General features: G+C 66.9%; 45 protein-coding genes and 3 pseudogenes (1 of these 48 running past the window's edge). 27 read left to right on the forward strand and 21 right to left on the reverse strand.

Going from position 1 to position 57,671, the window contains the following annotated elements:
* Window positions 1-73 precede the first annotated feature (73 nt).
* Window positions 74-1,170: pseudogene (locus AWC07_RS25675) on the reverse strand (Rv1157c family protein).
* A gap of 22 nt (window positions 1,171-1,192) precedes the next feature.
* A complete protein-coding gene (locus tag AWC07_RS25680; RefSeq protein ID WP_036408567.1) occupies window positions 1,193-1,840 on the reverse strand; it encodes a hypothetical protein in 648 nt (215 codons plus the stop codon).
* A 150-nt stretch (window positions 1,841-1,990) separates the two neighbouring features.
* Between AWC07_RS25680 and AWC07_RS25685 the strand changes: the two genes are divergently transcribed.
* On the forward strand, window positions 1,991-3,226 hold the full coding sequence (locus tag AWC07_RS25685) for a mannosyltransferase (protein WP_051507752.1): 1,236 nt from the start codon (window positions 1,991-1,993) through the stop codon (window positions 3,224-3,226).
* On the opposite strand, the gene AWC07_RS25690 is transcribed toward AWC07_RS25685, so the two are convergent.
* Window positions 3,213-3,497 (reverse strand): 4a-hydroxytetrahydrobiopterin dehydratase, encoded by a 285-nt coding sequence (locus AWC07_RS25690; RefSeq protein ID WP_036408571.1) that lies wholly within the window; start codon window positions 3,495-3,497, stop codon window positions 3,213-3,215. The genes AWC07_RS25685 and AWC07_RS25690 overlap by 14 nt on opposite strands.
* A gap of 133 nt (window positions 3,498-3,630) precedes the next feature.
* Here AWC07_RS25690 and AWC07_RS28220 point away from each other — a divergent pair, with 133 nt between their 5' ends.
* From AWC07_RS28220 to AWC07_RS25735, 9 genes are all read left to right on the forward strand, one after another.
* Entirely contained in the window at window positions 3,631-4,056 is a 426-nt protein-coding gene (locus AWC07_RS28220; protein WP_208622473.1) for a DUF3761 domain-containing protein, read from the forward strand.
* Window positions 3,944-4,330: a (deoxy)nucleoside triphosphate pyrophosphohydrolase gene (locus AWC07_RS25700; protein WP_036408572.1), complete on the forward strand. Its 387-nt coding sequence runs from the start codon at window positions 3,944-3,946 to the stop codon at window positions 4,328-4,330. The genes AWC07_RS28220 and AWC07_RS25700 overlap by 113 nt, the downstream gene beginning before the upstream one ends.
* Window positions 4,331-4,622: 292 nt before the next feature.
* The gene (locus AWC07_RS25705) at window positions 4,623-8,330 is read left to right on the forward strand and encodes a nitrate reductase subunit alpha (RefSeq protein ID WP_085105288.1); all 3,708 of its coding nucleotides are present in this window, start codon (window positions 4,623-4,625) and stop codon (window positions 8,328-8,330) included.
* 37 nt (window positions 8,331-8,367) lie between these two features.
* On the forward strand, window positions 8,368-9,966 hold the full coding sequence (narH, locus tag AWC07_RS25710) for a nitrate reductase subunit beta (protein WP_036414539.1): 1,599 nt from the start codon (window positions 8,368-8,370) through the stop codon (window positions 9,964-9,966).
* Window positions 9,963-10,637, forward strand: a complete 675-nt coding sequence (gene narJ, locus AWC07_RS25715) for a nitrate reductase molybdenum cofactor assembly chaperone (protein ID WP_036414537.1) — start codon at window positions 9,963-9,965, stop codon at window positions 10,635-10,637. The genes narH and narJ overlap by 4 nt, the downstream gene beginning before the upstream one ends.
* Window positions 10,630-11,361, forward strand: coding sequence for a respiratory nitrate reductase subunit gamma (gene narI, locus AWC07_RS25720; protein ID WP_036414549.1), 732 nt, complete (start codon window positions 10,630-10,632; stop codon window positions 11,359-11,361). Before narJ ends, narI begins: the two co-directional genes overlap by 8 nt.
* A 177-nt stretch (window positions 11,362-11,538) precedes the next feature.
* Window positions 11,539-13,413 (forward strand): translational GTPase TypA, encoded by a 1,875-nt coding sequence (gene typA / locus AWC07_RS25725; protein ID WP_036414547.1) that lies wholly within the window; start codon window positions 11,539-11,541, stop codon window positions 13,411-13,413.
* A 106-nt stretch (window positions 13,414-13,519) separates the two neighbouring features.
* Entirely contained in the window at window positions 13,520-15,418 is a 1,899-nt protein-coding gene (locus AWC07_RS25730; protein ID WP_244187710.1) for an ABC transporter family substrate-binding protein, read from the forward strand.
* Window positions 15,419-15,645: 227 nt separating this feature from the next.
* Entirely contained in the window at window positions 15,646-16,263 is a 618-nt protein-coding gene (locus tag AWC07_RS25735; RefSeq protein WP_051508039.1) for a PE family protein, read from the forward strand.
* 23 nt (window positions 16,264-16,286) lie between these two features.
* Here AWC07_RS25735 and AWC07_RS25740 read toward each other — a convergent pair whose 3' ends face one another.
* Complete coding sequence (locus AWC07_RS25740; RefSeq protein WP_036414531.1) at window positions 16,287-16,892, reverse strand: TetR/AcrR family transcriptional regulator; 606 nt, start codon at window positions 16,890-16,892, stop codon at window positions 16,287-16,289.
* A gap of 300 nt (window positions 16,893-17,192) precedes the next feature.
* Between AWC07_RS25740 and AWC07_RS25745 the strand changes: the two are divergent.
* The 4 genes and pseudogenes from AWC07_RS25745 to AWC07_RS25760 all read left to right on the forward strand — a co-directional run.
* Window positions 17,193-17,534: pseudogene (locus tag AWC07_RS25745) on the forward strand (PE family protein); the annotation flags it as partial.
* A gap of 219 nt (window positions 17,535-17,753) precedes the next feature.
* Entirely contained in the window at window positions 17,754-17,942 is a 189-nt protein-coding gene (locus AWC07_RS25750; protein WP_051508037.1) for a hypothetical protein, read from the forward strand.
* A gap of 80 nt (window positions 17,943-18,022) precedes the next feature.
* Window positions 18,023-18,922, forward strand: a complete 900-nt coding sequence (gene mshB / locus AWC07_RS25755; protein WP_036414528.1) for an N-acetyl-1-D-myo-inositol-2-amino-2-deoxy-alpha-D-glucopyranoside deacetylase — start codon at window positions 18,023-18,025, stop codon at window positions 18,920-18,922.
* A gap of 92 nt (window positions 18,923-19,014) precedes the next feature.
* The gene (locus AWC07_RS25760) at window positions 19,015-19,476 is read left to right on the forward strand and encodes a hypothetical protein (RefSeq protein ID WP_036414525.1); all 462 of its coding nucleotides are present in this window, start codon (window positions 19,015-19,017) and stop codon (window positions 19,474-19,476) included.
* A 23-nt stretch (window positions 19,477-19,499) separates the two neighbouring features.
* Here AWC07_RS25760 and AWC07_RS25765 read toward each other — a convergent pair whose 3' ends face one another.
* Window positions 19,500-20,378 carry a PE family protein gene (locus tag AWC07_RS25765; RefSeq protein WP_036414522.1) on the reverse strand — a complete coding sequence of 293 codons (879 nt, stop codon included), beginning with the start codon at window positions 20,376-20,378 and terminating at the stop codon, window positions 19,500-19,502.
* 184 nt (window positions 20,379-20,562) lie between these two features.
* Between AWC07_RS25765 and AWC07_RS25770 the strand changes: the two genes are divergently transcribed.
* Complete coding sequence (locus AWC07_RS25770; RefSeq protein ID WP_085105282.1) at window positions 20,563-23,154, forward strand: bifunctional FO biosynthesis protein CofGH; 2,592 nt, start codon at window positions 20,563-20,565, stop codon at window positions 23,152-23,154.
* 57 nt (window positions 23,155-23,211) lie between these two features.
* On the opposite strand, the gene AWC07_RS25775 is transcribed toward AWC07_RS25770, so the two are convergent.
* Together AWC07_RS25775 and AWC07_RS25780 are read right to left on the reverse strand one after the other, a co-directional pair.
* A complete protein-coding gene (locus tag AWC07_RS25775; RefSeq protein WP_036417925.1) occupies window positions 23,212-23,544 on the reverse strand; it encodes a hemophore-related protein in 333 nt (110 codons plus the stop codon).
* Window positions 23,545-23,794: 250 nt separating this feature from the next.
* Entirely contained in the window at window positions 23,795-25,819 is a 2,025-nt protein-coding gene (locus AWC07_RS25780) for an NADPH-dependent 2,4-dienoyl-CoA reductase (protein WP_036417923.1), read from the reverse strand.
* Window positions 25,820-26,097: 278 nt separating this feature from the next.
* On the opposite strand from AWC07_RS25780, the gene fdxA reads away from it, so the two are divergent.
* A complete protein-coding gene (fdxA, locus tag AWC07_RS25785) occupies window positions 26,098-26,424 on the forward strand; it encodes a ferredoxin (RefSeq protein WP_036417921.1) in 327 nt (108 codons plus the stop codon).
* Window positions 26,425-26,456: 32 nt separating this feature from the next.
* Window positions 26,457-27,551 carry a succinyldiaminopimelate transaminase gene (gene dapC, locus AWC07_RS25790; protein WP_036417919.1) on the forward strand — a complete coding sequence of 365 codons (1,095 nt, stop codon included), beginning with the start codon at window positions 26,457-26,459 and terminating at the stop codon, window positions 27,549-27,551.
* Between the two features lie 6 nt (window positions 27,552-27,557).
* Here the strand turns inward: dapC and AWC07_RS25795 are convergent, their stop codons facing one another.
* Window positions 27,558-30,374: a DEAD/DEAH box helicase family protein gene (locus tag AWC07_RS25795; RefSeq protein ID WP_036417917.1), complete on the reverse strand. Its 2,817-nt coding sequence runs from the start codon at window positions 30,372-30,374 to the stop codon at window positions 27,558-27,560.
* 120 nt (window positions 30,375-30,494) lie between these two features.
* On the opposite strand from AWC07_RS25795, the gene AWC07_RS25800 reads away from it, so the two are divergent.
* Window positions 30,495-32,870: an amino acid permease gene (locus tag AWC07_RS25800; RefSeq protein ID WP_036417934.1), complete on the forward strand. Its 2,376-nt coding sequence runs from the start codon at window positions 30,495-30,497 to the stop codon at window positions 32,868-32,870.
* 39 nt (window positions 32,871-32,909) lie between these two features.
* Here the strand turns inward: AWC07_RS25800 and AWC07_RS25805 are convergent, their stop codons facing one another.
* Window positions 32,910-34,061: a PPE family protein gene (locus AWC07_RS25805; RefSeq protein ID WP_036417932.1), complete on the reverse strand. Its 1,152-nt coding sequence runs from the start codon at window positions 34,059-34,061 to the stop codon at window positions 32,910-32,912.
* A 48-nt stretch (window positions 34,062-34,109) separates the two neighbouring features.
* The gene (locus AWC07_RS25810; RefSeq protein WP_036417931.1) at window positions 34,110-35,291 is read right to left on the reverse strand and encodes a PPE family protein, SVP subgroup; all 1,182 of its coding nucleotides are present in this window, start codon (window positions 35,289-35,291) and stop codon (window positions 34,110-34,112) included.
* A 1,153-nt stretch (window positions 35,292-36,444) separates the two neighbouring features.
* Between AWC07_RS25810 and AWC07_RS25815 the strand changes: the two genes are divergently transcribed.
* Together AWC07_RS25815 and AWC07_RS25820 are read left to right on the forward strand one after the other, a co-directional pair.
* The gene (locus tag AWC07_RS25815) at window positions 36,445-37,860 is read left to right on the forward strand and encodes an MFS transporter (protein ID WP_036417913.1); all 1,416 of its coding nucleotides are present in this window, start codon (window positions 36,445-36,447) and stop codon (window positions 37,858-37,860) included.
* A 416-nt stretch (window positions 37,861-38,276) separates the two neighbouring features.
* On the forward strand, window positions 38,277-38,951 hold the full coding sequence (locus AWC07_RS25820) for a lytic polysaccharide monooxygenase (RefSeq protein WP_244187707.1): 675 nt from the start codon (window positions 38,277-38,279) through the stop codon (window positions 38,949-38,951).
* 97 nt (window positions 38,952-39,048) lie between these two features.
* Here AWC07_RS25820 and stf0 read toward each other — a convergent pair whose 3' ends face one another.
* Together stf0 and AWC07_RS25830 are read right to left on the reverse strand one after the other, a co-directional pair.
* The gene (gene stf0 / locus AWC07_RS25825) at window positions 39,049-39,852 is read right to left on the reverse strand and encodes a trehalose 2-sulfotransferase (RefSeq protein ID WP_036417909.1); all 804 of its coding nucleotides are present in this window, start codon (window positions 39,850-39,852) and stop codon (window positions 39,049-39,051) included.
* A gap of 51 nt (window positions 39,853-39,903) precedes the next feature.
* Window positions 39,904-41,496 (reverse strand): PucR family transcriptional regulator, encoded by a 1,593-nt coding sequence (locus AWC07_RS25830; protein ID WP_036417907.1) that lies wholly within the window; start codon window positions 41,494-41,496, stop codon window positions 39,904-39,906.
* Between the two features lie 84 nt (window positions 41,497-41,580).
* On the opposite strand from AWC07_RS25830, the gene pruA reads away from it, so the two are divergent.
* The gene (gene pruA, locus AWC07_RS25835; RefSeq protein WP_036417905.1) at window positions 41,581-43,212 is read left to right on the forward strand and encodes an L-glutamate gamma-semialdehyde dehydrogenase; all 1,632 of its coding nucleotides are present in this window, start codon (window positions 41,581-41,583) and stop codon (window positions 43,210-43,212) included.
* Window positions 43,212-44,171, forward strand: a complete 960-nt coding sequence (locus AWC07_RS25840; protein ID WP_036417903.1) for a proline dehydrogenase family protein — start codon at window positions 43,212-43,214, stop codon at window positions 44,169-44,171. Before pruA ends, AWC07_RS25840 begins: the two co-directional genes overlap by 1 nt.
* Before the next feature lie 370 nt (window positions 44,172-44,541).
* Here the strand turns inward: AWC07_RS25840 and AWC07_RS25845 are convergent, their stop codons facing one another.
* Genes AWC07_RS25845 through AWC07_RS25865 form a run of 5 tightly spaced genes read right to left on the reverse strand, consistent with a single transcriptional unit; the run spans window position 44,542 to window position 47,753 of the window.
* Window positions 44,542-45,180: a TetR/AcrR family transcriptional regulator gene (locus tag AWC07_RS25845; protein ID WP_036417929.1), complete on the reverse strand. Its 639-nt coding sequence runs from the start codon at window positions 45,178-45,180 to the stop codon at window positions 44,542-44,544.
* Window positions 45,181-45,185: 5 nt separating this feature from the next.
* Window positions 45,186-46,355 (reverse strand): lipid-transfer protein, encoded by a 1,170-nt coding sequence (locus AWC07_RS25850; protein ID WP_036417902.1) that lies wholly within the window; start codon window positions 46,353-46,355, stop codon window positions 45,186-45,188.
* Complete coding sequence (locus AWC07_RS25855) at window positions 46,352-46,795, reverse strand: MaoC family dehydratase (RefSeq protein ID WP_036417899.1); 444 nt, start codon at window positions 46,793-46,795, stop codon at window positions 46,352-46,354. Before AWC07_RS25855 ends, AWC07_RS25850 begins: the two co-directional genes overlap by 4 nt.
* On the reverse strand, window positions 46,792-47,211 hold the full coding sequence (locus tag AWC07_RS25860) for a Zn-ribbon domain-containing OB-fold protein (protein WP_036417898.1): 420 nt from the start codon (window positions 47,209-47,211) through the stop codon (window positions 46,792-46,794). Before AWC07_RS25860 ends, AWC07_RS25855 begins: the two co-directional genes overlap by 4 nt.
* The gene (locus AWC07_RS25865) at window positions 47,211-47,753 is read right to left on the reverse strand and encodes an FAS1-like dehydratase domain-containing protein (RefSeq protein ID WP_139829888.1); all 543 of its coding nucleotides are present in this window, start codon (window positions 47,751-47,753) and stop codon (window positions 47,211-47,213) included. Before AWC07_RS25865 ends, AWC07_RS25860 begins: the two co-directional genes overlap by 1 nt.
* 205 nt (window positions 47,754-47,958) lie before the next feature.
* Here AWC07_RS25865 and AWC07_RS25870 point away from each other — a divergent pair, with 205 nt between their 5' ends.
* The 4 genes from AWC07_RS25870 (at window position 47,959) to AWC07_RS25885 (ending at window position 52,592) form a co-directional block, all read left to right on the forward strand.
* Window positions 47,959-49,416, forward strand: coding sequence for an aldehyde dehydrogenase family protein (locus tag AWC07_RS25870; RefSeq protein WP_036413994.1), 1,458 nt, complete (start codon window positions 47,959-47,961; stop codon window positions 49,414-49,416).
* Window positions 49,417-49,490: 74 nt separating this feature from the next.
* Window positions 49,491-50,399, forward strand: a complete 909-nt coding sequence (locus tag AWC07_RS25875; RefSeq protein WP_036413952.1) for an alpha/beta fold hydrolase — start codon at window positions 49,491-49,493, stop codon at window positions 50,397-50,399.
* A 3-nt stretch (window positions 50,400-50,402) separates the two neighbouring features.
* Window positions 50,403-51,179 carry an esterase/lipase family protein gene (locus tag AWC07_RS25880; protein ID WP_244187708.1) on the forward strand — a complete coding sequence of 259 codons (777 nt, stop codon included), beginning with the start codon at window positions 50,403-50,405 and terminating at the stop codon, window positions 51,177-51,179.
* A 9-nt stretch (window positions 51,180-51,188) separates the two neighbouring features.
* Window positions 51,189-52,592, forward strand: coding sequence for an acyl-CoA synthetase (locus AWC07_RS25885; protein ID WP_036413954.1), 1,404 nt, complete (start codon window positions 51,189-51,191; stop codon window positions 52,590-52,592).
* 106 nt (window positions 52,593-52,698) lie between these two features.
* Here AWC07_RS25885 and AWC07_RS25890 read toward each other — a convergent pair whose 3' ends face one another.
* From AWC07_RS25890 to AWC07_RS25900, 3 genes are all read right to left on the reverse strand, one after another.
* Entirely contained in the window at window positions 52,699-54,081 is a 1,383-nt protein-coding gene (locus AWC07_RS25890) for an FAD-dependent monooxygenase (RefSeq protein ID WP_139829889.1), read from the reverse strand.
* 327 nt (window positions 54,082-54,408) lie between these two features.
* Window positions 54,409-55,314, reverse strand: coding sequence for a nucleotidyl transferase AbiEii/AbiGii toxin family protein (locus tag AWC07_RS25895; RefSeq protein WP_036413956.1), 906 nt, complete (start codon window positions 55,312-55,314; stop codon window positions 54,409-54,411).
* Window positions 55,311-55,898 carry a type IV toxin-antitoxin system AbiEi family antitoxin domain-containing protein gene (locus AWC07_RS25900; protein WP_036413958.1) on the reverse strand — a complete coding sequence of 196 codons (588 nt, stop codon included), beginning with the start codon at window positions 55,896-55,898 and terminating at the stop codon, window positions 55,311-55,313. The genes AWC07_RS25895 and AWC07_RS25900 overlap by 4 nt, the downstream gene beginning before the upstream one ends.
* Before the next feature lie 441 nt (window positions 55,899-56,339).
* Here AWC07_RS25900 and AWC07_RS27260 point away from each other — a divergent pair.
* Window positions 56,340-56,669 (forward strand): annotated as a pseudogene (locus AWC07_RS27260) (IS1380 family transposase); the annotation flags it as partial.
* A gap of 1 nt (window position 56,670) precedes the next feature.
* Here AWC07_RS27260 and AWC07_RS25905 read toward each other — a convergent pair.
* Window positions 56,671-57,671, reverse strand: partial view of an Rv1453 family transcriptional regulator gene (locus AWC07_RS25905; RefSeq protein WP_036413960.1) — the 3' portion only. It continues 265 nt past the right edge of the window; 1,001 of the gene's 1,266 nt are visible here — the last part of the coding sequence; its start codon lies off the right edge, out of view; it ends in the stop codon at window positions 56,671-56,673.

The following is a 57,671-nucleotide window of genomic DNA, read 5'->3' on the forward strand; positions in this document are numbered from 1 at the left end:
CAACATCATCACACGCCACACCGCGCACAGCCGTCAGACACGACCAACAATGGACAGGTTATTCAGCGCGTTCCTAGGGAACCACCGTTGAGCCGATGGTCGGCATGAATTGGCACTGCCTTTCCTTGGTGGTGACCTGACCGAAAATCGTCGACATGATGCTGCCCGAACCGGTGTCGGCGATCACGGTCAACGTGGTCGGCCCGTCCGGATTGATGTCCGGCCGCGGCTTGAGCGTGGCGCTTCCGGACCTGCCGGTGGTCAGGTTCACCCAGGTGACGTTCAACGGCAGCCGCTGCACCTCGGCGGGCCCGGGGGTCCCGACGGCAGTGAACACATAGGCCGTCTGGCCCGGGCCCGGGCCGGGCGACGGAATCTTGGCCGGGCCCGCGACCGACAGCGCGGTAGCGATCACGTTGCTACCGTCGGCCAAGCAATTCGTGCCGATCGAGGGGTACATGAAGTCCTGCGTGGGCGGAGCGTCGGGGCCGAATCCGGGGGCCGCCGCCGGAGCTGCGGCCGGTGCAGCGGCCGGAGCAGAAGGGGCCGCTTCGGGAGCCGGCGCGGGTGCGTTCAACGGGGGAGCCGGTGCGGCGACCGGCGCGTGCACGCTCGGCGGGGGAGCCGGTGCGGGTGCCGCAGCGGGCGGTGCCGCAACGGGCGGCGCTCCACCCGACGGAGAAGCCGGCGCCGGGCCGGCGGCGTGTGCGGGATCGATCCCGGTCGGCAGATGCGCCAGCATGCCGGGCTCCACACCAGGCGGTGGCACGTGTGGCACCGGGGCGGTCTCGGGAGCCGACGCCGGCGCCGGCACCCCCAGTGGAGGCGAACCGGGATTGGTCGGCTCCGCCACGAACTGGTTCACCGAAGCCGCGACGTTCTTGGCCTCGGCCGGCGCAGCCGGATTGTGGACGAATGCTTGCGCCGCGGCCATCAGCAGCTGCGTCGCCTGTCCAGGGTTGCTGGCGGCTTGCTGGATTATCGGACTCAACTGGGTCAACGCCGGCAGGCCCGGTAGCTGTTGAGCGGGATTTGGCTGCGGGGCCGCCGGGTCGGCTGCCGCGGCCGGGCAAAGCCCGAACGCGGCAGCCGAGGTGACGACGGCGGCGGCCAAACCCTTGGACAGGCTCCGTGTGCTGACCACGATCGTTTCTCCCAGTCCTCGGTGATGGTTAGCCGTTTGACCCGATGCTCAGGGCAGGGCCGCTAGCAGGGTCTGGGGCGGACCTACCGGTGCCCCAGGCGCGGGTGCCGCGGGCGCCGGGGCAGGGACAGCAGCCGGTAGTCCCGGAATGGCGCCCGAAGCCAACCCGGGCAGAGCGGCCTGGGCGAGACCCGGAATCGCCGATGCCAACCCGGGAAGCGCCGCTGCCGGCGCCGCGGGAGCCGCCGGGGTCAGCGGGGCGGTGACGCCCGGGATGGGTGTGGTAACCCCGGGAATGGCCGGCGTTGCCGCCGGTGCGGGAGCCGTCGGAGCCGCCACGGGCGCGGTGATTCCGGGGATCGGTGTGGTCACCCCGGGAATGACCGGCGTTCCGGCCGACGTAGCCGGTACCGCCGGTGCGGCCGGAGTCAATCCCGGAATCATGGATGCGATGCCGGGCGCGCTGAGCGCGGGTTCTGGAGCTTTGGGGACCGGCGGGGTGGCTCCCAGTGCCGTCGCAAGGTTTTGCAGAATTTGCGGCGCGTTGGCGGCCGACGCGATCAGCTGCTGCGGGATGTTGGAAACCGGATCCGGCACCGGCGCCGGGTCGGCATGGGCGATACCGCCCGTGAGTAAGGCGGCGGACGAACCGACCAAGACGGCGGCGGCGCGTACGTAGGTCCACATGGTTGGCATGACTCTCCCTGGTTAGCGGTGACAGGTCCCGCAGCCGAAGCTATCGCGGTACAGGTGTGACTCAAGTGACACGTGTGGCGTTTATGTGATCGTTACCGATACGAGCGGCGGCAGTGACCCGGCGCCCGCGGAACCTGTCCCACTAATGTCATGCGGGTAGACAGCACTTCAGCCGTCCCGACGGCGAGAACCACCCGGTGGGAGATGCGGGCAGCGCCGCTGCTGCTGATCCTGAGTGTCGCCACGCGATTCGCCTGGACCTACCTGGCGCCCAACGGCGCGAACTTCGTCGACCTGCATGTCTATGTGGGCGGGGCGGCGGCTCTGGATCACCCGGGCACCCTGTACAGCTACGTGTACGCCGACCAGACGCCGGACTTCCCGCTGCCGTTCACCTATCCACCGTTTGCTGCGGTCGTCTTCTATCCGCTGCACCTGCTGCCGTTCGGCCTGGTTGCGTTGCTGTGGGAGATCGCGACGATGGCCGCGCTGTACGGCTGCGTCCGGATCAGCCAGCGCCTCCTGGGCGTGCCGGCCGGTCACGGTCATCGGGCGGCGGTGCTGTGGACGGCGATCGCCATCTGGCTCGAGCCGCTGCGCAGCACTTTCGACTACGGGCAGATCAACGTCTTGCTGATGCTGGCGGCACTGTGGGCGGTTTACACCACCCGGGGGTGGCTCTCGGGCCTGCTGGTCGGGGTGGCGGCCGGCATCAAGCTGACGCCGGCGATCACCGCCGTCTATCTCGTTGGGGTAAGGCGCTGGCTTGCCGCGGCCTGTTCGGCGGTGGTGTTCCTGGCCACCGTCGGCGTGTCGATGCTGATCGTCGGCGATCAGGCTCGCTACTACTTCACGGATCTGTTGGGCGATGCTCGTCGGGTAGGGCCTGTTGCCACGTCGTTCAATCAGTCCTGGCGGGGCGCGATTTCCCGGATTCTCGGTCACGACGCTGGTTTCGGTCCGCTGGTGCTGGCGGCCATCGCGGTCACGGCGGTGTTGGCCATCCTGGCCTGGCGGGCGCTCGACGCGTCCGATCAGCTGGGCAAGTTGCTGGTGGTCGAATTGTTTGGCCTGCTGTTTTCGCCGATCTCGTGGACCCACCACTGGGTATGGCTGGTGCCGCTGATCATCTGGCTGCTGCAGGGCTCACTGCGGCAACGCCTCGGCGCCCGGATCTTGGGCTGGGGCTGGTTGGCGCTGACGATCATCGGCGTGCCGTGGTTGCTCAGCTTCGCGCAACCGACCATCTGGGTGATCAGCCGGCCCTGGTATCTGGCCTGGGCCGGGCTCGTCTATCCGGCGGCGACGCTGGCGACCCTGGCCTGGGTGGCCGCGACGCGTCGAGCGTCGCGGCAGCGGAGCGGCGGGCCGGTCACGCCCCGATGATGGCGTCGATATCGCGTGCCATGTCGATATCGTGTTGGGTGATCCCGCCCTCTGAATGCGTGACCAACGCGAAAGTCACCGTCCGCCAACGGATATCGATATCCGGGTGATGATTCTTGCGTTCCGCGTGCTCGGCCACCCGGCGCACGGCGTCGACGCCGTCGAGGAACGCCGGAAACTTGACGGACCGGCGCAGGGCACCGCCGGCGCGCTCCCAGCCGTTGAGGTCGGGCAGTGCGGCGTCTACTTGCTCATCCGTTAACACAGCCATAACGCGACGGTACCCCGGCCGCAGCGAATCTCCCCAAAGCAGCCACGGCGGGCCGGGCAACCCGGTATGGTCGCCATCGGGCCAGCTCTTTCAACCGCAGCACGCACAGGACGTTAAGTGTCTGGGGGCTCGCATGTTTCGTTCGTTGGCCGTCGTGTTAGTCGTCGTCGCCGCGGTGGCGTTCGGTCCGAAAACCTCAACCGCGTTGGCCGCCGGGTTGTGCCCGCCGGGCAGCTATCCGAATTCGAGCGGTGTTTGCGTTCCGCGTCCGGACAACTCGAACGATGACGTCACCGCGATTTGCCGCGACGGCTCGCGTTCGCACAGCCAGCACCGCAGCGGCACCTGCTCCGGTCACGGCGGAGTCCTCCAATGGTGTCCGTGCACTTTCCCGTCCGGATACTGGCAGCCGGCGCCAGCACCTCGACGGTATACCGTGATTGCCCATGTCGGCGCAGATCGTCGTGGCGGGAGCCATCATCTGTGGCTCGGCGGTCTTGGTGGCGCAACGGTTAAGGCCGCCGGAGTTGGCCGGGCGCTGGGAGCTTCCCGGGGGTAAGGTCGCCGCAGGCGAACCCGAGCGCGCCGCCCTGGCCCGGGAGCTGGCTGAGGAGCTGGGGCTCGACGACATCGCCGTGGGGGACCGCTTGGGCGACGACATTGCGTTGGGTGACAACGTAATACTGCGGGCCTACCGGGTGCGCCTGCTCGGTGGTGAACCAGATGCGCGTGACCATCGTGCGCTGCGCTGGGTGACGGCGGAGCAACTGCACGATCTGGACTGGGTGCCGGCCGACCGCGGCTGGCTGCCCGATCTCACGAAGGCGCTCTGACGACGGTTCCACAGCCGCCTTTCAGCTAATGTCCAAGCCCACTCAAGGTCGCCGCCGTCCACTGGAGCAAGGACGTGACAAACCACTAACCTGGGATTTGCATGCCGGTAGCGAACGCGGCGGTCCGCTGGATGTCAGTGGCCGGCTGCCATGCCGATGTTGACGCGAATTTCAGCCCACACACCGCGCGAGCCGATTATGGTCGGCCACGCGCCGGCTCCGACTGGCCCGCGCGCGCGATCGACTGCCCATGGCCCAGGTTCAAGCCGTCCATGACGAGGAGGGTCAGCCATTGACGGTCACACCGCACGTCGGCGGAGCACTCGAGGAATTGCTGCAGCGCAGCGGCCGCTTCTTCACCCCCGGGGAGGTCTCGCCCGATCTGCGCACCATAACCCGTCGCGGCGGGCGGGACGCCGACGTTTTCTACCGTGACCGGTGGAGTCACGACAAGGTGGTCCGCTCCACGCACGGCGTCAACTGCACCGGATCCTGCTCATGGAAGATCTACGTCAAAGACGGCATCATCACCTGGGAAACCCAGCAGACCGACTATCCGTCGGTGGGCCCGGACCGCCCCGAGTACGAACCACGCGGCTGTCCCCGCGGGGCGTCGTTCTCCTGGTACAGCTATGCGCCGACCCGGCTTCGCTACCCGTATGCCCGCGGGGTGCTGATCGAGATGTACCGGGAGGCCAAAGCCCGCCTCGGCGATCCGGTGCTGGCGTGGGCCGACATCCAGGCCGATCCGCGGCGCCGCCGCCGCTATCAGCAGGCCCGCGGCAAGGGCGGACTGGTCCGGGTCAGCTGGGCCGAAGCCACCGAGCTGATCGCCGCGGCCCACGTGTACACGATCAAGACCTACGGCCCGGACCGGGTTGCCGGCTTCTCGCCGATCCCGGCGATGTCGATGGTGTCCTATGCCGCCGGCTCGCGGTTCTTCGAGTTGATCGGCGCCCCCATGACGTCGTTTTACGACTGGTATGCCGACCTGCCGGTGGCCTCGCCACAGGTGTTCGGCGACCAGACCGACGTCCCCGAGTCCGGGGACTGGTGGGACGCGGCCTATCTGATGATGTGGGGTTCCAACGTGCCCATCACCCGGACCCCGGATGCGCACTGGATGGCCGAGGCCCGCTACCGCGGCACCAAGGTGGTCACCGTCAGCCCCGACTACGCCGACAACACCAAGTTCGCCGACGAGTGGATGCCGTGCGCGGCCGGCACCGACGGGGCGCTGGCCATGGCGATGGGCCACGTCATTCTCTCGGAATATTATGTGCAACAGCAGGTTCCGTTTTTCGTCGACTTCGCCCGCCGCTACACCGACCTGCCGTTCCTGATCAAGCTGGAACAACGGGGCGACGTGCTGGTGCCGGGCAAAAACCTCACCGCGGCGGACCTCGGCGAGGCCAGTAAGAACTCCGAGAACGCGGCGCTCAAGCCCGCGGTGCTGGACGAAACGACCGGCGCAGTCGTCGTGCCGCACGGCTCGCTGGGATTCCGCTACGGCGAGGACGGCCTCGGGAAGTGGAACCTCGATCTGGGTGATCTGCTGCCGGCGCTCACCGTGCAGAGCGCGCCCAGTGTCGACGGCGAAACCAGCACCGCGCTCATCCAGCTGCCCAGCTTCGACACGGTCAACGGCGAAGGCACGACGGTGGCCCGCGGGGTCCCGGTACGCCGGGTCGGTAAGCACCTGGTGTGCACGGTGTTCGACCTGATGCTGGCCCACTACGGCGTGGCGCGCCCAGGCCTGCCCGGCCAATGGCCCACCGGCTACGACGATCCCACCCAGCCCAACACCCCGGCCTGGCAGGAGCCGATCACCGGGGTGTCGGCCGCTCAAGCCATCCGCGTTGCTCGCGAATTCGCCCGCAGCGCAGAGGAATCCGGCGGCCGGTCGATGATCATCATGGGCGGCGGCATCTGCCACTGGTTCCACGGCGACGCCATCTACCGGGCGGTGCTGGCGCTGTTGATGCTGACCGGCTCGATGGGACGCAACGGTGGCGGGTGGGCCCATTACGTCGGTCAGGAAAAGATCCGTCCGCTCACCGGATTTCAGACGATGTCGATGGCCACCGACTGGGTGCGCCCGCCGCGGCAGGTGCCCGGCGCCTCGTACTGGTATGCGCACGCCGACCAATGGCGTTACGACGGCTACGGAGCCGACAAGTTGGCCAGCCCGGTGGGCCGGGGCCGGTTCACCGGCAAGCACACCATGGACGTGCTGGCCTCGGCGGCGGCGATGGGCTGGAGCCCGTTCTATCCGCAGTTCGACCGATCCAGCTTGGATCTCGCCGACGAGGCGCAGGCTGCGGGTCGTGAGGCCGGTGAGTATGTCGCCGAACAGCTGGCGCAGCGCAAACTCAAGCTCGCCGTGACCGATCCCGACAACCCCACCAACTGGCCACGGGTGCTGACGGTGTGGCGGGCCAACCTGATCGGCTCGTCGGGCAAGGGCGGCGAATATTTCCTGCGTCATCTGCTGGGAACCGACTCCAACCTGCAGGCCGGGCCGCAGGGCGACGGGATCCGGCCCGTCGACGTGGCCTGCGACGGCGAGATTCCGGAGGGCAAGCTCGACCTGATGATGTCGATCGACTTCCGGATGACCTCGACGACACTGGTATCCGATGTGGTGCTGCCGGCGGCGACCTGGTACGAGAAGGCCGACATCTCCAGCACCGACATGCACCCGTATGTGCACGCGTTCAGCGCCGCGACCGATCCGCCTTGGGAAACCCGTTCGGATTTCGACGCTTTCGGCGCCATCGCCCGGGCTTTCAGCGCCATGGCCAAAGGTCATCTGCGCACCCGTAGCGATGTGGTGCTCACCGCGCTCGAGCACGACACCCCGGATGCGATGGCATTTCCCGACGGAGCCGAAAGCGATTGGCTGCGTACCGGGGCGACACCGGTCCCGGGGCGCACGATGGGCAAGATCACCGTGGTGGAGCGCGACTACACCGCGATCTACGACAAGTGGGTGACGCTGGGCCCGCTCGTCGAGAAGTTCGGGCTGACCACCAAGGGTGTCACGGTGCATCCCCGCCAAGAGGTCGAGGAACTCGGAGCCAGCTTCGGAGTGCTGAATTCCGGTGCGGCGGCGGGGCGTCCGGCCATCACCACCGCGGCGCGGATGGCCGACGTGCTGCTGCTGCTGTCCGGGACGACCAACGGCCGCCTGGCCGTCGAAGGCTTCCGCGAGCTGGAGAAACGCACCGGGCAGCGGCTGGCGCATCTGGCCGAGGGCAGCGAAGAGCGCCGCATCAGCTACGCCGATACCCAGGCGCGTCCAGTCCCGGTGATCACCAGCCCGGAGTGGTCGGGCAGCGAAACCGGCGGGCGCCGCTATGCGCCGTTCACTATCAACATCGAGAACCTCAAACCGTTCCACACGCTCACCGGGCGGATGCATTTCTACCTGGCGCACGACTGGATCGAGGAGCTGGGCGAACATCTGCCGGTGTTCCGCCCGCCGCTGGACATGACGCGGCTGTTCGGCCAGCCCGAGCTCGGCCCGGCCAAGGACGGAATCGGGCTCACCGTCCGGTATTTGACGCCGCACTCGAAGTGGTCTTTCCACTCCACCTATCAGGACAACCTGTACATGCTGTCGCTGTCCCGCGGCGGCCCGACTATGTGGATGAGTCCGGCAGATGCGGCGGAAATCCAAGTGCGCGACAATGATTGGGTTGAGGCCGTCAATGCTAACGGCATCTACGTGAGCCGGGCCATCGTGTCACACCGGATCCCCGACGGCGTGGTGTTCGTCTACCACGTGCAGGAGCGCACGGTGGACACGCCGCGCACCGAGACCAACAACAAGCGCGGCGGTAACCACAACGCGCTCACCCGCATCCGAATCAAGCCCAGCCACTTGGCCGGTGGTTACGGTCAGCACGCGTTCGCGTTCAACTATCTGGGCCCAACCGGCAATCAGCGCGACGAGGTGACGGTGGTGCGCCGCCGCTGCCAGGAAGTGCGGTACTGACAATGAAAGGCCCGAGCGACGCTTGCGGAGCGAGACAATGAAAGTCATGGCGCAGCTGGCGATGGTGATGAACCTCGACAAATGCATTGGCTGCCATACCTGTTCGGTCACCTGCAAGCAGGCCTGGACCAACCGCGCCGGCACCGAGTACGTATGGTTCAACAACGTCGAAACCCGTCCGGGACAAGGCTATCCGCGCACCTACGAGGACCAGGAGCGCTGGCGCGGCGGCTGGGTACGCGACAAGAAGGGCCGGTTGCGGTTGCGTGACGGCGGCCGCTTCCACAAGCTGTTGCGGATCTTCGCCAACCCCAAGCTGCCGACCATCGACGAGTACTACGAGCCGTGGACTTACGACTACGAAAACCTGACCACCGCGCCGGCGGGTGACACCTTTCCGACCGCGGCACCCAGAAGCCTGATCAGCGGCGAAACGATGAAGGTGTCGTGGGGGCCGAACTGGGACGACAATCTGGCCGGCTCACCGGAGATCCTGGCCGAAGACCCGATCTTGAAGAAAGTCAACGAAGTCAACCAAGAGGTCCGGCTGAAGCTCGAAGAGACCTTCATGTTCTACCTGCCCCGGATCTGCGAGCATTGCCTCAACCCTTCCTGCGTGGCGTCGTGCCCGTCGGGTGCGATGTACAAGCGCAGCGAGGACGGCATCGTGCTGGTCGACCAGGACCGGTGCCGCGGCTGGCGGATGTGCGTGTCCGGATGTCCTTACAAGAAGGTCTATTTCAACCACAAGACCGGCAAGGCCGAGAAGTGCACCCTGTGCTATCCGCGGATGGAGGTAGGCCTTCCGACCATCTGTTCGGAGACCTGCGTGGGCCGGCTGCGTTATCTGGGCCTGGTGCTCTACGACGTCGACCGGGTGCTGCAGGCGGCGTCGGTGGAAAACGACACCGACCTCTACGAGGCGCAACGGCAGATCTTGCTGGATCCGCGCGATCCCGAGGTGATCAAAGGCGCGCGGGCCGAGGGAATCTCCGACGAGTGGATCGAGGCCGCGCAGCGTTCCCCGGTGTATGCGTTGATCAGCACCTATCAGGTGGCGCTGCCGTTGCACCCGGAATACCGCACCATGCCGATGGTTTGGTACATCCCGCCGCTGTCGCCGGTGGTCGACGCGGTCAGCCGCAGTGGTCACGACGGGGAGGATGTGGGCAATCTGTTCGGCGCACTGGAGGCGCTGCGCATCCCGATGCGATACCTGGCCGAACTGTTCACCGCCGGCGACACCGGCGTGGTGGAAGCGGTGTTGCAGCGGCTGGCGGCGATGCGCTCCTACATGCGCGACATCAATCTCGGTCGGGAGACTCAGCCCCACATTCCGCAGTCGGTGGGGATGACCGAGGAACAGATGTACGAGATGTATCGGTTGCTGGCCATCGCGAAGTACGAAGAGCGGTACGTCATTCCGACGGCGTTCAGCCCGCAGGCCCGCGAGCTGGAGCAGATGGGCTGCTCGCTGACCGGCGCGGGCGGCCCCGGTATGGACGAAGACGGCGCACCGGTGCCCGTCTCGGTGCAGACCTTCCATGCCCACCAGCGTTCGACCCAGGTGGACCTGCTGACCTGGGACGGCGACCAGCCGCCGGCCGGGATGTTCCCGGAAAAGCAGCAGCGATGAAGCTGCGCTCCCGATCCCGCGAACCCGCGCTGCGCGACCGGCTGGTGTGGCAGGCGGCGTCACTGCTGCTGGCCTACCCCGACGACGGGCTGACCGAGCGCCTGGACACCGTCGAAGGCCTGCTGGCGCACCTGGACGGGACCGTCGCGGAGCTGCTCGGGCAAACCGTCGCCGCGCTGCGCGCCGCGGAGCCGATGGCCGCCGCCATGGACTACGTCGCCACATTCGACATGCGCCGGCGCGCCACAATGTATTTGACGTACTGGACGGCTGGGGACACCCGTAACCGCGGCCGTCAGATGCTGGCCTTCGCCACCGCGTATCGGGAGGCGGGTGTTGAGCCACCACGCAGCGAGGCGCCGGACCACTTGCCCGTCGTGCTCGAGTTCGCCGCGACCGTCGCACCCGAGGTGGGACGGCGGTTGTTGACCGAGCACCGGATCCCGATCGACGTGTTGCGGTCCGCATTGGCCGACGCCGGCTCGCCGTACCAGCACACCGTGGCGGCGGTGTGCGAGACGTTGCCGGCGGCCACCGATCAGGAAGCGCGCCGGGCGCAGCGCCTGGCTCGGCAACTTTACGAAGCCGGGCCGCCCGCGGAAGCCGTTGGGCTGCAACCATTTACCTTGACCGTGCCGCCCCGTCGTCAAGAAAGTGGGCCCGATGTTTAACAACGTGCTGTTCTGGGACATCACCCCCTACGTCACGCTGGCGGTGCTGGTGGTCGGCCTGTGGTGGCGATACCGCTACGACAAGTTCGGCTGGACCTCACGCTCCTCGCAGATCTACGAGTCGCGGCTGCTGAGCATCGCCAGCCCGATCTTTCACTTCGGCATCCTGGCGGTGTTCGCCGGGCACGTGATGGGGTTGTTCATCCCGCCGCGGGTGACGAGGGCGCTCCATGTCAGCGACTACGTCTACCACCTGCAAGCGGTGATCGCCGGGTCCATTGCGGGCTTTGCGACGCTGCTGGGAGTTGGTTTGCTGATCTACCGGAGGTTCACCCGTCCCGCGGTGTCGGCGTCCACCACCCGCAGCGACAAGGTGATGTATGTGGTGCTGGTGCTGGCCATCGTGGTGGGTCTCTACTGCGACCTGATCGGGACGGGGCCGCACGGCGGCGAGTTCCACTACCGCTACACGGTCGGGATGTGGTTTCGGCGGATCTGGTTGTTCCAGCCGCACGGGGAAGTGATGATCAACGCACCGTTGGACTATCAGTTGCATGCCCTGATCGGGATGGTGCTGTTCACGCTGTGGCCGTTCACCCGGTTGGTGCATGTATTGAGCGCCCCGGTCGCCTACCTGTTCAGGCCCTACATCGTCTACCGCAGCCGCGACGTCGCCGCGAACGACGAATTGGTCGGCTCGGCGCCGCGCCGACGCGGCTGGTAACCGCGTCTCTGTCGGCGGGTACCGAGACTGCGCACAGCGCGCCGGGACTGCGCACAGCGCCCCGCCGAGCGGCTCCCGGCAGCGCTGCACGCAGAGTCGATGTTCGCGCGATGGTTTGTTAAGGCCGCCGGGCGCTGGTTTTCGCGAACCGGCCACCGGGCTGCCACAATCACCGACGTGCCATTCCGCAATGTCGCCATCGTCGCGCACGTCGACCACGGCAAAACCACGCTGGTCGACGCCATGCTGCGGCAATCCGGCGCGCTGGCCGAACGCGGTGGGCTGCAGGAACGCGTGCTGGACACCGGTGACCTGGAGCGGGAAAAAGGCATCACCATCCTGGCCAAGAACACCGCCGTGCACCGCCATAACAGCGATGGCACCGTGACTGTGATCAATGTCATCGACACGCCCGGACACGCCGATTTCGGCGGCGAGGTGGAGCGTGGGCTGTCCATGGTGGACGGGGTGTTGCTGCTGGTCGACGCGTCCGAGGGGCCGCTGCCGCAGACGCGGTTCGTGCTGCGCAAGGCGCTGGCCGCCCATCTGCCGGTGATTCTCGTCGTCAACAAGACCGACCGGCCCGACGCGCGCATCGCCGAGGTCGTCGAGGCCAGTCACGACCTGTTGCTGGACGTGGCCAGCGATCTCGACGACGAAGCAGCCGCAGCCGCCGAGCACGCGCTGGGCCTGCCCACGCTGTTCGCATCCGGACGCGCCGGGGTGGCCAGCACCGTCCAGCCGCTCGACGGCCATGTTCCCGACGGCGACAACCTCGATCCGCTGTTCGAGGTCCTCGAAGAGCATGTGCCGCCGCCCCACGGCGACCCGGACGCGCCGCTGCAGGCGCTGGTCACCAACCTCGACGCGTCGACGTTTCTGGGCCGGCTGGCGTTGATCCGCATCTACAACGGACGCATCCGCAAGGGCCAGCAGGTCGCCTGGATACGGGAAGCGGGCACCGCTACGGCCAAGATCACCGAATTGCTGGCCACCGAAGGGGTGGAACGCAATCCGACCGAGATCGCGGCGGCCGGGGATATCGTGGCGGTCGCCGGCATTCCCGAGATCATGATCGGCGACACGCTGGCCGACCTGACGAATCCCGTTGCGCTGCAGAGGATCGCCGTCGACGAACCGGCCATCTCGGTCACCATTGGCACCAACACCTCGCCGCTGGCCGGCAAGGTGCCCGGCCACAAGCTCACCGCCCGCATGGTCCGCAACCGGCTGGACGCCGAACTGGTGGGCAACGTGTCGATCCGGGTCCTCGACATCGGCGCGCCGGACGCCTGGGAGGTGCAGGGCCGCGGCGAGCTGGCGCTGGCGGTGCTGGTCGAGCAGATGCGCCGCGAGGGCTTCGAATTGACAGTAGGAAAGCCGCAAGTGGTGACCAAGACCATCGACGGCAAGTTGCACGAACCGTTCGAGGCGATGACCGTCGACTGCCCGGAGGAATACGTCGGCGCGGTCACCCAATTGATGGCCGCCCGCAAGGGCCGCATGGTGGAGATGGCCAACCACACCACCGGCTGGGTCCGGATGGATTTCGTGGTGCCCAGCCGCGGCCTTATCGGGTGGCGCACCGACTTCCTCACCGAGACCCGCGGCACCGGCGTCGGGCATGCGGTGTTCGACGGGTACAAGCCGTGGGCCGGGGAAATCCGGGCCCGGCATACCGGATCGCTGGTCTCCGACCGGTCCGGCACCATCACCCCGTTCGCGCTGCTCCAGCTCGCCGATCGCGGCCAGTTCTTCGTCGAGCCCGGCCAGGACACCTACGAGGGCATGGTCGTCGGCATCAACCCGCGCCCGGAGGACCTCGACATCAACGTCACCCGGGAGAAGAAGCTGACCAACATGCGCTCGTCGACCGCGGACGTCATCGAAACCCTGGCCAAGCCGCTGGAGTTCGACCTGGAGCGGGCCATGGAGTTCTGCGCGCCCGACGAATGCGTCGAGGTGACCCCGGAGATCGTGCGGGTCCGCAAGGTCGAGTTGGATGCCACCTCCCGGGCCCGCAGCCGGGCGCGGGCCAAGGCCCGGGGTTAGCTTGGGGCCGCTCCCGGCGCACCAGCGTAACGCCACGGCGAAAATCGGCGCGGCTTTTCGCCATGGCGTTACGCTCGCGGGCGGGCGGTACCCCCGGCTCGATACCCTGAGGGGCGTGCTGAGTCGAGCCCGTCATGTGCTGGTGACGGTCGGCGTGCTGATTTCGACGTTGGGTGTGGCCCTGTCCGGTTGCACAGTGAGCCCGCCGCCGGCGCCGCAGAGCACCGATACCACGCACGTCACGCCCCCGCCGCCGCCGCATCCCACCCAGATCATCATGGGCATCGACTCGATCGGCGCCGGGTTCAATCCGCATCTGCTCTCGGATCTGTCGCCGGTGAACGCGGCGATCAGCGCGCTGGTGTTGCCCAGCGCGTTCCGCCCGGTGCCCGATGCCAACTCGCCGACCGGTTCGCGCTGGGAGATGGACCCGACGCTGCTGGTGTCGGCGGACGTGACCAGCGAAAACCCGTTCACGGTGACCTACAAGATCCGGCCCGAGGCGCAATGGACCGACAACGCGCCCATCGCCGCCGACGACTTCTGGTACCTGTGGCGGCAGATGGTCAGCCAGCCGGGCGTCGTCGACCCGGCCGGCTATGACCTGATCACCGGTGTGCAGTCGCTCGAAGGCGGCAAGCAGGCCGTGGTGACCTTCGCGCAGCCGTACCCGGCCTGGCGGGAGTTGTTCAACAACCTGCTGCCGGCGCACATCGTCAAGGACGTGCCGGGCGGTTTCGCCGCGGGGCTGGCCCGGGCGCTGCCCGTCACCGGCGGGCAGTTCCGGGTGGAGAACATCGACCCGCAGCGCGACGAGATCCTGATCGCCCGCAACGACCGGTACTGGGGGCCGCCGGCCAAACCCGGTCTGATTCTCTTCCGGCGGGCCGGGGCACCCGCGGCGCTGGCCGATTCGGTGCGTAACGGCGACACACAGGTGGCGCAGGTGCATGGCGGTTCGGCCGCCTTGGCGCAGTTGTCGGCCATTCCGGATGTGCGGACCGCGCGGATCGTGACACCGCGGGTCATGCAGCTGACGCTGCGGGCAAACGTGCCGAAGCTGGCCGACACGCAAGTCCGTAAAGCGATCCTGGGTCTGCTGGACATCGACCTGCTGGCCGCGGTGGGCGCGGGCAGCGACAACACCGTCACCCTGGACCAGGCGCAGATCCGCTCGCCCAGCGACCCGGGCTATGTGCCGACCGCGCCCCCGGCGATGACGACCACCACCGCGTTGGGGTTGCTGGCCGCATCCGGATATGAGATCGACAGCAACCCGTCGGCGTCGACCGCGCCGCCGGGACCGGGTTCGACGACCACGCCGGTGAGCACCGGGCCGCCCGAAGTGATCCGGGGCCGCGTCAGTAAGGACGGCAAACAGCTGTCGCTCGTCATCGGGGTGGCGACGAACGACCCGACGTCGGTGGCCGTCGCAAACACGGCCGCCGACCAACTGCGCAACGTCGGGATCGACGCGACCGTGCTGGCGCTGGACCCGGTCATCCTTTACCGGGATGCTTTGAACGACAACCGGATTGACGCCATCGTGGGCTGGCACCAAGCCGGCGGAAACCTGGCGACCTTGCTGGCCTCCCGTTACAGCTGTCCCGCACTGCAGGCCACCCAGGTCCCGCCACCGGCCTCGCCGGCGGTTACCCCGACCGGCGCCACGCCGACCGTGGCCCCCGACACGGTCATGCCCACGCCGCAGCCCGGCCCGCCGGCCGATCCCGGCGCGCTGATCAAGGCGCCGTCGAACCTCACCGGAATCTGCGATCGCAGCATCCAGTCGAATATCGACGCCGCCCTCATCGGCACCAAGAACATCAACGATGTGATCACGGCGGTCGAACCGCGACTGTGGAATATGTCGGCCGTGCTGCCGATATTGCAGGACACCACGATCGTCGCGGCCGGCCCGAGCGTGCAGAACGTCAGCCTGTCCGGCGCGGTCCCGGTCGGCATCGTCGGCGACGCCGGCCAATGGGTCAAGACCGGGCCGTAGCGGATCTCGGAAAGCATCATTCGGGTAAACCCGTGGGCGGTAGCCCTTTTCGCTGCGATCACGGGGCCGCCCGCGGAAACCATCACTCATTGCCCGAGCGGCAAATTGTGACCAACGGATTGCATCGAAACGGCTGAAGCGGCTCGCGGATCGCGATACGCTCCGCTGCGGGCTGCTCTGATCGGGCCAGGGACGGCCAGCAATCAAGCACGGTTGAGAGGCCCGAGATGTCTCTTGTATTCGCAGACGCCGAGCTATTGGCAACGGCGGCAACGGATTTGGCAAACATCGGTTCGACGATAAGCACAGCCAGCAATACCGCGGCAGCCGCGACGATCGGCGTGCTCCCCCCGGCTCTCGATGAGGTGTCGGCGAGCATCGCAGCGTTGTTCGGTGCGCATGGCCAGGCATATCAGCAGCTCAGCACGCAGCTGGAGGAGGCCGGCCAGGTACAGGCTGGTCTGGCCGCCGGCCTGGCTCGCGCCGAGCTTGCGTTCAACGAAACCTTGGTCGCCGGTGAAACCGCGTTGGGGCAGGCGGTCGCCGGCGTCGACGGCGCGCTGGGCGGTGCGCTCATCGCCGGCTTCAACGCCGTCAACTCACTGGTGTACGCCGGCGAGCAGTTCGTCAACACGCTCGCGGGTGCGCCGGTCGCGCCGAATCTCAGCGCCAGCCTGCTGGTCGGCGGTTCGGTGCAAGGCGGTGGTCAGTTTCTTGCCGGATTGATCCCGACGGGTCAGCTGCTGACCGGCGGCTTCGACAGTGCGATCGACGGCTTGGCTGTCCAGTTGAGCGGTGGCGGCGAAACCGGCGGTGGCAGCGAGATCGGCGGCGGAACGTACTGACCGCCGCGGTCGGTTGTCGGCAACTACAACGTCTGAGACGTCTTTCGCGGGATCACCGTGTCGACGATGAGTTCCAGCTCTCTGCGGTTTGGCGGCGTTCCGGTCAACATGACGTGCTGGTTGATCAGGGCGGGCCCGACCCGTGCCGTCAGCGGGGTGAGCAGGGCCGCATCGATCTGGCCGTCGCGAACAGCGGCCTGCAGTATCGACTCGACGATTTTCAGGCGCGGAGCGATCACCGCGTCGGTGAAGATGGCGCGCAGTTCGGGTTCATGGATCAGCTGACCGATGATTTCCAGGCCCGGAAAATCGGTCTTACCGGCCAGCACGTCACGGTGAGCGGTGAAAACCGTCAACAGGTTTTCGCGCGCCGATCGGCCGGGGCGCGGGTCCTCCAGCGGCGGTACAGCGTACTGCAGCGCGGCGTGGACCAGGTCATGCTTGCTGGCCCAGCGCCGATACAGTGCGGCCTTGCCGGTATGAGCGCGCGCCGCAATCCCTTCCATCGTCAGGCCGCCGTACCCGACCGCCGCCAGCTCAGCCAACGCGGCCGCATACAGCGCACGTTCGAGCACTTCGCCGCGCCGGCGACTGCGGACGTTCGACCGGTCCTGGGTGAGCTGGGACATGGTGTGATAGTAGCCGCTCTCGTTCCTATTTGTTGCTCCTGGAGCCGGCGGTTCAGCATCCGGCCTGCGTGCGGCCGCTTCCAGGGCTCGGGACGGCAATCGGCCCGGCCGGTAAGGCTCTCGGCGGCAGGCGGTTTCGTCCTCGGTACGGTCCCGAGGCGGGCCGATTACCCGATTGGCACATTATTGCTGACAGATTCTGTGGAAATGGTTATCTAAGTCCCTGGATCGCGATACGCTCCGCTTTGGTCACTCGATCAGGGCGGGACGGCCGCTAGTAGTGGTGTGGGGCGGTCGGAAGTGTCTTTTCTCTTAGCGGAACCGCAACTTGTAGTCGCCACAACGGATTTGGCGGGAATTGGTTCGACGATCAGCGCGGCCAATACGGCCGCGGAAGCCGCTACAACGGGGTTGATACCGGCCGCTCTGGACGAGGTGTCGGCAGCGCTCGCGTCGCTGTTCAGTGCCCACGGCCAGGCGTACCAGGGGTACCAGGCGCTCAGCGCCCAGGCCGCGCATTTTCACGACCAGTTTGTGCAGGCATTGAACGCCGGCGCAAACCTGTATGCCAGCGCCGAGGCCGCCAACGCGTCTCCGATGCAGGCGGCGCTGAACCTGCTCAGCGCCCCGGGCCAGGCGTTGACGGCGAGTTCGCCGGGCAGCCCCACGCAGCAACCGAGGCGGCACAACTGAATTTCAACACCAATCTGGTCAACAACGAGCTGGGCTTCAACTGCTGGCTGGTGACCAAGGAGGTGGGATTGGAGCAGCGGTTCTTCGGCACCGACAGTGCGCTCAACGGGGTGATCAACCGCGGCTTCAACGTCGGTAAAACGTCGGTAAAACGTCGGTAACCTGCTGGTGGGCACCGGCGAGCAGGCTCTCGACACGGTGGTGGGCGCACCGGTGCCGGCAAACTTCACCTCCAGTTTGCTCACCGGCAGCGGGGCCCAGGTCTTCAACGGCGGTCAAATCGGCGGTCTGGCAGGCGCTTTCGACCAGAGCCTGAACGTCGCCGCCGACCTCGCCGGCCTCGTCACCGGCCGATAGGGGGCCGCGTTCGGTCCGGTTGCGGTAGGGCATTGGTTGGGGCTAGATGCCGCGGCGCCCGGCGGCTAGGGTGCTTGCCGATGCTTGAGAAGACGCCGCGGCTGCTGTTCGTGCATGCCCACCCCGACGATGAAAGCCTCAGCAATGGCGCAACGATCGCCCACTACACCGCCCGGGGGGCAGTGGTCCATGTCGTCACCTGCACGCTCGGTGAGGAGGGCGAGGTCATCGGCGACCGCTGGGCCCAACTCGCCGTCGACCACGCCGATCAACTCGGCGGCTACCGCATTGCCGAACTCACCGCCGCACTGCAGCTGCTGGGGGTGAGCGGACCCCGCTACCTGGGCGGGGCGGGCCGCTGGCGTGACTCCGGGATGGCCGGCACCGAGCAGCGCAGCAACCGCAGATTCGTCGATGCCGACGAACGGGAGGCGGTGGGAGCGCTGGTGGGGATCATCCGCGAGGTCCGCCCGCATGTCGTGGTGAGCTACGACCCCGGCGGCGGATATGGACATCCCGACCACGTGCATACCCACAAAGTCACCGCCGCCGCAGTGGCCGCAGCGCACACCTCAGACTTCCCGGGCGACCCGTGGATGGTTCCGAAGGTTTACTGGACTGTCTTCGGGCTCAGCGCATTCCGCGCGGCCAAGCAGAACCTGATGGCCGAGGATCTGCGGCCCGAGTGGGTGATGCCGCCGGACGACGTGCCCTTCGCCTTTCCGGACGAGCGGATCGACGCCGTCGTCGAGGGTGACTCGCACGCGCAGGCCGCCAAGGCCGCGGCGCTGGCGGCACACGCCACCCAGGTCACCGTCGGCCCGACCGGCCGGGCTTGCGCCCTGTCCAACAACATGGCGCTGCCGATCGCGGCTCAGGAGCACTATGTGCTCGCCGCGGGCGTCGCGGGGGACCGCGATGAGCGTGGCTGGGAAACAGATCTGCTCGCCGGTCTGGGCTTCACCGGTTACGGCACGTAGGCTGCCAATCAGGCAGCCACGGAAGGAATTCGCATGGACCCCGACCTGGACCCTAACCTGCAGCATTGGCAGGACCGGCTGGACAGCCTGCAGTGGGTCATCGGCTCGATCCTCTCCCAGATCGACAGCGTCCCAACCTGACTGCAACTCAGCCGCGCGCCGTCTCGGGTGAAGAGACCGCCGCCACCGACCCCGCGATACGTGTCGTTGTCTTGGCGTTGCTGGCCGTCGACGGGGTGTTATCCGCACTAGCCGGGGCTCTGCTGCTGCCGTCCTACATCGGTTCGGTGCCCTTCCCGATCAGCGCTGTGATCAGTGGATTGGTCAATGCCGCCCTCGTATGGGCGGCCGCGCGATGGACCACGTCGCCGCGGGTGGCCGCGTTGCCGTTGTGGACATGGCTGGTGACGGTGGCGGTGTTGAGCCTGGGCGGTCCCGGTGACGACATCGTCCTGGGCGGACAAGGGCTGATGGCCTATGGGGCGTTGATCCTCATCGGGGTTGGGGTCGCGCCGCCGGCCTGGGTGCTGTGGCGGCGGCGAATCCACCCTTAACGGTTACCGCCGGTTACCGCCGGTTACGGCAGCGGCGGCCACGGCGGGAGGAAGCTGCGGATCCAGCTGATCTCGGTGTTGATGAACTGGTTGACCGATGCAGTAGTGGTCGACCAGAAGTTGCTCAGCCCCTGACTGAAGGTGATCGTCCCATCCAGCCAGTCGAGCGTATTGAACAGGCCGCTCTGCACCATCGGCTCAAACAGGTAGTAGAAGAAGTTGATCTGCGGCGCCAAGATGCCGATGTACGGCACCCAACCCGCCGCCCAGGAGGCGACGTTGAAGCCCCACTGCACCCACGGCTCGGCGAAAAGATAGAAATTCTCGATGGCGGTGGCCACCGACACCGGTATGACCGCTGCCGGTGCTGCGGCGGCGCCGGCCAAGGGCCGCAGCAGCGCGCCGGTGCCCGCCAGAGCGCCGAGTCCGCCGGTGGGCGGCAGCGCCAGCGTGCCGGCGGGGCCGGCCGCGTTCCCACCGAGTGCGCTGGAGCCCAGCGCACCGCCGAAGACGCTCTGCAGCTGACTCACCGCGTTGGTCACCAGGCTGTTCGGCCCGGCCAACGCCTGCCCCACCAGCTTCTCGGCAGACGTGTTCACCGCGCCCAACAAGGTCTTGGCGGCGTTGGCCTCGGCGGACGCATAGGCGTTGGCGCCGGCGCTCAGGGCCTGTACGAACTCGTCGTGAAATGCCGCCAACTGCGCGCTGAGCCGCTGATACACCTGACCGTGCGCCGAATACAGCGCCGCCACCTGCGCCGAGACGGCGTCGGCGGCCGACGCGGTGATTCCGGTCGTCGGAACCGCCGCCGCCGCGTTGGCCGTGCTGATTTCCGAACCGATGCCGGCGACATTCGAAGCCGCCGCCATCAGCGCCTCGGGCGTCGCGGCCAGATACGACATCGCGTCTGCACCCCCGTTCCACCGTGGTCTGGCTAGCGTATCGCGATCGGGTGCGAATAGTGGCGGATCGACCCAAGACGCAGTGCAGGCCGGTCGGTGGTGGGCCTGGTCCTGCCGCTACTGTTGCGAATATGGCACCCGCCGAGTTTGCGACCATTGACGCGCGGACGGAAGTTGTACCAACGTGCCACTGACTTCGCGCCAGGAGTCCTCAGCTCTGCCTCACCCCGTGGTGCCGCCCAGACCCGGTTCGTCGGCACTGCGGCGGGTGCTGCGGCGGGCTCGAGACGGGGTCTTGCTGAACCTCGACGAAGCGGCCGTCGCGATGACGGCGCGCGGCGCGGAATTGGCCGACCTGTGCGCCAGCGCGGCGCGGGTACGCGACGCGGGTCTGGAGTCGGCCGGGCGGCGCGGCCCGGGGGGCCGGCTGCCGATCACCTACTCGCGCAAGGTCTTCATCCCCATCACCCGGCTGTGCCGCGACACCTGCCACTACTGCACATTCGTCACCGTTCCGGGCAAGCTGCGCGCCCACGGCGCCGGGATGTATCTGGAACCCGGCGAGATCCTCGACGTGGCTCGGCGCGGAGCCGAACTGGGTTGCAAGGAAGCATTATTCACACTCGGGGACCGTCCGGAGGACCGCTGGCCGCAGGCGCGGGAGTGGCTCGATGAACGCGGCTACGACTCCACGCTGTCCTACGTGCGCGCGATGGCGATACGGGTGCTGGAAGAAACCGGACTGCTTCCGCACCTCAACCCCGGGGTGATGAGCTGGTCGGAGATGTCGCGGCTCAAGCCGGTGGCGCCGTCGATGGGCATGATGCTGGAGACGACATCGCGGCGGTTGTTCGAAACCAAGGGCCTGGCGCACTACGGCAGCCCGGACAAAGACCCTGCGGTGCGGCTGCGCGCCCTGACCGACGCCGGCCGGCTCTCCATCCCGTTTACCACCGGTCTGCTGGTCGGCATCGGCGAGACGCTGGCCGAACGAGCCGATACCTTGCATGCAATTCGTAAGGCGCACAAGGAGTTCGGCCATGTCCAGGAAGTGATCGTGCAGAACTTCCGGGCCAAGAAGCACACCGCCATGGCTGCTGTTCCCGACGCCGGGATCGACGATTACCTGGCGACGGTGGCGGTCGCGCGGCTGGTTCTCGGCCCCGGCATGCGCATCCAGGCGCCACCGAACCTGGTGTCCCGTGCCGACTGCCTGGCGCTGATCGCCGCCGGCGTCGACGACTGGGGCGGCGTATCCCCGCTGACACCCGACCACGTCAACCCGGAACGGCCCTGGCCCGCGTTGGATGACCTGGCCGCCGTCACCGCGGAGGCCGGCTACGACTTGGTGCAACGGCTGACCGCGCAGCCCAGGTATGTGCAGGCGGGCGCGGCCTGGATCGACCCGCGGGTGCGCAGACATGTTGCGGCCCTTGCCGATCCGGCGACCGGCTTCGCGCGTGACGTCAAGCCGGTGGGCATGCCGTGGCAGGAGCCCGACGACATGGCTTCTGCCGGCCGGGTGGATCTGAACGCGGCCATCGACACCGAGGGCCGTAGCACCGAAGCTCGCAGTGACCTCGACAGCGCCTTCGGCGACTGGGAATCCATCCGTTCGCAGGTGCACGATCTGGCGGCTCGCGCTCCCGAGCGCATCGACACCGATGTCCTTGCCGCCCTGCGTTCGGCGGAACGGGACCCCGCCGGCTGCACCGACGAGCAATACCTCGCCTTGGCCAGCGCCGACGGTCCGGCGCTGGAAGCTGTTACCGCGCTGGCGGATTCGTTGCGTCGCGATGCCGTCGGCGATGACGTGACGTTTGTGGTCAACCGCAATATCAACTTCACCAACATCTGCTACACCGGCTGCCGGTTCTGTGCCTTCGCCCAGCGAAAAGGCGACGCCGACGCGTACTCGCTGTCGGTCGACGAAGTCGCCGACCGCGCCTGGGAGGCCCACGTCGCCGGTGCCACCGAGGTGTGCATGCAAGGCGGCATCGACCCGGAGCTGCCGGTCACCGGCTACGCCGATCTGGTGCGCGCGGTCAAGACCCGGGTGCCGGAAATGCACGTGCACGCGTTTTCTCCGATGGAGATCGCCAACGGCGTGACCAAGAGCGGGCTGAGCATTCGCGAGTGGCTGATCAGCCTGCGCGAGGCCGGGCTGGGCACCATCCCCGGCACCGCCGCCGAGATTCTGGACGACGAGGTGCGCTGGGTGCTCACCAAGGGCAAATTGCCGACGTCGCTGTGGGTCGAGATCGTGAGCACCGCCCACGAGGTGGGGTTACGGTCGTCGTCGACCATGATGTACGGGCACGTCGACACCCCTCGGCACTGGATAGCCCACCTCAACGTGCTGCGTGACATCCAGGACCGCACCGGCGGCTTCACCGAGTTCGTGCCGCTGCCGTTCGTGCACCAGAATTCGCCGTTGTACCTGGCGGGGGCGGCGCGGCCGGGGCCCACGCAGCGTGACAACCGGGCGGTGCACGCCCTGGCGCGGATCATGTTGCACGGCCGCATCGCCCATATCCAGACCAGTTGGGTGAAGCTCGGGGACAAAGGCACGCAGACAATGCTCAACGGCGGCGCCGACGACCTGGGCGGCACGCTGATGGAGGAGACGATCTCGCGGATGGCCGGCTCCGAACACGGTTCGGCCAAGACCGTCGCCGAACTGGTGGCCATCGCCGAGGGGATAGGCCGGCCAGCGCGCCAGCGCACCACGACCTACGCCTCGCTGGCACAGGAGCCCATAAGAGCGCGGGCGTAACGCGCGCACGATCCCCGGATGGGAGTCTTGGGTGGCGTTACGCCCGCAAGCTCAGAATCAGTAGTTGTTGCAGGACGACGCGACCGACTCGACCAGCCCGACGTACTGCGCAGCCCCCGGCATCGCCTGCACCTGCGCGGCCATCTGCGCGCGCCGCGGCGGCGCCGCGGCCAGGAACGAATGCAGCCAGCCCTGCGCGATCGGCGAGGCGTTGAACTGCGCGGCGGCCCCCGGGTCGGTGGCGTTCAGCGCCGCCATCACCTGGCCGTAGTTACAGGTGGTATTGATGACCGCGTCCAGCGGATCTGCGGACGCGACTCCAGCGCCAGCGCTCAGCGACAATGCCAACGCGCCGGCGGCGACAGTCAGTCCCTTCAATGACAGCCTCATGTGTGGACACCTTCCCCAGTTATTGCACCGTCAACAAGACATCGACGACATCTGCCCAGCGGGTTGCCGTCTTCGGTCAAGATTAGCAGCCTCCGTGGGCCAACTCATATCAAACGTCTTATCGACAAGACCCTTCCCGGCATAACTATCTGCAGGTCAGCGACGTAATCGCGGCGATTTCACGCTGAGTGAAATCGGTCGCCAGCCAGTCCCAGCCAGTCCCAGCCGGTCCCATCCGGTCCCGGCCGGGTCACAGCCGGGCGGCAAGCTCGGTGCCCTGCTTGATGGCGCGCTTGGCGTCCAGCTCCGCGGCAACCGCCGCACCGCCGATGATGTGCGGGTCGACACCGCCGCGGCGCAGCGCGACCTCCAGATCCCGCACCGGCTCCTGGCCGGCGCAGATCACCACGGTGTCCACTGCCAGCACCCGGGGTCGCTGCCGGTGCGCGCCGAAGCTGATGTGCAGCCCGTCGTCACTGATCCGCTCGTAGTTCACCCCGGAAAGCTGGTGGACGCCTTTGGCCCGCATCGAAGCGCGATGTACCCATCCGCTGGTCTTGCCGAGCCGGCTGCCCTGCGGACCTTTGCTGCGCTGTAGCAGGTAAACCTCGCGCGCCGGCGGGGCAGGGCGCGGCGTGGTCAGCGCTCCGCGGGCTTCCGGCGGGTCCGCGGCGCCCCACTCCTCCTTCCAAAGCTTGAGGTTCAGGGTCGGCGAATGGTCGGTGATCAGGAGTTCGGTGACGTCGAACCCGATGCCGCCGGCGCCGATCACCGCCACGGCCTTCCCGACCGGCTTGGCGCCGGTGATCGCCTCGGAATAGGTCAGTACCCGCGGGTGGTCGATCCCGGGAATAGCCGGAATCCGCGGCACCACACCGGTGGCCAGGACGACGGCGTCGTAGCCCGTCAGCTTGTCGGCGGTCACCCGGGTGCCCAGCCGGACCGTGACGGCGTGCTTGTCGAGCATCGTCGAGAAGTAGCGGATTGTTTCGCTGAACTCCTCTTTGCCCGGGATGCGGCGGGCCAGGTCGAACTGTCCGCCGATGAAGTCGTTGGCCTCGAACAGCGTGACCCGGTGGCCCCGCGCGGCGGCGTTGACCGCCGCCGCCAAACCGGCCGGACCGGCCCCGACCACGGCCACCGAGCGGGCACGCCGCGCCGGCGACAACACCAACGTCGTTTCGTGTCCCGCCCGTGGATTGAGCAGACACGACACCGCTTTCTTGGCGAATGCGTGGTCCAGGCAGGCCTGGTTGCAGGCGATGCAGGTGTTGATCTCCGCGGCGCGGCCGGATTCCGCCTTGGCCACCCACTCCGGGTCACTCAGCAGCGGCCGGGCCATCGAAATCAACCGCACCGGGGTCTCGGCCAGAATGTGTTCGGCGGCTTGCGGCATGTTGATCCGGTTGGATGCCGCCACCGGGACGCTGACGTGTTCGGCGATGGCGCTGCTGATGTCGACGAACGCACTGTTGGGCACCGAGGTGACGATCGTCGGCACCCGAGCTTCATGCCAACCGAAACCGGAGTTGATCAGGGTCGCGCCGGCAGCTTCCACGTCGGTTGCCAGCGAGAGGATTTCGTCCCAGCTTTGGCCATCCTCGACGTAGTCGGCCATCGACATCCGGTAACAGATGATGAAGTCGGCACCCACCGCCGCGCGGGTGCGGCGCACGATCTCCACCGGGAACCGGCGGCGATTGGCCGGTGTGCCGCCCCAGGAATCGGTGCGCTTGTTGGTGCGTGGTGCCAGGAACTGGTTGAGCAGATACCCTTCGCTGCCCATGATTTCGACACCGTCATAGCCGGCTTCGCGGGCCAGCTGCGCGCACCGCACGAAATCCGCGATGGTGGACTCGACACCGCGCGCCGACAGCGCCCGAGGCCGAAACGGGTTGATGGGAGCCTTGATCGACGACGCGCTGACCGAAAGCGGGTGGTAGGCATAGCGTCCGGCGTGCAGGACCTGCAACAGGATCTTGGCGCCCGCATCATGGACGGCGCTGGTGATCCGGCGGTGCCCGCGGGCCTGGGCCGAAGAGACCAGCTCCGAGGCGAACGGCAGCAGCCAGCCGGTGCGGTTGGGCGCGTAGCCGCCGGTGATGATCAGTCCAACACCGCCGCGGGCGCGTTCGGCGAAGTACTCGGCGAGCCGATCGATGCTGCCGGCCCGATCTTCCAGCCCGGTGTGCATCGAACCCATGAGCACCCGGTTGCGCAGCACGGTGAAACCGAGGTCCAACGGCGACAACAGGTTCGGGTACTGGCTCGTCAACGGGTACTCCTGCGGTAGTTCAGCTGCTCATCGAACCGGTCTCCGGCGCGGCGACCGCGTGGGCCAGCCCACCGGGGCAGCATAAATGTCACTTGGCCGCTGCGCGGCGCGGTGCATACCGGCCGTGGGTTGACCGGCGTGCCAGTTGATTGACGTGTATGTGCAACGTCTAGTATCAGTAACCGAACGCTTCGCCGATCAGCGGCCCGGGGCCCGCGGTAAGGCAAGCAACAGCCCTACACTGAGCAGTATCTGCAGTACACGTTGAGGAGACGTCCGTGACGTACGTGATCGCCGAACCTTGCGTCGACATCAAGGACAAGGCATGCATTGAGGAGTGCCCCGTCGACTGCATCTACGAGGGTGCCCGGATGCTCTACATCCACCCCGACGAATGCGTCGACTGTGGTGCCTGCGAACCCGTGTGCCCGGTCGAAGCTATCTACTACGAAGACGATGTGCCGGAACAGTGGAGCCATTACACGCAGATCAACGCCGACTTCTTTGACGAGCTGGGGTCCCCGGGTGGTGCCGCCAAGGTGGGGATGACCGAGAACGACCCGCAGGTGGTCAAGGATTTGCTACCGCAGGGCGAAGGCGACTGACCAGGTACGCAGTTCCGCGCCCTGGCCGCCGGGTGTCGGCGTCCCTGCCGGATTTTCCGTGGGACACGCTGGCCGACGCGAAAGCGCGGGCCGCCGCCCACCCGGACGGCATCATCGACCTGTCCGTCGGTACCCCGGTGGACCCGGTCGCGCCGCTGATCCGCGAAGCCCTGGCGGCCGCCGGCTCCGAGCCGGGCTATCCCGCCACCGCGGGGACCGCGCGGCTGCGTGAGGCCGCGGTTTCGGCGCTGGCCCGCCGCTACGGCATCACCGGGCTGGCCGAGTCGGCGGTGCTGCCGGTGATCGGCAGCAAAGAGCTCATCGCCTGGTTGCCGACGCTGCTGGGGCTGGGTCCGCGCGACATGGTCGTGGTGCCCGAGCTGGCGTACCCGACCTACGACGTCGGCGCCCGGCTGGCCCGGGCGCAGGTGCTGCGAGCCGACTCACTGACCCAGCTCGGACCGCAAACCCCGGCACTGCTGTATCTGAACTCCCCGAGCAACCCCACCGGACGGGTTCTCGGGCTCGATCATCTGCGCAAGGTCGTCGGCTGGGCCCGCGACAGAGGCGTGCTGGTGGCTTCCGACGAGTGCTACCTCGGTTTGGCCTGGGACGTCGACTATCCAGGACCGCTGTCGGTGCTGCATCCGGCGGTCTGCGACGGCGACCACACCGGTTTGCTTGCGGTGCATTCGCTGTCGAAGACCTCGTCGCTGGCCGGCTACCGGGCCGGTTTGGTCGCCGGGGATGCGACATTGGTCGCCGAATTGCTGGCGGTGCGCAAACACGCCGGGATGATGGTGCCCACACCCGTGCAGGCCGCCATGGTAGCCGCCCTGGACGACGACGACCACGAAAAGCAGCAGCGGGAGCGGTACGCGCGACGGCGCGGCGCACTGTTGCCGGCCCTGCGCTCGGCGGGTTTTGCCGTCGACTACTCCGAGGCCGGCCTGTACCTCTGGGCCACCCAGGGCGAGCCGTGCCACGACACGGTCGCATGGCTGGCCGAGCGCGGCATCCTGGTGGCCCCCGGTGACTTCTACGGACCGCGTGGTGCCCAGCACGTGCGGGTCGCACTGACCGCCACCGACGACCGCATCGCCGCCGCGATAGAGCGGCTGCGCTGAGCGGGCTCACCGCCAGGTGGTGCGCAGCTGGGTGGTGAGCGCGAGCGGGTTGTCGCCGCGGAACAGCTCGAGGATGGCCTGGCCCTCGGGGGAGTCGGCTCGCAGGTGCCGCGGTGGACCGATGTGCTGTTGCCATGACTGCAGCAGAGCGCCCAGTCGGTCCTTGCGGCGGGCGAACCACTGCGGTACGCCGTGCCAGGCGATGGCGCCGGGCAGCGGCAGTCCGACGACGGCGCGGGCCGCGAAGAGGCCCCGGGCAACACGCCCGGTGGGCGGTGTGAGGATCTTGCGTCCGACCAGGTAACGCGGTTCGGTCAGCGGGCCGAGTAGCTCGTCGAGGGCGGCGGTGAACCGCTGTGACTGCTCGGTGGGCACCCCGCCGAGTTCGCAGCGGATCCAGCCGTCGGGATCCACGGTGATTCGCAGCGCGTCGGATCCTCGGTCGGCGCCGCCGCCGGCCCGCAGCGCGTCCGCGACGGCCGCGGCCAGCTGCTCGAGCGCGTTGGGTGCCTGGGCCAGCCGACGGCTTTCGGCTCTGGCGGCAGCCGCCAGCAGCCCGACGCTGGTCGCGATGACGCCACCGGTCGTGACGGCTGCGGCGAGTGGGCCAAGGCTGGTGCCGGCCAACACGGCGCCGCTGGCCGCGCCGGCGAGGGACAGGCCGGCGCCGGCGGCCCTGGCCGCCGGCAGCGGACTGCGCCGGCCCGGCAGCGACGGGACCAAAGCCGACGCCGGGATGCCGGGTGCGGCGATGCCCGCGGAGCGCTGGGATCGGATGCGGATGGTTGCCACATCGGTTCCCTGGTAGGCCTGACCGATCCGCCACCACGCCCTGGCCTGGCCGCGTTCGGCGACGCGCCGCAGGGCCCGGGCGGTGATGCCGGCATCGGCCGGCGGCGGGCCGTAGGGCGACAGGCAGGGATCGCAATGGGTCACTCCCGACTCGATGAGCCCTTGCGGACTCGCCGCGAAGTACGCGTCGTGTTTGCGCACCAGACGCAGGTAGTCGGCGTCACCGCGCGGGTGATCGGGACTGACGCAGCACACCGACCAGTTGTCGGCCACTTTGTCGGCGTCGGCGGGATCTCTGCGGAGTGCCCGGCCGCGCATCTGGGTGATCGCTCCCGGGGTTGTCGCACTGGTCAGGTCGACGGTGACGTTCACCGCGGCGCAGTCCCATCCTTCGCCCAGCAGGGCGCGGGTGCCGACCAGCACGCGGGCGCGTCCGGTCATGAAGTATTCCGTGGCCAGCGCGACCCAGGTGCGGGGGCCGAAGTTGCCGTTGCCCCGCACGATCCGCAATCCGGGATGGGTCCGCAGCGGCTCGGTGCACACCAGCGCGCCCCGGGCGGCGCAGAAGGCGATCAGGTCGTCTTCGATCGCGGCCGGACAGGCGAAGGTTTGACCCGTCACCAGCAGGGGACGCAGCGGGGTGCCGCGTCGATTGTCGGACGCGGCCAGCATCGCGGTGACCAGCTGCGCCGACCCGGACAGGTCGTTGACGGGTGCTCCCTTCAGCGACGTGGGGAGCGTGCCGGTCATCGATTCGAAGTCGCACAGCACCAGGGCCCGCAGCCGCGCCCCCAGCGCGGCGTCCTCGGCATCGAGGATGTGGGTCGTCGCCGCGACTTTCGACTCCGACAGCGCGCACACCCGGTCCACGGGCGAGGTCGCGACGCGCACTCCGCGACTGGTGAGCCGGTAACCGAGGCCGGGCAGCACCCGTTTGATCGCGGTGAGCGCCTGCGCATCACGCGGATCGTCGCTGTCTTGGAGGTGGCCGACGGCGAAGTCGGTCAACACGGTGACCCAATCCTGGGCGTCGGGTGCCACCCGGTGCTGCTCGCGCAGGCGGGCGCCGTCGGGTAGCGGGATGAGGCCGTCAAAGGCAAAGCGCAGACCGCTTGCGGCAACGGCGGGTTCGGCGCGCTCGAACGTCGACCACGCGATCTGGTTGCCGTCGCGCGTCGACCGGTCCACGATGCGGATCCGCAGCCAGGCGGCCAGCGACATGCTGCCCACGTGCTGGTCGACGAGCGCCAGCATGAGATCGGCGAAGCGGGCGCGCTCGGTCGCCATCCAGGCCTGCTCCTCCGGGGTTGGCCCGGTCAGGTAGACCAGTTCTTGATAGGGGGCGAGGTCGCCCTCTTTGACCAGGGCAGGTGTCGGGACGACGAAGTCGGCCGTGCCGAACAGCTCGTCATGCAAGGCCCGCTGCCACTCGGTGAGCGCGGTCGCCGGGGTCGCGGTCAGCCCGATCAGCGCCGTCCGCGGTCCCAGCACCGACACCAACGCCCCGACCAGTGCGCCCCACGTCGCCAGCAGATGATGACACTCGTCGAGCACCAGCGTCCAGGGTCCCAACGATGCGGCCCGCTCGATCAGCGCCCTGCCGTTGGGGTGCAGCAGGTCCAACAGGGCTTGCCGGTCCCGGGTGCGCAGGATCGCCCGCCGCACCGTGGCATCCGTTTCGCCGTCGATGACCGCCAGGGACTGATACGTCAGCACGTTCATCGCCGAGGTAAGGGCGCGGTCGGTCCCGCATGCCGGCGCCGACGGGTCCGGTGACGGAAACTTGGTATTCCACGCCGCGGCCCACTGTGCCTGCACCGCCGTGTTGGGAACCAGAACCAAGGTGCGCCGTCCCACCCGGCGTGCGGCTTCCAGTCCGATCATCGTTTTTCCGGCGCCCGGCGGCAGCACCAGATACGACCGGTTGTCGCCCGTGGCGACATCGGCGTCGAACGCGTCCAATGCCTGCTGCTGATACCGCCGCCATTCCCCGGCGAAGCCCCGGGAGTGCAGGTCACGGCCAGGCTCCACGAGTGCTCACCCTAACCAACCCTCAAGCAAGCACCGTCTTGGCAGAATGCATCGTCTTGGCAGAATGCATCGAATGCTTCGTCAATGCTGCACGTTGGGTAAGGAGTGGTCGTGACCGCTTTGGCTCGCAATCCGGCCGCCAAGCCGGCTATCCCCCTGTCGGTCGGCGACATAGTCAAGCGGGTCTTTCTGGGCAAACCGCTCATCACCGAAAGCCTGACATCCGAGAAGCTGTCGAATCCCGTTGCGCTGGGCGCACTCTCGCCGGACGCCATCTCGTCGACGGCTTACGGTCCGGAGCAGATCCTGATCGAACTGCTGCCCCGCGCCGGGCTGGCGGCCTTCGCGTTGCTGTTGCCGATCACGGGCGTCATCCTGCTGATCCTGGTGCTGGTCACGGCTTCGTACCGGCAGGTCGTGATCGCCTACACGCGGGCCGGCGGTTCCTACATCGTGGCGCGGGAGAACTTCGGGCCGCGGGTCGCGCAGATCGCCGCGGCGGCATTGCTCATCGACTACGTGGTTACCGTCGCCGTGCAGTCGGCGGCCGGGACGGTCGCGGTGGTGTCGGCCATCCCGGCGCTGGGTCCCTACAGCCTCGAAATCACAGTCGGTGTGGTGATCGTCATCTGCTACGCGAACCTGCGGGGCATGCGCGAAGCCGGCCGGCCTTTCGCGGTGGCGACGTACTTCTTCGTCATCATGATCGCCTTGACGATCATCACCGGTGTCGTCCGCCAAATATTCTGGGAATTACCGATATACGACCCTCAGCAACTGCCGGGGACGGTGCCCGTCCACCAGGGGAGCGGGTTGGTGATGGGCGCAACCATCCTGGTTCTGCTGCGCGCATTCGCCAACGGCGGTTCGTCGCTGACCGGCGTCGAGGCGATCTCCAATACGGTCGACGTGTTCCGGAAACCTCAGGGCCGCAATGCGCGTCGAGTTCTCACCACGATGGCCTGCATTCTCGGTTTCTTGCTGGCCGGTGTCGCCTACCTTGCCTATGCCACCCACGCCACGCCGTACCGCACTGAGTATCCTTCGGTGCTTTCGCAAATCGGCCGGGCGGTGTTCGGCACCGGGGTGATCGGACACGTCTTCTTCATTCTGGTCCAGGCGTCAACCGCGGCAATCCTGTTCACCGGCGCCAACACCAGCTTCAACGGGTTTCCGGCCCTGGCCAGTTTCGTCGCCGAAGACCGGTTCCTTCCCCGGCAGCTGACCAAACGTGGTTACCGGCTGGTTTTTTCGAACGGCATCATCACACTCACGGCGCTCTCGGTGGCGCTGCTGGTGATCACCGGCGGGTCGGTCAACGCGCTGGTCCCGTTCTACGCGATCGGCGTGTTCACCGGGTTCTCGATGGCCGGCTACGGGATGACCAAACACCACCTGACCCAACGCGAACCCGGCTGGCGTTACCGCCTGGCGATCAACCTGTCCGCAGGAATCTTGTCGACGGTTGTGGTGGGCATCTTCGCGGTGGCGAAATTCACCGAGGGTGCCTGGCTGGTCGTCGTGGTATTCCCTGTGCTGGTGTTCGTGCTGACCCGGCTCAACCGGGAGTACCGAGCCGAGGCGGCCATTCTCGAGATGTTCCGGACCGACCGTCCCGAGGTGGTGAAGTACGCGCGCCACCGGGTGTATGTCTTCGTCAGCTCGGTCGACCTCTCGGTGCTCGAAGCATTGCGGTACGGAAAGGGGCTTCGGGCCGACGAGCTGATCGCTGTGCATTTCATGGTCGATGCGGCCCAGGCCGCGCAGTTGCGCAAGCGCTGGAATCACTTCGAGCTCGAGACCCCGCTGCGGGTGGTGGACTGTCCGGATCGGCGCATCAACCGGGCGGCGCAGCTGCTGGTCGCCCAAGCGCGCGATGAACATCCAGATACCAACGTGACGGTGTTGCTGCCACGCCGAACTTTCGCGCCGGTGCTGGGGCGGCTGCTGCACGACCGCACGGCGGACAAGATCGCCCGGGCTGTCAGCCTGATTCCCGACGCCGCGGCGACGATCGTGCCCTACGACGTCCAGTCCCGGATCAAAGAGGCCTACCCCGAGCGCTTCGAGCAAGGGGTTGCTCGGGTCCTGGACAAGTTCGAAGCCTGGGTTTCCCAGGACGACGGGTCGCCCGTCTACGCCTACGAGCATCCCGAGCGGCCGTCGTCGGTGATCACCGTGGCAGGGCTGATTCCCGGCCTGCGCGCGACCATCGAAGGGCGGGTCAGTCAGGTCCAGGACATCAGCAAACGCGGGCGGACCCAGCGATGGATCCTGGTGGGCGACGAGAGCGGAGACATCCGGATCGCGTTTCGCGACGGGCGCGGTGGCGCCGACATCCAGCCGGGTCAGCTGTTGCGGATCACCGGCAAGGCCCGCCAGGGCGGCAATCGACCCATGTGGATGCTCGACCCCGGCTACCACGTGCTGCAGGAGCCACCGACGAACCCGGATGCCGGAGACGCCGGAGCTGCGCAACAGGCCGGCAGACGATAACGGTCATATGTGCTCGCCGGCGGCACCCAGTGCACCGGGCTATCCGCCCGATAGCGGACGCGGCATCGTGAAACGGCGCCGCCCGCTCCGCAAGACCGGGGTGCCGGTGCGTCGGGCGACGTTGCCGGTCATCGGCCCCATGCCGGGCAGCCGGTTGGAGATAGCGTGCGGTGAGGCTGCGGCGCCTCCCGGAACAGCGCGAAGACCGGTTCCGCGGGGCTGCAGCGTCTCGCCAAGGCTGGGCTGCGGGATAGCCGACGTCCAGCTCTGCGGGACGGACAATCGTCCCACCGTCGCAGCGCGCCCCACCCGGGCAAGGACCGCACCGTTTTGTCCGGCCCGCACCGTGGTCGCCCGGCTAATCGGAATGGCCTTGGCTTCGGCCTGGACGTCGGAGCGGTAGAGCCCGGTTCCGAATCGGCCCGCGGAGGTGACGGTGCGGCTGAGGGCGGCAGCAAGATTCGCCGGGCCGGTGAGGGCATTGAAGTCGCTGACGAGCGTAAGCAACAAGGTCGGCCAGACCATCGACCAAGAACCCGAATGCCCTGCTGTGGCAAGGGGTTTCAGCAGCTGCGCCACAATGTGGCATAGTTTGGCGTGTCCGGCGGTCGAGGCGGCAACCAGATGCGCCGTCGCAACCACCTCGTCGGCTGGTCCGCCGTCAGTTGTGCTCTGCGGCGGAGCGCTGAGCGGCACCGACTGCGTCGCAACCAACGACGAAGCGGCATAACAGTACATCGCTGCCGCGTCCTGTGCCCACATCTCCACATAGGCAGCCTCGGTGGCGGCGATCATCGGGGTGTTCTGACCGAAGAAGTTGGTTGCCACCAGCGCCGCAAGCAGGATGCGGTTGGCTGCAACTACTTCGGGCGGCACCGTTGCGGCGTAAGCCGCTTCGTACGCGGCCGCCGCTGCACGAGCCTGACCGGCGATGTGTTCAGCGTGCGCCGCTGTGGTCCGCGCCCACGCCACATACGGCGTGACGGCGCTGGCCATCGCGATGGCCGCGGCGCCCGACCAGTTGGTGTCCAGCAGCTCCGACAGCACTGTGGCGTAGCCGTCCGCGAACAGTTCCAGTTGCGCGGCAAGCGCCGCCCACGCCGACGCGGCCGCCATCATCGGTCCCGTGCCGGGCCCGGAATACATTCGGGCCGAATTGATCTCGGGAGGCAATATCCCGAAATCAAGCATCGGCACCCTTTCTGTGCATGGACGGGCCGGGTTCAGGTAACCGACGGACTAGCCGCCAAGCGACGGGCGTGGCATCTTGAACCGGCGGGGCTCCACCCGCAATACGCTGCCGACGGTGGGCCGCGTCGAGAAGCCCGCTATCGGCCCCATGCTGGCGGTCGGCGTTCCGGTGAGCATCTCCGGTGTCTCTGACCATGACGGGCCGCCGTCGAGTTCGGTGTCGGACAACCAGATCGGCTCTTCGGCAGCCGCCACGACCGGCGGATTTGCCGTCGCCCAGCCCTGCGGAACCGACAGCCGCCCGACCGGTGTCGCGTTACCTACACTCACCGCAACCTGGCCGCGAAGCGTTGCCGGAGCAACCGACTCGGCGCCCTTAGCTATCGCCTTCGCAGCGCTGCCGCCGGCCTGAATGCTGGATCGGTAGGCCCCGGTAAGGAAACTTCCGGCCGACGTGCTGGTACGGCTGAAATTCGAGGCCAAACTCGCCGGGCCGGCCAGCGTGTTGAAGGCGCTGAAGGCCGCTAGTATCGTTGATGGCCCCAGCCACCAGGAATGGGCCGAATGTCCACCCGCAGACAGGGTTTGCAGCTGTTGGGACACCGTCGACATCAATTGCGTCAGGCTTGTGTGCAGATTGCTGGCGGCCGATGCGGCGCCGGCTTGGGCCACCGCGGTGGATTGGGCTGCCTGCCCGACGGGGTTCGTGGTCTGGGGTGGTTCCCGGAAAGGGGTCAGCCTGGTCGCTGCCGACGAGGCGGCGGCGTAGCCGTACATCGCAGCCGCATCCTGGGCCCACATCTCCTCGTACTCGGATTCGGTGGCGGCGATGGCCGTGGTGTTCTGGCCCAGAACATTGGTTGCCACCAGCGTCGCCAACCGGTCGCGGTTGGCGATCACCAGCGCCGGCGGCACCGTCGCGGCGTACGCAGCCTCATAGGCGGCCGCTGCCGCACGAGCCCCGCTGGCAGCCTGCTCGGCCTGCGTTCCGGTCGCCGTCGCCCATGCCAGGTATGGTGCGACGGCACTGCCCATCGCAACCGACGCACTGCCCGACCAACTTTCGCCTTGCAGGTGCGAGATCACGACGCAATACGCGCGCGATGTGGACTCCAAGCCTGCGGCGAGTGCCTCCCAGGCTGCGGCGGCTGTCAGCATTGACGCCGAGCCAGGACCCGAATACATTCGGCCCGAGTTGACCTCTGGTGGCAGGACCCCGTAGTCGAGTATCGGTATCACCTTCCTCGGTTGCGGCCAGGTGGCGACCAATCGAGTCGTTGATTCGCTGAGCACGCGTGGCTAGGTCAGGCAATCGGCGGCTGACCGCGATGTTGCCAAACACAACTGGCGCCCCTACAGCTGTTGTGTTGCAACGATTGTGGCTGTCATTGGCGAAGCGCAGTCAAGGACGAGCCGGGCTGCCAACGCACGTTGACCATCCGCCGCGTACTCAATCTTGACAGCGCAAGACTCACTGACCATTCAATAGTTACATGCAATTGTTGCATATGGACATCAAAATGCAACGATGCACAGGAGATTTACAGCTAACCTTCGGGTGTAACGATGCGGTCAAGTGGCCCGTGGTCGACGAGCTGTCCGGAACGTCCACCCGCATGACACGAATCATGTTGGGGTGGAAGTATTTGCGAATCGCGGATTTCTGAGGGCGGGACATGCCCCCGGCGACTCTGCCACGGCAGTGCCTGTTGACTGGGTTTCAGGCATTACGCAAGTCCGGATATGGTTACATGGCAAGCTATTTCGACCAACCAGGAGAGTGCCGCAATCTGGGTGAAGGGTACATCAGCGAAAAGCGTTGCCGCTCTCCATCATCGCCGCTGCTCGGGCGTCGGCTGCGGCTCGAAGCCGAGCCGGGCCCGGTGAGGTGAAGCCTCGGCTCGGCTGGCAGTACTGGCCAAGTGAGCTGAAAATCTCCTGTGCGTCAGTGATGTCTAGTTGTCGGGTGACCGCGATTGGGTTTCACTATCGGGTGGTCGGTGTGACGGCGTGCAGCGGTGCCCGTGTTCGTCATTGCCCAGGTGTCACCGGTCGTCGTCAAAAGCCCCTTAGAACCGCATTGCATGGCTGTCCGATCAGGTAGTCATTCGTGATGCGGAGGAAGAGCAGTGTTCGTGCACTTTTCGTCAGGGCCGTCGTTGCAGAGGTTTGGCAACCCGCGGCCAGCCGGCGGCGCGTCGTCATCTGACAGTCCGTATGCCGGGCGTCCGAACCGATCGGCCGAGCAACGTCGGGCGGTTTCGGTGGGCAACTAAACGCATCGACCAACTGTTGCCTGATCTTCCTGAGTGAATGCACACTAAGCCACCATGTATTGCCGCTCGGTGGTACGCCGACATCGTCTGTGAAAGGTAAGTACCTTATGGCGCGACCGCACCGCATCGCGGATTGGGATGCGGAAGACACCGCCGCCTGGCGTGACGGCAACAACGTGATAGCCCGTCGCAACCTGATTTGGTCAAACGTCAGCGGGCACATCGCCTTCTCCATCTGGTACCTCTGGTCGGTGATGGTGCTGTTCATGCCGCAGGGCGTCTACGGTTTTTCGACCGGCGACAAGCTGCTACTGGCGGCCACCGCGACGTTCGTCGGGGCGATCGTGCGCATCCCCTATGCAATGGCTACCACCAGGTTCGGCGGACGCAATTGGGCCGTGTTCTCGTCCCTGGTGTTGCTGATCCCCACCGTCGGCGCGATGGTGTTGCTGGCTCACCCCGGCCTGCCGTTGTGGCCATATCTGGTGTGCGCCGCGCTGACCGGATTGGGCGGCGGCAACTACGCCGCTTCGCTGGCGCATATCGAAGCCTTCTACCCGCAGCGGCTCAAGGGATTCGCGCTGGGCTTCACCGGAGGTTTCACCAACCTGGGGTCGGCGGCCATTCAGGCGGTCGGGCTCGTGGTGCTGGCGACCGCCGGTCACCAGGCGCCTTATCTGGTGTGCGCGGTCTACCTGGTGCTGCTGGCCGTAGCGGCTGTCGGCGCGGCACTGTTCCTGGACAACCTCAGCCACGTCATCGACATGGGGCATGTGCGATCGGTTCTGCGGGTTCCCGACTCGTGGGCAATCTCGGTTCTCTATCTGTGCTGCTCCGGCTCGTTTCTTGGTTTTGCGTTCGCCTTCGGCCAGGTGCTGGTGCACAATTTCGTGGCCGCGGGGCAGACCCACGCACAGGCATCGCTGCACGCTGCCGAGATCGCCTTCATCGGCCCGCTGCTGGGCTCGGTGGCGCGGATAATCGGCGGCAGGTTGGGCGATCGCTTTGGTGGCGGCTACGTGACCCTCAGTGCGTTGGCCGCCATGGCGGGAGCCGGCGGGTTCCTGGTCGCGGTCAGCACCCACGACGACCTCACCCAGGGGACGCGCGGGGGGCCCACAGTCCATACGATGATCGGCTACATCTTCGGCTTCATCACGCTGTTCATCTGTTGCGGCATCGGCAAGGGCTCGGTGTTCAAGCTGATCCCGTCGATTTTTCAGAATCGCAGCCGCGCGCTGAATGTCACCGCAGCCGAACGCCGCGACTGGGAGCGGGTCATGTCGGGAGCGTTGATCGGGTTTGCCGGGACACTCGGCGGGTTGGGTGCCATGGGGGTCAACCTGGTGCTGCGGCAGTCGTATGTGAGCGCCGGCACCGAAACCCCGGCATTCTGGGTCTTCCTGCTGTGCTATATCGGCGCCACGTGGTTGACCTGGTGGCGCTACGTGCGGCCGCACGGGCCGGCACCGGCGTTGCGACAACAAACTGCGGGGGAGCCGGTCGGAGGGGCTGCTGCCTGATGCCGGAGGAGAGCGTCAACGTGCTCTCGCTTCTGGTAATCCAGGCCGAGTTGACCGTTGCCGTTGGCAAGCCTCTCTCTATGCGACGTCCGGCAAGGCAATAATGTCAGTGAATTATTTTCCAGCCCAAGATAATTTGATTTGGTGTGGCCCAAACAGCGTGATTTCGCAACGATGTACATAGCCAGCCTCGCCTAAAATGCGGCATCGCAACCGAATCAGATTCCGAAACGCCGTAAGAACAGCATCGTTGACGCATCTCTTTCGTGTGTATAGGTTCGATCACCACAACCGAATAGCGTCGGCATCAACGCGATCTAGTCGAAACACGCAGGGAGTAAACGCAAATGACGAACCGCGTATTGTCTATTATCGGCACCGCAACTTTGGTCCCTTGTCTTCAGGTCGTTCTTCCGATGGCTAACGCCTATGCGCATGGCTTTGTCTCGTCTCCGCCCAGCCGTCAGGCCCAGTGTGCACAGGGTGCAGTTCAATGCGGCGCGATCAAGTATGAGCCGCAGAGTGTGGAGGGCCCCAAGGGGCTTACCAGCTGCAATGGCGGCCTCGGGCAGTTCGCCGAGCTCAATGACGACAGCAAGCCGTGGCGGCCGACGCCGGTCGGCAATACCGTCTCGTTCACCTGGACCAACACCGCACTACACCGGACCGTCGGCTGGGAATATTACATCGGTGCCACCAAAGTCGCCGGCTTCGACGGCAATAACGTGCCACCTGGTGCGACGGTCACCCACACGGTCAACCTGAGTGGGTTCAGCGGTCGCCAGAAGCTCTTGGCCATATGGCTTATCGGCGACACTCCCAACGCGTTTTATTCCTGCGTCGACCTGCAAGTCGGCGGCGGCCAACCGCCCACCAGCACAACGACCCCGCCCGCCGGCACCACGACCCCGCCCGCCGGCACCACGACGACGGTTCCGGCAGCGGCCAGTGCATGGGCCGCCGGCGCGACCTATGCGGCGGGAGACACCGTCACCTACAACGGCAAGACCTACCGATGCCTGCAGGCGCACACCGCCTACGATCCAACCTGGACCCCGGCTGCAACGCCGGCGCTCTGGAAGGAGACGTGACCGTTGCCGTCGAGCGTGGGCTCGGCTCGGACCCACGCCGGTAAGCGTGCTGGGCCGTCGTTGCGTGTTCGGCGTGCGCTGGCCGCGGTCCGCACCATCACCCAGGCAGCCCGTCCCTTTCGGCATCTGCTCGATAGCGGTCCACCCACTCGTCGGAACGCTGATCGGCCTGCCGCTTCAGCACCGGCGCGGGAGCCAGCCGCGGGTCGAGCCCCAACGCCTCGAGGATGGTGCCGACCAGTTCGGTCAGATTGCGCCACAACACCGGATAAGCGACCTCCATCGGTGTGATGTTCTCCGCGGCGAACCAGCTGCGCCAGCCCGCTTCCTGGGCGCGCAGCATGGTGACGACATGGGCGATCGCCCCGGCGTGATAGACGGCGCGGGCGTCGCGGACCGGATCGGGGCGCCCCCGCCAGACCCGCGTCTGCACCGCACGCCAAAACGACACCGCCTGCGACACGACGTCGGGACGGTAGACATAGACAACGAACGGGTTCTCACCGACGACGTCGCGGATGGCCGCCTTGAGGCCCTCGCCTGAGCGTTGCGGAAGTTGGTTTGCGCGATTCACCAGCAGCGGGGTCTGATTCCACATCAGCTTGCCGCCCCAGACACCGTTGGGCGTTCTGCCGACCGTGCGGATGTAGTCACGCCAGATCTCCGCCGGCGCGACGTCGGGCTTACCGTCGTCCAGCGGGTCGAGCAGGCGCAGGATCGATTCGTCGTCAACCCCGGCAAACCACTCTCGCGGTTGCGGCGGCTGGCTCGTCGTCGGCAGATACTGGAAGAACTCCTGGGGTTCGCCGGCTACGCCGGTGGCGCGTAACGATTCGACCAACAGCGTGCTCCCGCTGCGCTGCGATGCCAACACCAGGTATGACGACGGGCGGTCTGCCACGAAAAAAGAGTATCCGGAAGAAAACTGACTCTGCGCGTGATTCGGCTTGTGTCAGCCAGACCGTTCGGTCACCCGCAACCCCAGCGAAAAGAGCAGCCGCACATCGGGATCAGCCAATGACGTCGACAGCAGCTTCTCGATCCGCCGCACTCGATAGCGAACAGTGTTGGGATGTACCTGCAGTGCCTGCGCGGCGGCGCCAATATCGCCGAAGCTGTCCAAGTAGACCCGTAACGTTTCGGCCAGCGCCGGATCCCGGGCGCGCAGGTCAGGTATCCGCGGGTCGATCAGCCGCGCCTGGGCGCCGACCAGCGTGACGATTTCGTCGAGCAGCACCGCGGTGCGTGCTTCGGCCACCGAGGTCACCTGCCCTATCGAGATGGGGTGGCGCACAGCACTGTCGAGCACGCCGTCCACCTCGGTGCGCGCCGCGGCGATACCCTGCAGACCCGCGACCGGCGCGGCGATCGCGGCTCGCAGCTGCACGCCCAGCTCGGTGCGCAGCGAGTTGACCGTGCCACGCACCCATGAGGTGACCGCACGGGCCGTCGCGGTCTGCGGCAACACCACATAGATCCGTGATCCGTTGGCCCCTACCTGGGCGTCACGACGAAAAGCGCTGGCGCTCAACGCCAAGACATCGCCGAGCCGGGCTGGTTGGCTTTCGGCGGCGATGGTGTCGAAGCCGATCAGCGCGGCGTTCCCGTCGCTGGCCAGCCCGAGTTCGCGCGCGATGGCGGCCACCTCGACCGGTTCACCGTCGGCCAGGCCGAGTAGTTGCTGTACCCGCCGCGCGCTCGTGGAGGGCCGGGCCGCCAGCCGCGCCATGATCCGGGCGGCCAGCACCGCCGCGCCCTGCAAAATCTCTACGGCATCGTCGGCCAGCGGCTGCGAGCCCTGCTGAACCCAGATCGCGCCGGCGAACACCGGGGGCCGCCGCGCCGCCACCGGCGGCTGATGAATCCCGATCGCAAGCCGCGGACGCAGCCCCAACTCCGGGCGCTCGGCTACCCTGACCACCTCGCCGCCGCAGCGAAGGGCATCGAAAATGCCCCATTGAGCCAGCCAAGTCAGATGCTCGGGCGGACCGGCGCGGCCCAGGATGGACAGCCGGCGCAGCTCGTCGGCGTCTTCGTTGGACGCCGAGTAGGCCAGCACATGAGACTGCGCGTCTTCGATGCTGACCATGCCGTGGATTCGGTCGGCGAGGGACTGGGCCAGGCCGAACAGGTCGGTGCCCGAGTCGTCCATGGGATCGCCGCGGTCCCCGTGATGCTCCAAGACGTGATTGACCAGCCGGTAAAGGCGTTCCCAGCGAGCACGCGGTTCCACGGCAACCACCGCCGACCCCGCTCGGACCGCTTGGGCCACCACCGCGTCCGACGGTTCCTTGACGAAGATCGCCACCGGCGCGCGGGCTTGGCCCCCAATCCAACGCAGCGCCTCGTCGGCGGTGACGCCCAGCAGAAAGAAGACGTCGGCCGAGCCCGCCGCTTCGGCCAGGCCCAGCCGCACATCGTCGGAATCGACCAGCGCTGTCGAGGCCACCGTGAGATCCAGCCCCCGCGGGGCTTCGACCAGATTGACCAGGGTTGCATCCAGGGCGAGGAGTAACTGGCCCAATCCGACACCAGGCGCCCGCATATTGTCCGATCCTACTAGCAGCGGTGGCAATTCCTGTCGTATCGACCAATCGATTCCGGTCCCCGGACGGGGAACCTGGCAGGCATGGACGCTATTACCCAAGTGCCGGTCCCGGTCAACGAGCCGGTGCATGATTATGCGCCGAATTCGCCGGAACGCGGCCGGCTGCGCGCCGAGCTCGCCTTGCAGTCCGATCATCCGATGGACCTGCCGCACGTTATCGGCGGCCGGCACCGGATGGGCGACGGCGAGCCGATCGACGTCGTCGCGCCACACCGGCATGCCGCGCGGCTGGGCACCCTGACCAACGCCGACCATGCCGATGCGGCAGCGGCTATCGCGGCCGCCATGGCTGCGAAAAATGGCTGGGCCGCACTGCCTTTCGACGAGCGCGCCGCGGTGTTCCTGCGCGCCGCCGATCTGCTCGCGGGGCCGTGGCGGGAAAAGATCGCCGCCGCCACCATGCTCGGCCAGTCGAAGTCGGTGTATCAGGCCGAGATCGACGCGCCCTGCGAGCTGGTGGATTTCTGGCGATTCAACGTCTCGTTCGCCCGCCAGATTCTGGCCCAGCAGCCGATCAGCGGCCCGGGGGAGTGGAACCGCACCGATTACCGGCCGCTGGACGGCTTCGTCTATGCGATCACGCCGTTCAACTTCACCTCGATCGCGGGCAATCTGCCCACCGCGCCGGCGCTGATGGGCAACACGGTGGTCTGGAAACCGTCGATCACCCAGACCCTGTCGGCCTATCTGCTCATGCAACTGCTGGAAGCGGCGGGGTTGCCGCCGGGTGTGATCAACCTGGTCACCGGCGACGGCTTCGCGGTTTCCGACGTTGCGCTCGCCGATCCGCGATTGGCCGGCATCCACTTCACCGGATCGACGGCCACCTTCTGCCACCTGTGGCAGCAGGTCGGCGCCAATATCGGTCACTACCAGAGCTATCCGCGGCTGGTCGGGGAGACCGGCGGTAAGGACTTCGTGGTGGCACACGCTTCGGCGCGCCCGGATGTGTTGTCCACCGCCTTGATTCGCGGAGCGTTCGACTATCAGGGCCAGAAGTGCTCGGCGGCGTCGCGGGCGTTCATCGCCCACTCGGTGTGGCAGCAAATGGGTGATGACTTCCTGGGGGCCGTTGCCGCGCTGAAATACGGTGACATCACCGACCTGTCGAATTATGGTGGGGCGCTGATCGACCGGCGCGCTTTCATCAAGAACGTCGACGCGATCGAGCGGGCCAAGGGTACGGCCGGTGTCACGATTGCGGTTGGCGGCGAATACGACGACAGCGTCGGCTATTTCGTCCGTCCCACGGTGTTGCTGTCCGACGACCCGACCTACGATGCGTTCGCCACCGAATACTTCGGGCCGGTGCTGGCGGTGCACGTCTATCCCGACGGGCACTACGAACGTATCCTCGACGCCGTCGATACCGGATCGCGCTACGCGCTGACCGGCGCAGTCATCGCCGACGATCGCCGCGCCGTGCTGACGGCACAAGACCGGCTGCGGTTCGCCGCGGGAAACTTCTATGTCAACGACAAGCCGACCGGTGCGGTCGTCGGGCGCCAGCCGTTCGGTGGCTCGCGCGGGTCGGGCACCAACGACAAGGCGGGTTCGCCGCTGAACCTGTTGCGCTGGACGTCGGCGCGCACCATCAAGGAGACGTTCGTCCCGGCGACCGCCCACCGTTACCCGCACATGGCTGCCGACTGATGGCCCGGTTGTTCGCCCGCACCCTGCGTCCGGCCCTGCTGGCGGCCGGACGGTCTGATAGGTTGCGGCTCATGACCGGGCGCTCGTCGCTGACCCGGCGGGTGGTGCGCCGGTTCGTGCCCGGTGAAACTCTGGATAGTGTCCTGGAAGTGGTTGCGGCGCTGCGTGCTTCGGGCCGCTATGTCAGCATCGACTACCTCGGCGAGAATGTCACCGACACGGAAGGCGCCGCGGCCACCGTGCGGGCCTACCTCGACCTGCTCGATGCGCTGGGCCGGCGGCCGGACACGGCATTCGACGGGGTACGACCGCTGGAGGTGTCGGTCAAGCTGTCGGCGCTGGGGCAGGCACTGGATCGCGACGGTCAGAAGATCGCCTTGGACAATGCCCGCACCATCTGCGAGCGGGCCGAGCAGGTCGGGGTGTGGGTCACCGTGGACGCCGAAGACCACACCACCACCGATTCGACCCTGTCGATATCGGGGGATCTGCGAGTCGATTTCGGTTGGCTGGGCACGGTTGTGCAGGCATATCTGCGGCGCACGCTTGCGGATTGCCGGGAGCTGGCCTCGGTGGGTGCCCGGGTGCGACTGTGCAAGGGCGCTTACGACGAGCCCGCAGCGGTGGCCTACCGGGACGGCGCCGAGATCACCGACTCCTACCTGCGGTGCCTGCACGTTCTGCTGTCGGGTTCCGGGTATCCGATGGTGGCGTCGCACGACCCGGAGATCATCGGCGCGGCCGGCGGCATGGCTGCCGAATTAGGTTGTAGCGCAAGCGAGTTCGAATACCAGATGCTGTATGGCATCCGCGACGACGAGCAGCGGCGGCTGGCCGCCGCCGGTAATCAGGTGCGCGTGTACGTGCCGTTCGGCAGTCAGTGGTACGGCTATTTCATGAGACGCCTGGCCGAACGCCCGGCGAACCTCGCGTTTTTCCTGCGGGCCTTGGTGCGCTGAGTGCGTCGGGTGTGCGTCGAGTGTGCGTTGGTGGCGTCGAGTGTGCGTTGGTGGCGTCGAGTGTGCGTTGGGGCCGTCGAGTGTGCGTTGGTGGCGTCGAGTGAGCGTTGGTGGCGTCGAGTGTGCCCACTGGGCGGGTTTTCTGCGGGTCGGCCGCCCTGGCCGCACACTCGACGCCTTGGCTGCACACTCGCCGCCGCCGCTGCACACTCGACGCCATCACTGCACACTCGCCGCCATCACTGCACACTCGCCGCCATCACTGCACACTCGCCGCCGCCGCTGCACACTCGCCGCCGCCGCTGCACACTCGACGCCACCAACGCACACTCGACGCCATCACTCCACACTCGGCGCAGCCAGCACACATTCAGCGCGGCTTCGACGCGTTGCGGGCAGGCCGCGGCCGGTCACCGCAGAAACCCCGCACCACATGCGCGCGCACGAAATCGGCTACGGCTTCAGGGGCATCGGGGTCGTCCATATCGCGGATCGGCGATGGCATGCTGAACAACGAGAACAGGATGCGGGCGAACCACTCGCCGGCCGCCTCGACGTCGAGGTCTTTGCGGACCTCGCCGGTGAGCTTGGCGGCGGCGAGGTAGGGCGCGAAGAAGTCGACGCTTTCGCGCAGTAGCACCGCGACGTCCTTGGTCAGCAACAGGCTGACGGCGTCCTCGTCGAAATACTTCGCCGAGGCTATCGCCTGACGCGCCTGCGTAACGAATACCGCTGCGTGGCTCAATTTTTCCTCCAACACGCTGCCCCGGCTCATGGCTTTGGACATCTCGCGGTAGAACTGTTGCGAAGCATGCTCGGCGCAGGCTTCCATGATGGCGGCCTTGCCCGGGAAGTACTCGTAGATGGTGCTGCGGGATACCCCGGCCAGCCTGGCGATGTCGACGATCGTCGTCTTGCGTAATCCGTGCTTGCGGAAACAGCCGTACGCCGCCCCGATGATGAGCTCGCGCGTATCGCCCGCCTGGAGCACCGCAGAAGCCGTCCGCACCCAGATCACCCGGCCGGCGCGAGAATCAGGCCGCTGGTGGACACCCCGGTTCCCGACGTGACCAGGACATGTTCGACGTCGTCGACCTGGTTGCAGGAGGCGCCGCGCACCTGACGAACTCCCTCGGTGATGCCGTTCATGCCGTGGATGTAGGCCTCGCCCAGTAGACCGCCGTTGGTGTTGATCGGCAGCATCCCGCCCAGCGACAGGTTCTCGACGGTGGCGAAGTCCTTGGCCTCACCGCGCCCGCAGAAGCCGAGCTCCTCGAGCTGAACGAACACGAAAGGCGTGAAATGGTCGTAGAGGAAAGCGGTTTGGATGTCGGCGGGCTTGAGACCCGAATCCCGCCACAGCCGCCGGGCCACCACCTCCATCTCCGGCAGGCCGGTGATGTCCTCGCGGTAGTAGCTGGTCATCATCTCGCCCTCGGCGGCGGCGCCCTGGGCGGCCGCGGTGATCACCGCAGGCGGCTGCCGAAGGTCCCGCGCCCGCTGCGTGCTGGTCACCACCAGCGCGACACCGCCGTCGCTTTCCTGGCAGCAGTCCAGCAGCCGCAGCACGGGTTCGACGATCCAGCGCGAACTCTGGTGGTCAGCCAACGCGATCGGCCGCTGATAGAACCACGCGTCGGGGTTGCGGGCCCCATGAGCACGGTCGACGACGGCGATCGCGCCGAAGTGCTCGTTGGTGACGCCGTAGGCCGACATGTAGCGCTGGGCGTGCAGCGCGACCCATGCTGCCGGGGTGAGCAACCCGAACGGTGCGTAATGCGCCATGAACAGCGGAGTTTCGCTGCTGGTGCGCCCGCTGCCGCCGAACCGCAGGCCGGAACGCTCGTTGAACGCGCGGTAGCACACCACCACGTGGGCCACACCCGTGGCTATCGCCATTGCCGCGTGCACCACCGTCCCGGCCGCCGCGCCGCCGCCGTGTGGCACCCGGCTGAAGAAGTTGAGGTCGCCGATTCCGACGTTGCGCGCGATGGCGATCTCGTCGCTGGCGTCCATGGTGAAGGTGACCATGCCGTCGACGTCGCCGGGCGCCACACCGGCGTCGTCGAGTGCGGCGCTGACCGCCTCGCACGCCAATTGCAGCTCGCTGCGCCCGGACTCCTTGGAGAACTCGGTCTGGCCGATTCCCGCAATGGCCGCGGCACCGGCCAGCAAGCCGGTCATGCACCTGCCTTGTCGAGCAGGCTGAGTATCGCGGTGCCGGACACGTGCTTGCCCAGGCTGTTGGCGGCCTGGAACGTCACTTCGACGAACTTCTCGCCGCCCGAGCCGGCCGACTTGCCCGTCACACTGCCGGTGAAGCGCAGCGGGTCGTCCGGAAAGCACGGCACGCCAAGGCGAATCGAGAGCTTCTTGACCATCGCCTCGGGCCCGGCCCAATCGGTCAGGAAACGGACGCACAACCCGTTGGTGGTCAAGATGTTCATGAACACGTTGGGCGAACCCTGCTTGTTGGCGTAGTCACGGTCGTGATGCACCGGCATGAAATCCCGCGATGCGATGGCGCCGGCGACGATAATCGTTGTGGTGACCGGGATCTCGAGCGGAGTCAGCTCGTCGCCCACGGCCACGTCGGCCCATCTCAGAGTGCTGACCGCCGTCATCGAGATCCTCCCGGGACTCGCGAGCTGGGACGGAACTGGTGCAGCACCAAGTCATCGTCGAACCTCTGGTAGAACACCTCGACCGGCATCCCGACCGCGACATCGGCCGGATCGATGTCGCAGAGATTGGACACCAACCGCACCCCTTCCGCCAGTTCCACCAGCACCACGATGTAGGGGTAATCGAAGAACGGAAACCGCGGCTGGTGCGGCATCACGTAGCTGAAGACGGTGCCGCGGCCCGACGACTCGACAGCCGTCCAGTCCAGGGAGCGGCACCCGGGACACATGGGGCGCGGCGGGTGGCGCAGTGCTGTGCATCCGTTACAGCGCTGGATCAGTAGTTTGTGCTCACGCAGTCCGCGCCAAAAGAATTCGGTGTCTGGGCTGATTGCCGGTGCCGGGCGGGTCGCCATCAGCGCTTCGGCCTGAATCGCAGGACCCGGAATCGTTGGCGGCCCAGCACCTCTGAATGCTGGTCGGCATAGGTCGTCACCCAGGTGAGGAAGAAGCCGGTGCCCAGCGCGGTCTCCTTTTCGTCGGAGACGTCCTCGTACACCGTCATCGCACTGATCACGTCGCCCAGGCGCGGGTAGCGTTCGATCTCGAACTCCGAGTTCACCGCCACCGTGCTGGTATATCCGGCCTCGTCGAGGAATTCCGTTGGGTTGGAAGTGATTTCGGTCGGAGCTCCGCCCCGCTCCCGGATCCCTGCCAGCTTCGGCGCCGGCATTGTCCACGTCTGCAGCATCACCGGCGGTGACACGATGCCGCCGAACCTCGACGTGGCCGCGAACTCCGGATCCAGGTACACCGGGTTCATGTCGTCGAGCGCATGCGCCCAATGCCGAATCATCGGCTGATTGACCGGATCCGGCGCCACCAAAGGCTTTCCGGTACCACCGGTGTGCTGCCCGACGAGAGCCCGCAACTTGGCGCGGATCTCGGCTGACGCCACGGCACCCTCCCGTTGCAGATCGGTCAGAGAACCAGCTGATCGGACACATCGACACAAGATGTTCGCCAATGTGTTTACCCGGGGGCGACGTTGGTTGTCAATATGCCTGAAATTGCCGGTAATTCGGGCTGACGCTCGTTGACTCCGAACTGCGGCCGGTGTACACCAGGTGTTGATATGACCGATATTCGGTTTGGGGATGCAGATGGCTGAATCACCTCTTGTCGACAGCTACCAGCTCTATATCGGCGGACGCTGGGTCGAACCGCACAATGGCCGCTACGACGACATCTCGCCATCCACCGGCGCGACGATCGCCACCGCGCCGGACGCCAGCGTCGGCCAGGTCGCCGAGGCGATCGAGGCCGCCCGTCGCGCATTCGACGAAGGCCCCTGGCCGGCGATGAGCCACCAACAACGCGCCGGCTGCCTGACTCAGCTCGGCGAGGCGCTGAAACAGCACGCCGACGAGTTCTTCAGCTTGTCCCAGGCCGAATGGGGATGCACGGCCAACGAGCGCATGATGCAGATCGACAGCGTGTCTTTCATCGTGCAGCGCGCCGGCCAACTCGCCACCACGCTGCGCGAGGAGCCGATCGGGTCACATGGCGCCGGTGCCACCGTGCTCTGTCACGAGCCGCTGGGTGTCGTCTCCATCCTGACGCCGTGGAACTTCCCGCACAGCCTCAACGTCATGAAGGTCAGCCGGGCCCTGGCGGCCGGCAACACCGTTGTGCTCAAGCCGTCGCCGCTGACCCCGCTGGCCGGCCTGGCGCTGGCCCGAATGATCGACGAGCACACCGACATCCCGCCCGGGGTGGTCAATGTCGTCACGCCCAGCAGCATCGAGGCCAGCAAGCTGCTGGCCGTCGACCCGCGAATCGACATGGTCAGCTTCACCGGCAGTTCGGCGGTCGGCCGGGAGGTGATGGCCGCCGCGGCCGGCACCATGAAGCGGGTCCTGCTGGAGTGCGGCGGCAAGTCGGCGAGCATCGTGCTGGACGACGCCGCGCTGACCGACGAGTTGCTGCAGCGGATGTTGTTCGAGTCCTGCCTATTGCATGCCGGCCAGGCATGCATCCTGCAGAGCCGGCTGCTGCTGCCCGACGCGATGCACGACGACGTCGTCGACCGGCTCGTGGCGCTGGCGCGTCAGGTGAAGGTCGGCGATCCCGCCGATCCGGAGGTCCAGATGGGCCCGTTGATCAGTGAGCAACAACGGCAGCGAGTCGAGGGCCTGGTCTCCCGCGCGCTCGGTGACGGCGCCACCCTGGCCACCGGCGGCCGGCGTCCGCCGGCGCTGGAAACGGGCTTCTATTACGAGCCGACGATCCTGACCGGCTCGACCCCGGACGCGACCATTGCGCAGGAGGAAGTCTTCGGGCCGGTGTTGACCGTTATGCGTTACCGCGACGACGACGAGGCGGTCGCGATCGCCAACAACTCGCAGTACGGCCTGTCCGGCGCGGTGTGGGGCACCGACGCCGAACGCGCCGTCGGTGTCGCTCGCCGCATCCGCACCGGCCAGATCGCGGTGAACGGCTTCGGTCCCGGCGACGCGCCGTTCGGCGGTTTCAAACAGAGCGGCCTGGGCCGCGAGGGCGGCGGAATCGCCGGCCTGCACCAGTACATGGAGCGCAAGGCGATCGGGATGCCCGCCTGAGGGATGCGGCAAAACGGCCCGTCCCAGACCCATTCCGATTGTCACGAGCAAAGTTCGCATGCGAAGCTCTCGGGATGGTCGTCGCAATTGCCCGTCCCAAGATCGAAGGAAACATCGCGGTCGGTGAGGACCGCCAGATCGGTTTCGCCGAGTTCGGCGCCCCGCAGGGACGTGCGGTTTTCTGGCTGCACGGCACCCCCGGTGCCCGCCGGCAGATCCCGACCGAGGCCCGGGTCTATGCCGAACACCACAACGTCCGGCTGATCGGCGTCGACCGGCCCGGCATCGGTTCGTCGACGCCGTATCAGTACGAGACCATCTCCGCGTTCGCCGACGACATGCGGACCATCGCCGACACCCTCGGAATCGAGAAGATGGCCGTCGTCGGCCTGTCCGGCGGCGGACCCTACACGCTGGCCTGCGCCGCCGGGCTGCCCGACAAGGTGGTGGCCGCCGGGGTGCTCGGTGGGGTGGCACCGACGCACGGTCCCGACGCGATCAGCGGGGGTGTGATGAACCTCGGTGTGCGGGTGGCGCCGTTGCTCAAGCTGGGCGGTAGCCCGCTGCGGCTGTCCGCCAGCCTGCTGATCCGGGCGGCCCGGCCGGTCGCGTCCCCGGCACTGGACGTGTACGCGCTGCTCTCACCCCAGGCCGACCGGCATCTGCTGGCCCGTCCCGAGTTCAAGGCGATGTTTCTGGACGACCTGCTCAACGGCAGCCGCAAGCAGCTGGCCGCGCCGTTTGCCGACGTCATCGTGTTCGCCCGGGACTGGGGATTCCGGCTCGAGGAGGTGAGGGTCCCGGTCCGCTGGTGGCACGGCGACCACGACCACATCATTCCGTTCTCCCACGGGGAGCACGTCGTTTCGCGCCTGCCCAACGCCGAGCTGTTCCACCTTCCGGGAGAAAGCCACCTCGCCGGGCTGGGCCGCGGCGAGGAGATCTTGGCGACCTTGATGAAGGTCTGGGACGAGGAGGGCTGATCGGTGTCCACGACCAACCCCGTCAGCGCCCCGCCACTGGCGCTTTACCTCACCGACATCCCGCGCGCGGTGGCCGAGTACGGGCAATTGGTCAGCGTGCTGCCGCTGCGCCGGATGCTGCCGGTCGGTGACGGGCATCCGGTGCTGGTGCTGCCCGGCCTGCTGGCCGGCGACGGTTCCACCTGGACGCTGCGGCGGCTGCTGCGTCGTCTCGGGTATCGGGCCCACGGCTGGGGCCTCGGCCGCAACATCGGTCCCACGCCCGAAGCGGTGCGCGGCATGGAACTGCGCCTCGAGGGGCTGCACGCCCGTTATGACGTTCCGCTCACCCTGATCGGCTGGAGTCTGGGCGGCATCTTCGCGCGTGCGCTGGCCCGGCGTCATCCGTCGGCGGTGCGTCAGGTGATCACCCTCGGCAGCCCGTTTCGGATGGAGGACGAAGGCCAGACGCGCGCGACCCCCAGCTTCAAGCGCTACGCCCACCTGCACTCCGAACAGCATGTGCTGCCGTTGAAGTCCGAAGCCGAACCCATGCCGGTGCCCGCGACGGCGATCTACTCGCGCTTCGACGGTATGGTCGCCTGGCAGACCTGCATCAATCCGCCCGGGCCGCGCAGCGAGAACATCGCGGTACTGGCCAGCCATATCGGTTACGGCCACCATCCGGCGACGGTGTGGGCAATCGCCGACCGGCTGGCGCAACCGCGGGACAGCTGGACCCCGTTTCGTGCTCCGGCGCTGTTGCGGCCGCTGTTCCCGGATGTTGACTGGTCTGGGTAGCCTGCTCAAGTGCTGCTGCCCTCGCTGAACCCCGCTGACCTGTCCGCCGCCGACATCGCCGACGCGGTAAGCATCGACGGCGTCACACTCAGCCGCAGCGACCTGGTCGGCGCCGCGACGTCGGTGGCCGAGCGGGTCGCGGGCGCGCACCGGATCGCGGTGCTGGCCACGCCGACCGCCGCCACCGTGCTGGCCGTCACCGGTTGTCTGCTCGCCGGCGTGCAAGTCGTCCCGGTACCGGCCGACGTCGGGGTGGCCGAACGCCGGCATATGCTGGCCGACTCCGGCGCGCAGGCGTGGCTGGGACCGGTACCCAGCGAAACCGAAGGGCTGCCGCACATTCCGGTGCGGTTGCGGGCCCGGTCCTGGCACCATTATCCCGAGCCGTCTCCCGATGCCGTTGCGATGGTGATCTACACCTCGGGCACCACCGGCCTGCCCAAGGGCGTGCAGTTGAGCCGGCGCGCGATCGCCGCGGACCTCGATGCGCTGGCCGACGCCTGGCAGTGGACCGCCGATGACGTTCTGGTGCACGGGTTGCCGATGTATCATGTCCACGGCCTGGTGCTCGGTCTGCTCGGTTCGCTGCGGGTCGGAAATCGGTTCGTGCACACCGGAAAACCGACGCCGGCCGGATACGGGGCTGCGGGCGGCACGCTGTATTTCGGGGTGCCGACGGTGTGGTCGCGGGTGGCGGCCGACCAGGCTGCCGCCGAGGCGCTCAGGCCGGCGCGGCTGTTGGTGTCCGGCAGCGCGGCACTGCCGGTGCCGGTTTTCGACAAGCTGGTCGCGCTCACCGGGCACCGGCCCATCGAACGGTACGGCGCCTCGGAATCATTGATCACCGTGTCGACCCGGGCCGACGGCGAACGTCGCCCGGGTTGGGTGGGCCTGCCGGTGGCCGGCGTGCAGACCCGGCTGGTCGACGACGGCGGTGACCCGGTCCCGCACGACGGCGAAACCGTTGGCAGTCTTCAGGTTCGGGGCCCGACGATGTTCGAGGGCTACCTGAATCGACCGGATGCCACCGCGGAAGCCTTCGACGCGGACGGCTGGTATCGCACCGGCGACGTCGCGGTCGTCGACGCCGGCGGCATGCACCGCATCGTGGGACGCGAGTCGGTCGACTTGATCAAATCGGGCGGATTCCGCATCGGTGCGGGCGAAATCGAGACGGTGCTGCTGGGGCATCCTGATGTGGCCGAGGCCGCAGTCGTCGGAGTCCCCGACGCGGACCTGGGCCAGCGCATCGTTGCCTACGTCGTCGGCTCAGCGAACCCCGATGACTTGATTCAGTTTGTCGCTGAGCAGCTTTCGATTCACAAACGACCACGCGAGGTGCGGATGGTCGAGTCGCTGCCGCGCAATGCGCTGGGCAAGGTGCTCAAGAAGCAATTGCTGCCGGAAAGCTGAATCGGCTCGAATTGACTACGAGTGGTCACTTTCAATGAGCAGGACCGGTCACTTTCAGATGAGCGGTAACAGGCTCGGGCGCTTCCGTGACACGAGAGGCCTTCCGTTATACGGAAGGCTGGACGCTCAGCCCGGTAGTCAGGTGGTCAAGGGGTTTAATGCGTGGGTGTCGGAGGTTGGTCAGCAGGATCTGGACGAGCAAGGCTGGGTCCTGCAGTCGTGTGGGTGGGTCGATGAGTCCGCGGACGCGTAGGAGCCGTTCGGCGACGGCAATGTTGGTGGTCGCGGCTGCCAAAGCTGCTCGTTGCATCCAGCTGCGCATCCTTGCCTGTAGCGAAGGGTTCGGAGCGGCTGGGAGTTCGTTGGCCTGGTTCATTGCCCACACTGGCGCAATATGTTCGACGGCAGCGCTATAGAAGCGCGCCATGTCGGTGTCGCCGGCCTGTAGGCAGTCACGGAGCGTGAACGCATGCATGGCGGCCATCGTCATGCCTTGGCCGTAAAGGGGATTGAGCGTGCACAGCGCGTCTCCCAGTACCAACAGGCCTGTGGGCAGCTGGGACATGCGGTCGTAGCGTTGCCATTGTGTAGCGGTGGCTCGCGAGATCGCGATCTCCCCGATAGGTGTCGCATCGTGTAGGACAGTGCTGATGGCGGGGGGAAGGATGCGGTCAGCCATTTCCAGCATCTCGATGAAAGTTTTCGGTGGAGGACCAAGGCCAACGGGACAGGAGATAGCCAGCATCCAGGTGTCATGCTCGTAGGCCATCAGCACCGCACCTGGTGCCGAACTGCCCTGACTGACGAACGCCATCCGCTCGCCGATACGCCCCGATGGGATGTGCATGAGGTGACTGGAGTACCCCCACGTTGGGGGCGTCATGTCTTGCGGCACAGGGCCAAAGCCATAGCTCTCTAGGAACGCGCGGGTCCGCGATGCACGACCGGTCGTATCGATCACAAGATCGGCGTCCACAGTGCTTTCGATACCGTTGACGTGGTTGATAATTCGCGCGCCGGTGACGGTACCGGCGGTGACACGCGGCTCGATCACCTTGTGGTTGTCGAGGATCGTGACGTTGGCCAACGCGGCCACCCGCCGGCGAAGGTGAAACTCAACAAATGGGCGACTGGCCTGGTAGGCCGCTAAGGGCACTGGATCGGCCAGTTTGCCCGGGGGGTTCAGCTCATAGCCGGCGACGCGGACATACAGCCGGGACAAGTCATCACCATCGTCCACAGCGGCGCCAGCGGCGGCCAGTTCTTCCAAGATTCCCGGAAACAGCTCGCCGATCAGTTGAGTGCCGCGGCTGAGAAAGTTGTGTAGGTGGAGTCCCTGGGGGACACCTTTGCGGTGTTCTGGACGATCTGGCAGGACGTCTCGCTCCACCATGGTCACTGACCCGTAAAACTCCGAGAGCACCCGGGCGGTCAGTAACCCCGCCACACCAGCCCCCAAAACCAGGGCATGCGCACCCTTATTAGCCATCGCGGCTCCTTTCCTCGCCGGCGCAGGGCCGCTCTATCGGCCTCTGCAATGCACCGACAGTACATCAACTTTAAGAAAAATAAGAATAACTTAATATTACGGTAAGGATGTAGGCCATGCCCGGAGACATGCATCCGGGAACTTCACAGCATGTGTGTTATTGAGATCTTCTTATCTACGTAATCGATTGTGGTCCACGAGAAACTAGGCCGTGCAGTCGATCTGGGCGCCAACCTCCCGCCAGAGTCCACCGACGTGGCGGCCCCGCGATAGGTGCCCAGAGCTCCCGAGGTCTGACCTGGATCGTAGGCCCGCCAGCACCGGCGCTCAGTGGATCCACAAACGCGTCGAACCGTTCCAGTTTGTCGTCGGCGCTGCTGCGTCGGTGAGTCGATCGGCGAAGGCGAGGACCGCATGCACCACGGTGGCGAATTCCTGTGGTAGCGCAGCGCCATCGGGTCCGAGGCCGGCCCGGTAGGCGTCGTAGGCACGTCGCCTCGATTCGATAAGGTCTCCGATCACTGACGACAGCGTGACGACATCGGTTCCGCGGTGATTGGCGGTTGCGATTAGCGCGCCGCGAGCGGCCGAATGCGAGATGTCTCGGTCGCCGGTGAGGGTGTAGATGTCGGCGTAGTCACGCACGCGGGTGTTTGCTGGTCCGAGACTGATTGCAGTGGTGATCTTCTCGGCCGGCACGGTCTCGAGCGGATAGCCGAGGATTCGAATCGGTGGATGCTCCGGCCGCAGCGCAGGTAAGTCGATGTGTTGCGGTGCGGGAGTGACCGGGTCGCCAAAGTTGACGTCCAGACGCAGCTTGATGACCGCAGACGCGATTGCGCAGTCCATCGCGACGCGCACTCCCGAGTACAGGTCCTCGTCACGGATTACGCGCGATGTCACAGTGTGAGTGCGGTATTCGACCCCGTCGTCGGGTATTGATTGCTCGGCGATCGCGACGATTCGCGCGACGACAGTCGCTTCGTCGTTGGCGAAGTTCCGCGCCAACGCATCAACGTCAGCGGTCGGCCGGCGCGCGTCGAACGCCGCCAAGAGAATCCCGCCTTTGAGCACGAATTGCTCGGCGTATGACGAGAGTGCCAGTCGCGCAAGCCACCGCTCGACCACGTAGAGGGTAAGCAACTCTTGGGTCGGACGGCCCTCGGCACGGGCACGGAGCTGCAGATCCAGGTAGGCGCGCCCGGCCGGAGTACTGCGCGTCGGACGGCTCATTCGGCAGTGGCCACCTCGAGCGCACGGCGGACCGGTCCCGCCACATCAAACATCGATGCCAGGCGCAGCAACTGCGCTGGTGCGGCGTCGCGTCGGCGCAGGTATCGCTGCAGCGCGGCGAGTGCGAGCGACTCGCCGAATCGATGCCGCAGTCGCATCAGGTCGATGACCGTGCGAGTGGGAGTGTAGATCCGTACCCACTCTCCTGGCGCCGCCTCCAGTCGGGATAGTTCAACTTCGAAAGTATTGGCAGCAAAGCGAAATACCTCTGTCGGTGGATATGCGATCCGCGGTGGGCGGTGCCCGGTGGGCACGGCGATCTGCACCGCGGGGGGGAGCTCGTCGCTCAGTTCGTGAACCGCCGCGGCCGACCGACAACATACGATCGCCACCGGGGATCGGTACGCAACTGCCAGGAGATCCGGTGCGCTGGCTAGCTGCGCGTCGGCGCGTCGGAAAACTCCACGCGACAATTCGACGACGTCACCGCTGTCACGCAAGGCATATAGCACCCGCGGATGCACACCACGAGCCAGGGCGGTCGCGGTCGTGAATGTATCGGGCAGTTCCGGGAGCCCCGACATGGATAAAAGTGTGACACGCATCTACGTTAAGTGCAACACTTTTATCCACATACCGGGGTCCCTGGCGCCACACCCGTAATGTTCGCGGACCTGGGCCCGCAGGACGTTTCTGCTGAACAGGCATATCTGGCTTGGGTGCGCAGCTCGGACGTCTGAAGAAAGATGCTCTGAGCTGGGATAATTCGGATTGTTGAAGTCTGAATATCGCGAGAATCGGAGCACCTAGCTGGTGGGAAGTCTCAGCGTCCTATCCATTGTGGTGCAGTGAGGCCACGGGTTCAGGTGTTGTGTCGCAGGTGGGGGGGCGCTGGCGCGCACGGCAGAACTGAGCGGTTTGACCGCGGCGCCGTCGGAGGCGTGGGCGCCGTGGCTTAAGCCGTGGGCCAGCCATGATCCGCGGAAACTGCGCGGCGATTGATCTGATTCCCAGGCACCGTGGATCCCGTGTACGACGCCGAGGAACAGGTCCGCGAAGGCGCCTGGGTGGCTGAGGCCGCCGGCGTGCTGGATCTGTCCGGTTGGCCACCACGGATGCGGGTCATCGTGCGCCGCGAACGACCCACCCCGGTGGCCAGCTGCGGTACACCGACCGAAAATGGGTGCGGCTGAACGCCTTTGTCGCCAACACGGTCGCGGTCAGCTGCCCGATCTGCAGTTGCGCCACCGCCGCCAGCTCGCTGCGAAGACCGTATCCGCACCGCCAAAGGCACCGGCCGGGCCAACTTGCCGCTGTACGGCTTCGACCAGAACCGGATCTGGTGGGCCATCGTGCCTAAGCCGGCACGCCGTCGTCGTGACGTGCGGGTGCGGGCAGATTGCCGACGTTGCTGCCGCGCCACTTCAGCGCTTCGAGGGCGACCGCGACTTCGACGGAGGTGCGGCCCAGGGGCCTTGGCAGGAGTCGTTGAGCGGACTCGATTCGGCGCAGCAAGGTGTTGCGGTGCGTGTAGAGGCGTTTGGCGGCGCGGGAGGCGTTGCACTGCTCGTTGATGAACGTCAGCAGCGTCGTCTGCAGCTCCGGGCTTGCCGATTCCAGGTCCCCGAGCGTGCTGGTGATGAATTCGCTTGCTGCTTGCTGGTTTTGGGTGACCAGAGCGACCATCTGCACGTCGGAGAAGAACGCCACCCGCTGGCCGGACTTCAGTCGCATCAGGGTGCGCTGCGTGGTCAGCGCCTCGAGGTGGCTGCGCCGGAACCCCCCGGTCCCGGTTGCGGTGGTTCCAATGGCGATGCGCGCCCCGGCAGTGTTGTCCAGCGCCCGCTCAACCGCGGCGATGTCGAGGCCGGCGGCGTCGGCCAGCCACACCCAGCGGGTGGCCGCACTGGCGACCACGGTGAGTTGTTGCGCATAGCCCACAGTGTGGCTGAACGCGTCGGCGGCGCGATCGAGATCGCCGTGGTCGCGGTCGATCTCGTCGCTCCAGACGATGGCTGCGGTGTGCGTCCGATTCAATGGGTAACCCAGCCGAGCCTCGGCGCGCTCCCGGCTGATCGGGGCGCCTTCGAGAAGGAGCCCGACCACCTCGAGGCGCTCGGCATGGCTGCCACGGTTCAGTTCGTGGTGTTCGAGCTGGATTTGGGCGGCGATGTGGGCAAGTGTGGCCTCGATGAAGTCGTTGACCGATCGGGCGGAAACGTCGAGCAGCTCGCGCAGCTCCGCAGGATCGGCGGTGAGGTCGAACGCAATGTGCAGCCACAGCCGCCAGGCGATGTATTCCCCGGCTCGATAGACGTCGTGCGCCAAGGTGTCCAGGCCCCGGCGCACTAGGTCGC

This window comes from Mycobacterium gastri (assembly GCF_002102175.1).
GTDB classification, from domain to species: domain Bacteria; phylum Actinomycetota; class Actinomycetes; order Mycobacteriales; family Mycobacteriaceae; genus Mycobacterium; species Mycobacterium gastri.

What these genes read in the sequence shown, in the direction of transcription:
- AWC07_RS25680 (WP_036408567.1), bottom strand. Translation starts at nt 1,840, where the DNA reads ATGCCAACCATGTGGACCTACGTACGCGCCGCCGCCGTCTTGGTCGGT.
- AWC07_RS25685 (WP_051507752.1), top strand. Translation starts at nt 1,991, where the DNA reads ATGCGGGTAGACAGCACTTCAGCCGTCCCGACGGCGAGAACCACCCGG.
- AWC07_RS25690 (WP_036408571.1), bottom strand. Translation starts at nt 3,497, where the DNA reads ATGGCTGTGTTAACGGATGAGCAAGTAGACGCCGCACTGCCCGACCTC.
- AWC07_RS28220 (WP_208622473.1), top strand. Translation starts at nt 3,631, where the DNA reads ATGTTTCGTTCGTTGGCCGTCGTGTTAGTCGTCGTCGCCGCGGTGGCG.
- AWC07_RS25700 (WP_036408572.1), top strand. Translation starts at nt 3,944, where the DNA reads ATGTCGGCGCAGATCGTCGTGGCGGGAGCCATCATCTGTGGCTCGGCG.
- narH (WP_036414539.1), top strand. Translation starts at nt 8,368, where the DNA reads ATGAAAGTCATGGCGCAGCTGGCGATGGTGATGAACCTCGACAAATGC.
- narJ (WP_036414537.1), top strand. Translation starts at nt 9,963, where the DNA reads ATGAAGCTGCGCTCCCGATCCCGCGAACCCGCGCTGCGCGACCGGCTG.
- narI (WP_036414549.1), top strand. Translation starts at nt 10,630, where the DNA reads ATGTTTAACAACGTGCTGTTCTGGGACATCACCCCCTACGTCACGCTG.
- AWC07_RS25735 (WP_051508039.1), top strand. Translation starts at nt 15,646, where the DNA reads ATGTCTCTTGTATTCGCAGACGCCGAGCTATTGGCAACGGCGGCAACG.
- AWC07_RS25740 (WP_036414531.1), bottom strand. Translation starts at nt 16,892, where the DNA reads ATGTCCCAGCTCACCCAGGACCGGTCGAACGTCCGCAGTCGCCGGCGC.
- mshB (WP_036414528.1), top strand. Translation starts at nt 18,023, where the DNA reads ATGCTTGAGAAGACGCCGCGGCTGCTGTTCGTGCATGCCCACCCCGAC.
- AWC07_RS25765 (WP_036414522.1), bottom strand. Translation starts at nt 20,378, where the DNA reads ATGTCGTATCTGGCCGCGACGCCCGAGGCGCTGATGGCGGCGGCTTCG.
- AWC07_RS25775 (WP_036417925.1), bottom strand. Translation starts at nt 23,544, where the DNA reads ATGAGGCTGTCATTGAAGGGACTGACTGTCGCCGCCGGCGCGTTGGCA.
- AWC07_RS25805 (WP_036417932.1), bottom strand. Translation starts at nt 34,061, where the DNA reads ATGCTTGATTTCGGGATATTGCCTCCCGAGATCAATTCGGCCCGAATG.
- AWC07_RS25815 (WP_036417913.1), top strand. Translation starts at nt 36,445, where the DNA reads ATGGCGCGACCGCACCGCATCGCGGATTGGGATGCGGAAGACACCGCC.
- AWC07_RS25820 (WP_244187707.1), top strand. Translation starts at nt 38,277, where the DNA reads ATGGCTAACGCCTATGCGCATGGCTTTGTCTCGTCTCCGCCCAGCCGT.
- AWC07_RS25830 (WP_036417907.1), bottom strand. Translation starts at nt 41,496, where the DNA reads ATGCGGGCGCCTGGTGTCGGATTGGGCCAGTTACTCCTCGCCCTGGAT.
- pruA (WP_036417905.1), top strand. Translation starts at nt 41,581, where the DNA reads ATGGACGCTATTACCCAAGTGCCGGTCCCGGTCAACGAGCCGGTGCAT.
- AWC07_RS25840 (WP_036417903.1), top strand. Translation starts at nt 43,212, where the DNA reads ATGGCCCGGTTGTTCGCCCGCACCCTGCGTCCGGCCCTGCTGGCGGCC.
- AWC07_RS25850 (WP_036417902.1), bottom strand. Translation starts at nt 46,355, where the DNA reads ATGACCGGCTTGCTGGCCGGTGCCGCGGCCATTGCGGGAATCGGCCAG.
- AWC07_RS25855 (WP_036417899.1), bottom strand. Translation starts at nt 46,795, where the DNA reads ATGACGGCGGTCAGCACTCTGAGATGGGCCGACGTGGCCGTGGGCGAC.
- AWC07_RS25860 (WP_036417898.1), bottom strand. Translation starts at nt 47,211, where the DNA reads ATGGCGACCCGCCCGGCACCGGCAATCAGCCCAGACACCGAATTCTTT.
- AWC07_RS25870 (WP_036413994.1), top strand. Translation starts at nt 47,959, where the DNA reads ATGGCTGAATCACCTCTTGTCGACAGCTACCAGCTCTATATCGGCGGA.
- AWC07_RS25875 (WP_036413952.1), top strand. Translation starts at nt 49,491, where the DNA reads ATGGTCGTCGCAATTGCCCGTCCCAAGATCGAAGGAAACATCGCGGTC.
- AWC07_RS25890 (WP_139829889.1), bottom strand. Translation starts at nt 54,081, where the DNA reads ATGGCTAATAAGGGTGCGCATGCCCTGGTTTTGGGGGCTGGTGTGGCG.
- AWC07_RS25895 (WP_036413956.1), bottom strand. Translation starts at nt 55,314, where the DNA reads ATGAGCCGTCCGACGCGCAGTACTCCGGCCGGGCGCGCCTACCTGGAT.
- AWC07_RS25900 (WP_036413958.1), bottom strand. Translation starts at nt 55,898, where the DNA reads ATGTCGGGGCTCCCGGAACTGCCCGATACATTCACGACCGCGACCGCC.